Raw genomic sequence first — 55673 nt, 5'->3', positions numbered from 1 at the left:
GACACCTTTGGTGGGCTGGCAATGAGCCCACCCGTGCGCGCCGGTGTGCTTGCGGCGGTCATCACCCTGATCGCCGACCAGGCCTCCAAGCTCTGGCTGCTCCACGTCCTCGACATCGTGCATCACGCCCCGGTGCGGGTAACGCCGTTCTTCGACCTGGTGCTCGCCTGGAATCCCGGGATCAGCTTCGGCTGGTTCCAGAGCGAGACCCCGGCGGCCCAGATCCTGCTGATGGTGATCAAGGCCGCGGCCGTGATCGCGCTGGCGATCTGGATGGCGCGGTCGCGGACCTGGCTCGCGACGGTGTCGCTCGGCCTGATCATCGGCGGTGCCATCGGGAACGGCATCGACCGCTTCGCCTATGGCGCGGTGGTCGATTTTGCCCTGCTTCATGCCGAGATCGGGGGAAAAACCTTCAATTGGTACATCTTCAACCTTGCCGACGTGGCCATCGTTGCTGGCGTGGCAGCCCTATTGTATGATTCCGTGGTGGGGACCCCCGCCGTAAAAGCGCCCTGATCCCGGCCGATACGAGCCGGTCAGCGGCCCACACCTGTATCAAGCGGAACTGTGCCTAAGCCAGTGATCGCTTTGGCGAATTTTGAGATGGGAATGGCGCAATGCGCAACACCAAAGCCCGCGGTTACCTGATCGAGACGTCCCGGCTGTCGCTGATGCGCGGCCTGCGCCTGGCGTTCGTCGCAGCCGGGATCGGCCTTGTCATGACGGCCGGCCCGGTGCGCGCCGGCGACGATGAAGATGACGGCGACGACGGCCTGACCTTCGAAGAGCGGATCGTCGACAATCTGATGACCGGGCTCGGCGCCAAGAGCGCGGCCAGCAAGGGCATCGACTACCGCGAGCGCTCGCCGCTGGTGGTGCCGCCGAAGCTGGATTTGCCCCCGCCGGCATCGACCGCCCAGGTCAACGCGCCGAACTGGCCGAAGGACCCTGATATTGCGGCGCGCAAGGCTGCGATCGCGGCGCGCAAGAAGGAAGTCAAGAAGGAGCCCTGGCAGTCGGCGGTAGCGTTGACGCCGGCCGAGATCGAGGCGGGCCGCAAGCAGCAGACCGCCACCGATGGGCGCAAGGAGCCGCTGGAGCCCGGCGTGAGCACCAATCCATCGCTGATGCCGAGCCAGCTCGGTTACAACGGCGGCCTGCTCGGCATGTTCAAGGGGAACAGCAGCGAGTCCAAACCGTTCAAGGGTGAGCCGACGCGCGAATCCCTGACCGAGCCGCCGCCGGGCTACCAGACGCCGTCCGGGGGCTATGCCTACGGCACCGGCCCGCAGGCGCCGAAGGCGAAAGAAGGCCAGTACGACGTCATGACCGGAAAACCGGTGCAGTGATCGCCTGGCCTGCGCGGGCGAAGGCTGACATGAGCAAAGCTTAATGCGGGGCGGCGGGTGTCTCTCCGCTTCGTGACCATCGGCACGGGAACGACCGCGTACGATGGCTTGCTTTCGCGCCCCGGCCGGTGTCCGGGCTTTCATAAGGACCATGATGCGCTCTCGCCGATCGATCGCCCTGTTCGCTGCCGCATTCGTTTCCACCATCCCGCTGCCGGGTGCCAGCCTCCGCGCCCAGACCACCGTCACCTCGGAACGCCCCGCCAGTTTCACGCTCGACAACGGCCTGCAGGTCGTGGTGATCCCCGACCACCGCACGCCCGTGGTCACGCAGATGATCTGGTACAAGGTCGGCTCGGCCGACGAGACGCCCGGCAAATCGGGCCTCGCGCATTTCCTCGAGCATCTGATGTTCAAGGGCACCGCCAAGCATCCGGCGGGCGAGTTCTCGCAGACCGTGCTGCGCGTCGGCGGCAATGAGAACGCCTTCACCTCGGTCGACTACACCGGCTACTTCCAGCGCGTGCCGCGCGAGCAGCTGCCCACCATGATGGAGTTCGAGGCCGACCGCATGACCGGCCTGATCCTCAAGGACGAGAACGTGCTGCCGGAGCGCGATGTCGTGCTGGAGGAGTTCAACATGCGGGTTGCCAACAACCCGGATGCAAGGCTGACCGAGCAGATCATGGCCGCGCTTTATCTCAACCATCCCTATGGCCGGCCGGTGATCGGCTGGCATCAGGAGATCGAGAAGCTCGACCGCGAGGATGCGCTCGCCTTCTACCGGCGCTTCTACGCGCCGAACAACGCCATCCTGGTCATCGCCGGCGACGTCGACGTCAAGGATATCCGCCCGCTGGTCGAGAAGAACTTCGGCCCGATCCCGGCGCAGCATGCGATCCCCGAGAAGCGGGTCAGGCCGCAGGAGCCGACACCGGCCGCGCCGCGCACCGTGACGCTGTCGGATCCGCGCGTCGAGCAGCCGAGCCTGCGCCGCTATTACCTGGTGCCGTCGGCGACGACGGCGGCAGCGGGCGAGAGCCAGGCGCTCGATGTGCTCGCGCAGTTGATGGGCGGCGGCGCCAATTCCTATCTCTATCGCTCGCTGGTGATCGACAAGGGCCTCGCGATCTCCGCCGGCGCCGGCTACCAGGGCACCTCGCTCGATCCGTCGCAATTCTCGATCTCGGTGACGCCGAAACCCGGCGTCGAGTTCGCGCAGATCGAGGACGCGATCGACAAGGTGATCGCCGACCTCGCGCAGAACCCGGCGCGCGCCGAGGATCTCGAACGGGTCAAGACCCAGCTCATCGCGGAGGCGATCTACGCCCAGGATAACCAGGCGACACTGGCACGCTGGTATGGCGGCGCGCTGACCACCGGGCTCAGCATCGAGGATATCCGCAGCTGGCCGGATCGCATTCGCGCCGTCACTGCCGAGCAGGTGCGCACTGCTGCCGCCAGCTGGCTCGACAAGAAGCGGTCGGTGACCGGCTATCTGATCAAGGACACTGCGCCGAAACGCGAGGAGAAGCGCTCGTGATCTATTCCCTCACCCGTCGTGCGGCGCTGATCGGCGGCGCCTGCGCCGCGCTGTTGACGCTGACGTCGGCGCCCTCGCAGGCCGCGGCCAAGATCCAGCGGCTGGTGTCGCCGGGCGGCATCGAGGCGTGGTTCGTGCAGGACGCGACCGTGCCGTTGATCGCAATGGAATATTCCTTCAGCGGCGGCGCCAGCCAGGATCCGCCCGGCAAGCCCGGCGTCGGCAATCTGGTCGCCGACCTGCTCGACGAGGGTTCCGGCGATCTCGATTCCAAGACCTATCACGAGCGGCTCGAGCGCCGCGCCATCGAGCTCAGTTTCCAGTCGAACCGCGATCAGTTCCGCGGCTCGCTGCGCATGCTCAAGGACAACAAGGACGAAGCCTACGACCTGTTGCGGATGGCGCTGACCTCGCCGCACTTCGAGCCGAAGGACGTCGAACGGATCCGCGCCCAGGTGATCGCCAATCTGCGCCGCGAATCGACCAATCCGTCCTCGCTCGCCGGCCGCAAGTTCCTCGAGCTCGCATTCGGCGATCATCCCTATGCCAGGACGGCCACCGGCACGCTCGACAGCGTGCCGACCATCCAGATCCCGGATCTCAAGGACTATACCCGCCGCATCATCGCCAAGGATACGCTGCGCGTTGCCGTGGTCGGCGACGTCGATCCCGATACGCTCGGCAAGCTACTGGACAAGACCTTTGGTGGCCTGCCGGCGAAAGCCGAATTGACGCCCGTCCCCGACGTCGTGGCGACCAGGCCGCCGCAGCGCGCCTTCGTCCCGCTCGACGTGCCGCAGACCGTCGTCACCTTCGGCGGCCCCGGCATTGCCAGGCATGACCCGGACTTCATGGCGACCTATGTGGTGAACCACATTCTCGGCGGCGGCGGATTGTCGTCGCGGCTCTACAAGGAAGTGCGCGAGAAGCGCGGGCTGGCCTACTCGATCTATGAAGCGCTGGTCTGGATGGATCACTCCGCGCTGTTCATCGGCAATACCGGCACCCGCGCCGACCGCGCCGGCGAGACCGTCGATGCGATCGAAGCGGAAGTGCGCCGCATCGCCGAGGAAGGTCCGACGCAGAAGGAGCTCGACGAGGCGAAGTCCTACCTGAAGGGCTCGCAGATGCTGGCGCTCGACACCTCCTCCAAGCTCGCGCAGGCGATGCTGCAATACCAGCTCGACAAGCTGCCGATCGATTACATCGAGAAGCGCAACGCCATCGTCGACGCGGTGACGCTCGACGATGCCAAGCGGGTCGCCAAAAAGCTCTGGGGCAACGGCCTACTCACCGCAATCGTCGGCCGCGCCCCGCAAGCCGCGGCGCAGCCGGTGTCGGCGCCGCCGAAGGCGAACTGACGTTTCGGCGGGCCACCTTCCCTCTCCAACCCCGAGAGCGAGCTTCGCTCGCCTCGGACCCCCGCAAGGGGGGAGAAGGGGGAGCCGCGCACTCGGACGCCGACGTAACAACCACTGCATCAACACCACCCAAGCAGATCCAAACCCGCTATCCTGCGGCCTGCCGATTCTTCCCTCCACGGGTGATGTCATGCTGCGGGTGTCCCGCGACCTTACGATCGATGAGAACGACATTGAGATCGTCTTTGTCCGCGCCTCCGGCCCGGGCGGACAGAATGTCAACAAGGTCTCGACCGCAGCGCAGCTTCGCTTCGACACCAACAAGATTGCATTGCCGGCAGACGCCGCGCAGCGGCTGGCGCGGCTCGCCGGCAGCCGCATGACCAAGGAAGGCGTGATCGTAATCCACGCCTTCCGCTTTCGCACCCAGGAACGCAATCGCGCTGATGCGATCGAGCGGCTGCTCGAGATGTTGAGGGAGGCGATGATGCGGCCGACACCGCGGCGGCCGACCAAGCCGACGCTCGGCTCCAAGCAGCGCCGGCTCGAGGGCAAGAAGCGCCGCAGCGACATCAAGGCGGGGCGCGGCGCCCGCCGTTTCGACGATTAGATCATAATGCGTTTCCACGGAATCGCATCATGATCTCATCTCCTTGTTTGAGCATGATCTTTTCGGAAAACCGGTTTCCACTTTTCCGGATCATGCTCCAGGGAACGCCGGACGCAGCGCGCGCGGCACTGCATCCGGGATCCGGTCAGCGTAACCAGAAGCGTTTTCGCGCGAAGCGGATGTCGGTTCGCGCGAAGGAACGCGTCAGAACAAGAAGCCTGAGCCTTGGTTCCGATTGATCAGAACCGCGAAGGCCCTCGTGCTTCAGTACTTCTTGGTTGCGGGCGCCATCTCGGAACCACCCGACTTCGGTGCCGTGCGTCCGCTGCCGACCGTTCCCTTGCTGCCCGACTTGGCGGCGGCGCCGCTCTTCTGCGTCGTCGCGCCAGGTTGCGCCGTCATTTCCTCATCGCCGCTGCCGGACATGCCGCCGCCCTGCTGCATGGTACCTCTGCCCTGCGCACCGCCGCGGGTATCCGGTGCAGTCGTTCCCTGTGCCAGGACGGGGCCGGCCATCGCGGCCGAGATGGCAAGGGCGAGCACGCTGGTTTTTGCAAACGTCATCCATTTCTCCTGGGACTTTAATTGACGATGGAGGAGCGGCGCAGGTGGTGCGCCGTTTGCAGCGCCGACCCTGAACCCCATCGCGCAAGACTGCATTTTCCGCAAACGGCGCACGCGAGATGCAAGCTGCGTCGTGTGGTGATCGTGCAGGGATTTCGCGGTCATTTTGCGAAATTGTCGTCCGCATATGCGGCAACCACCGGTTCCGCGCCAGATCACCGCCCAGCTTTGTTCTGCTGTGAAACAGCCCGCTACTACCAACGGCGGATTTCAGCCTCCTACAGTCACCGCACAGAGGCGGTGATGTAGATGACAAAGCTGCGCGCAAGGTGGTCGTTGGGGCTGGGATTTTGCAGCGCAATGCTTGCAGTGCAAATGACGGCTGCGCAGATGCCCCTGCCCGCCGCCAGGCCGCCCGATGGGGCGACGCTGTTCAAGCAGCAATGCGCGACCTGCCACACCACCAACATGTCGGATGCCGTCCGGCAAGGACCGTCGCTCTATAAGGTCGTCGGCCGCCACGCCGGCAAGGCCGACCGCTTCAAATATTCCGCGGGCTTCAGCAAGGCCGACTTCGTCTGGGACGACGCCAGGCTCGACGCCTGGCTGACCAATCCGCAGGAGGTGATCCCCGGCGCCGTGATGGCCTACCGGCAGGCCAAGCCGGAAACCCGCGCCATGATCATCGCCTATCTGAAGGAGCTGAACTGAATGGCGAAACCCGTGCATTCGATGATCCGCGTGTTCGACGAAGGAAAAGCGCTCGACTTCTACCAGCGCGCGTTTGGCCTGGAGATCGCGGACAACCTGAGATTTCCCGATTTCGCGCTGATCTATCTGCGCCATCCCTCCTCGCCGTTCGAGGTCGAGCTCACGGTCAACTTCGATCGCAAGGAGCCCTACACGCTCGGCGACGGCTACGGCCATCTCGCCGTCATCGTCGATGACGTCGATGCCGAGCACGCGCGCTTCGAGAAGGAGAAACTGTCGCCCGGGCCGCTGCGCGACTTCAAGCACGAGGGCAAGACGCTGGCGCGCTTCTTCTTCGTCTCCGATCCCGACGGCTACAAGATCGAGGTGATCCAGCGCGGCGGGCGCTTCGGCTAGAGCATGCTCAGACAACAAGGCAATTGCACAAATAAAAATTGACGGAGGAACCCATGAGAGAAATCGATCGACGCAGCAAATATGACCGGCGTGTCTTTCTCAAAGGCGCGGCCGTGACCGCACCCGCAGTCGCGATTGCGACCTCGACGGGGCTCGGCATCACCGATGCGTGGGCCGAAGGCGCCACGACGCTGACGCCGGCCACGATGAAGACGTTGCTGAAGATGGCGCGCGACATCTATCCGCACGATTTCCTCGGCGACAGCTACTACATAGCAGCGGTCAAGCCGTATGACGAGAAGTCCGCGAAGGATCCGGCGGTCAAGTCGCTGATCAATGACGGCGTCACGAGGCTCGATCAGGCGGCCAACGACCGCCACAAGATGCCTTATGTCGAGGTCGCCTGGGAAAACGATCGCGTCGCGCTGCTGCAACAGATCGAACCGAGCGCCTTCTTCCAGAAGATCCGCGGCGACCTCATCGTCTCCATCTACAACAACAAGGAGGTGTGGCCGCGGTTCGGCTACGAGGGCTCCTCGGCCGAGCATGGCGGCTACATCAAGCGCGGCTTCGCCGATATCGACTGGCTGCCGAAGGTCTAACGGGTCGGGAGGAAACAATGGCAAAATTCGATCTGAATGACAGCGGCGTTGTGGTGATCGTCGGCTCCGGTGCCGGCGGCGGAACGCTCGGCAATGAACTGGCGCAGAAGGGCGTCAAGGTCGTGATCCTCGAGGCCGGCCCGCGCATCGAGAACCAGGACTTCATCAACGATGAATGGGACAGTTTTACCCAGCTCGCCTGGTCCGACGCGCGCTCGACCTCGGGCAGCTGGCGCGTCCACCAGGACTTTCCGGGCCTGCCGGCCTGGATCGTGAAGGCGGTCGGCGGCTCGACCACGCACTGGGCGGGCGCCTCGCTGCGCTTCGACGAGCACGAGTTCAAGATCAAGTCGGCCTATGGCACCATTCCCGGCGCCAACCTGATCGACTGGCCGATCACGCTCGCCGAGATGGAGCCGTGGTACGCCAAGGCCGAGGACAAGATGGGCGTCACCCGCACCAACGGCATCCCAGGGCTGCCCGGCAACAATAACTTCAAGGTGATGGAAGCCGGCGCCAGGAAGCTCGGCTACAAGGAGGTGCACACCGGGCGGATGGCGATCAACAGCGAGCCGCGCGACGGCCGCGGTTCCTGCCAGCAGATCGGCTTCTGCTTCCAGGGCTGCAAGTCGGGCGCCAAATGGTCGACGCTCTACACCGAGATCCCGAAGGGCGAAGCCACCGGCAATCTCGAAGTGCGCCCCGGCAGCATGGTGATCAAGATCGAGCACGACCAGTCCGGCAAGGTCACCGGCGTGGTCTACGCCGATGCGACGGGCGCGATGCAGCGCCAGAAGGCCCGCGTCGTCGCGGTCGCCGGCAACTCGATCGAGAGCCCGCGGCTCTTGCTCAACAGCGCGTCCAGCATGTTCCCGGACGGGCTCGCCAATTCATCCGGCCAGGTCGGCCGCAACTACATGCGGCACATGACCGGCAGCGTGTATGCGGGCTTCGAGAAATCGGTGCACATGTATCGCGGCACCACGATGGCCGGCATCATCCGCGACGAGGCCAAGAACGATCCGAAGCGCGGCTTCGTCGGCGGCTACGAGATGGAGACGCTGTCGCTCGGCCTGCCCTTCATGGCTGCGTTCCTCAATCCCGGCGCCTGGGGACGCAGCTTCACCAGCGCGATCGAGGGCTATCCGCGGATGGCCGGCATGTGGCTGGTCGGCGAGGACATGCCGCAGGAGACCAACCGCATCACGCTGGATCCGAAGATCAAGGACAAGTTCGGCATGCCGGTCGCCAGCGTACATTTCGACGATCATCCGAACGACGTCGCGATGCGCGACCATGCCTACAAGCAGGGCTCCGCGGTCTATGAGGCGGTCGGTGCCACCGTCACCTATCCGACGCCGCCCTATCCCTCGACCCACAACATGGGCACCAACCGGATGAGCGAGAAGCCGCGCGACGGCGTGGTCAACAACTTCGGCCAGACCCACGACATCAAGAACCTGTTCGTTTCCGACGGCAGCCAGTTCACGTCAGGCGCAGCGTGCAACCCGACGCTGACGATCGTGTCGCTGGCGATCCGCCAGGCCGACCACATCGCCGGCGCGATGCAGCGCAAGGAGATCTAGACTAGACGACCATTCGAACCGAGTCGCGGATTCCGCCTCACCTCGCCCCGCGTGCGGACGCGTGCGGGGAGAGGTCGGAGCGCATCGTTAGATGCGTTCCGGGTGAGGGGGAGTCCCCGCAAACGCAGCTGTCACCGGATACGCGGAGACGGCCCCTCACCCCAACCCTCTCCCCGTAAGAACCGGGCGAGGGAGCGCAGCGCCGTCGTGGTCGCCACTGCGCTTTAGCAAGAAAATACAATTCCCCTTTCACTGAAGCGGCCTTGCCCAACTGGACAGGGCCGCTTTCTTCTTTGCGTGATGGACCGGTGCGAAATCTATTCCGCGGCATCCATGATCGCCGTCGTCTCGCGATAATCCGGCACGACCGCCGGCGCATTCGCCTTGGCGCGGTAGATCAGGCAGGAGCAGCGCAGCAGCGACGCGAAATTGTTCACCTCGCCGTGATGATCGAGCACCTCGTTGTGCAGGGTGGTGAGGAACTTGGCCAGCGTCATGCCTTCCTTGGCCGCGATCTCCTCCAGCGTGTCCCAGAACGACATTTCCAGCCGGATCGAGGTGCAATGGCCGTCGATCCGCAACGATCGGGTCTGCGATTCATAGTCGCGTTGCGGCTGATGCGCGAAAAGATGGCACATGGCGTTCCTCCGGCGAGAACTTATAATTTTTCTAAACGATATACCTGTGCGCGCGGCCCCACAATCGGGACGTAGGGCGTAACGCGCCGGTCGCCGAAGCCAAGCGTCTTCAAGGCGATAGGCCGGACTGATCCCCAACCTGCTTGCGGCCGCCAGATCGGTCCCATGCATTTGCCGGCGCGGCGACTTATAGTAACGGCCAGCCTCGAATCGCTCCTCCGACCGTCCAATCCATGCCCGTCCGCCAGCTTCCCGAACAGCTCGTCAACCGCATCGCCGCCGGCGAAGTGGTCGAACGCCCCGCGAGCGTGGTCAAGGAACTGGTCGAGAACGCGATCGACGCCGGCGCCAGCCGGATCGACGTTTTCACCGATGGCGGCGGGCGGCGCCGGATCGGCATCACCGACGATGGCGGCGGCATGACCCGCGCCGACCTCGCGCTTGCGGTCGACCGTCACGCCACGTCCAAGCTCGACGACGAAGACCTGTTGTGCATCCGCACGCTCGGCTTCCGCGGCGAGGCGCTGCCCTCGATCGGGGCGGTCGCAAAGCTCGGCATCACGACGCGTCATGCCAGCGAGCCGCATGCCTGGTCGCTGTCGGTCGAAGGCGGCGAGAAGTCGGAGGTCATGCCGGCCGCGCTCGGCCAGGGCACCCGCGTCGAGGTCAACGAACTCTTCTACGCAACGCCGGCGCGGCTGAAATTCCTCAAGACCGACCGCACCGAGGCGGAGGCGATCCGCGAGGTGGTGCGCCGCCTCGGCATGGCACGCCCGGACATCGCCTTCACGCTGGCCGGCGAAGAGCGCGCGCCGGTCACCTGGGCCGCAGCGCTGCCCGGCGCGGCCGGCCGGCTGACCCGGCTCGGCGACATCCTGGGTGCGGATTTTCGTGCCAGTGCGATCGAGGTGCGCGCCGGGCGCGAGGGCGTCGTGGTCGAAGGCTTTGCCGCCGCGCCGTCGCTGACCCGTGCCAATGCGCTCGGGCAATATCTGTTCGTCAACGGCCGCCCGGTGCGCGACAAGCTGATCCTCGGCGCCGTGCGCGCGGCCTATTCCGACTACCTGCCGCGCGACCGCCATCCCGTCGTGGCGCTGTTCGTGACCTGCGACCCGCAAGAGGTCGACGCCAATGTGCATCCGGCCAAGACCGAGGTGCGCTTCCGCAACGCCGGCCTGGTCCGCGCGCTCATCGTGCACGCCCTGAAGGAAGGCCTCGCGCGCGAAGGCAGGCGCACCGCGGCCAATACCGCCGACGGCGCCGCGCTCTCGGCCTTCCGCCCCGCCTTCACGCCGCCGCGCCCGAGCAATTGGGACTGGCGCGGCTCGCCGTCCTATCCGGCTGGTCCGCTGCGCGCGTTCGACGGTGCGGCGGCGCCCGCCTTCGCCGAGCCCGGACAGGCCGCCTTCGACGTCGGCGCGCCGACCGCCGATGTGCGCTTCGAAGCCGCGCCCGCGCCAGACCTGCTCGACCGGCCGCTCGGCGCCGCGCGCACCCAGATCCACGAGACCTACATCGTCTCGCAGACCCGCGACGGCCTCATCGTGGTCGACCAGCACGCGGCGCATGAGCGCATAGTCTATGAGAAGCTGAAGGCCTCGCTGGCGAAGAACGGCGTGCAGCGGCAGATCCTCTTGATCCCCGAGATCGTCGAGCTCGATGAGGCGACCGTCGAGAAGCTGCTCGACCGCGCCGAGGAGCTGGCGTCGTTCGGGCTCGCGATCGAATCCTTCGGCCCCGGCGCGGTCGCGGTGCGCGAAACGCCCTCGCTGCTCGGCAAGGCCAATGCGGCCGGTCTCTTGCGCGACCTTGCCGAGCACATGGCCGAGTGGGACGAGGCGCTGCCGCTGGAGCGCCGGCTGATGCACGTCGCCGCCACGATGGCCTGCCACGGCTCGGTCCGCGCCGGCCGCCGCCTCAAGCCGGAAGAGATGAACGCACTGCTCCGCGAGATGGAAGACACGCCGAACTCCGGCCAGTGCAACCACGGCCGCCCGACCTATGTCGAATTGAAGCTGAGCGATATCGAGAAGCTGTTCGGGCGAAGATAAGACCGCATACTCCGGTGTCATCGCCCGGCTTGACAGGGCGATCCAGTACGCCGCGGCGATCGTGATCAATCGAGAAGCCGCGGCGCACTGGATCACCCGCATGCGCGGGTGATGACAGCACAACAAGCGGCAACATTACGCCTTGCGAAGAAACACGAACTCCGTGTCGTCATACGCGCGCCGCTCGAGCTCCTCGAAGCCCTCGGGTGCCGCGAACGCCGCGGCCTTTGCCTCTTCCACCACGAGCAGCGCGCCCGGCGTCAGCCAGCCGCCGTCGCGCAGCGAGGCGAGCGCCTTGTCGGCGAGCCCCTTGTCATAGGGCGGATCGAGAAACACCAGCGAGAACGGCTCGACCGGATGTGCGGGTCCAAGATCGGTGGCATCGCGGCGATAGACCTTGGTCGTGCCGCCGAGGCCGAGCGACTCGACATTGTTGCGCAGCAGCGCGCGCGCCTCGGCGCCATTGTCGACGAACAGCGTGAACCTGGCGCCGCGCGAGGCGGCCTCGATGCCGAGCGCGCCGGTGCCGGCAAACAGATCGAGCACGCGCGCGTCCTCAATCGGATTGTCGTAGGCGTGGATCAGAATGTTGAACACGGACTCGCGCAGGCGGTCCGCGGTCGGACGAATCTCGCGGCCCGCAGGCGAAGCGAGATTGCGGCCCTTCAGCCTGCCCCCGACGACGCGCATTGACCGTTACTCGTCCCGCGGCTTGAGATCGCGCTTGCCGTGATAGCCGCGCTTGGGACGACGCGGCGGGCCGTAGCCGTTGGCCTCGTCTTCATTGCGGGCACGCGCTTCCTCGCTGCCGGTGCGCTGCACCAGCACGCGGCGGCCCTTGCGATCGTTGATGGTTTCGCGCTTGCTGGGCTTCGGCTTCCTGGCCGGCGCAGCGTCGCCGTCGGCTGCGTCACGCTGCTCCGGCCGCGTGAAGTCGGCGCCCGCGATCTTGGCGATCTTCTCGCCGAGCTGCTCGCGCAGCACCCGCGTCTTGACCTCCTCGACCTTGCCCTCCTCGAGTTCGCCGAGCTGGAACGGGCCGTAGGAGATCCGGATCAGACGGTTCACCTCGAGCCCGAGATGCGCCATCACGTTGCGCACCTCGCGGTTCTTGCCTTCGCGGATCGCGAACACCACCCACACATTGGCGCTCTGGTCGCGCTCCAGCGTCGCGTCGATCGGTCCGTATTTGACGCCGTCGACCTCGACGCCACCCTTGAGCTGGTCGAGCTGGCCCTGCGTCACCTCGCCATGCGCACGCACGCGGTAGCGGCGCAGCCATCCGGTGTCGGGATGCTCCAGCGTCCGCGCCAGGCCGCCGTCATTGGTCAGCAGCAACAGGCCCTCGGTGTTGAAATCGAGCCGGCCGATCGAGATCAACCGCGGCAGCCCCTCGGGCAGATTGTCGAACACGGTCGGCCGCCCCTCGGGATCGGCATGCGTCGTCATCAGCCCGCGCGGCTTGTGATACATGAACAGCCGCGTCCGCTCGCGCGGCGGCAACGGCTTGCCGTCGACCGCCACGACATCGTTGTCGGTGATATCGAGCGCCGGCGAGTTGATCACGCGTCCGTTGACGGTAACGCGCCCTTGCGTGACGATCTCCTCGGCATCGCGGCGCGAGGCAAGACCGGCGCGCGCCAATACCTTGGCGATGCGTTCACCTGTCTTCTTCGGCTTCGGCTCGGGACGCTCGCGCCGGTCGTCATAGGCGCGCTCGCGATAGGCACCGCGGCCGCCGAAGGCCGGGCGCTTCGCAAAGATCCTGCTGTCGTCCTCATTGTCGCGGCGCGGCCGGTCGGAGAAGTGGCCCTCGCTGCGCGGGTGCTCCTGCCAGTCGGTGCGGCCTTCGGGCCGCTCACGCCGGCGATTGTCGCGGCCACCATCTTCATCATGACGATCCCAGCGCGGCCGGCCGAACTTCGGACGATCACCCTGCTCGCGGTCGTCGCGTGACTTCGAGAACCGCGGACGTTCGCCGCCACCGCGATCGTCGCGCGACCGCGAAAAGCGCGGGCGCTCGTCGCCGCCGCGGTCATCGCGCGGTTTGCGATCCCGCTTTTGCCAGGGCTTCTCGTCGCCGCGGTCGCGGCCTTCGAAGTCGCGGTCGCGCTTGAAGCGCGGCCGATCGCCGAAATCGCGGCGCGGTGCGTCGCCGTCCTCGCGGCGGCGGAACGGGCGGCCCTCGCCCTTGTCGCGGAATGAACCCTTGTCGCGGTCGCCGCGCGAAAACTTCCTGTCGTCGAATTTGCGCTCGGCGCGCTCGCCGCGCGGCGCAAAGCTCCGCTTCTCGCCGTCGCGGTCGCCACGCGGCGCGTAGGGGCGCTTCTCGCGATCGCCATAGGACCGCTTTTCGCCGAACTTGCGGTCGGACGACCGGCCCTCCGAGCGCGCGCCACCGCGCTGCGGACGATCGCCCGCATCAAAGTCGCGGCGCTCGCCGCGCGGCTTGAACGGGCGCTTTCCGCCCCCCTCGCCGCCTCGGTCGTCGCGCTTGAAGCGCGGCCGGTCGCCGTAATCGCGGCGCGGCGCATCGCCGTCCTCACGGCGGCGGAACGAGCGGCCCTCGCCCTTGTCGCCGAACGAGCGCTTGTCGCGATCACCACCTTTGCCGCCGAAGCTGCGCTTGCCGAACGGCTTGTCCGATCCGCGGGAACCACTGGGCCGCCCCTTCCCGGGCGCCCCCCGGTCCCGCCGGCCGCGCGGGGAATCGTTGTTTTTGTCGCTGTCGCGGGGCATGAATGTTCTCGCCTGGAGGTTCAATTGGGGCGCAGGGCAACCGGCGATACGCGCGCCATCTGGGCGCGACTGGCGCAAAACCGGCATCCACTTCTGCTGAAGGCGACGCTACTAGCAGGTTTCTTCCGATGATACGAGGCATGTCTGCCCCTTCTTTCATGGATTTGGCGCTAAAAACCGCCGAAAGTGCCGGAAAAGCTGGCGAGGTTCCGATCGGATGCGTGATCGTGCGGGGCTACGAGGTGATCGCCACCGCCGGCAACCGCACCCTGACCGACCACGATCCGACGGCCCATGCGGAAATCCTTGCGATCCGGCAGGCCGCCGAGGCCATCGGCACCGAGCGGCTGGTCGATTGCGACCTCTACGTGACGCTGGAGCCCTGCACGATGTGCGCCGGCGCAATCTCCTTTGCCCGCATCCGCCGGCTCTATTACGGCGCCGCCGACCCCAAGGGCGGTGCGGTCGAGTCAGGCGTCCGGTTCTTCGCGCAGCCGACCTGCCACCATGTGCCGGAGGTCTATGGCGCGGTCGGCGAGACCGAGTCCGCGCGCCTGCTGCGCGAGTTCTTCAGGGAGCGACGGTAAGTGCACGAAAGACAGACCCGTCATCCCGAGGTGCGAGCGCAGCGAGCCAAGAGGCGAGCACCCCGGGAGGACGGGACTGAAGGCGGGACAACATGTCCGTCGTCGTCCCTGCTTTCGTGTTTGGTCCCTGCTGATTGGTTGGATGGAATCGGTGTAGAACGAGGCGTGGCTTTTATCATGGAGCGCTTCGCGTCATGGAACTGAGCCTGCATGCGAACGCCACGACGACACCGAATGTTTGGTGCCGCTCCTCCGCCATACATTCAGATTCTCTGAGGTGCGCGCATCGCGCGCGTCTCAGGATGACGGTGCCGCGGTTGCATTACCCCGCCAGGAAAAACTCCCGCAGCAGCTTCGCCGTCGCCTCCGGATTCTCCTCGGGCAGGAAGTGCCCCGACGCCACCGGCGCACCGCTGACATTGGTGGCCCAGGTCTTCCAGGTGTCGAGCGGTGTCGTTGCCGCGCTGGCAACGCCGGCATCGCCCCACAGCGCCAGCATCGGGATCGTGATCTTCTTGCCGGCATCGACATCGGCCTTGTCGATCTCGTAATCAGCATAGGCGCCGGCGCGATAGTCCTCGCACATCGCATGGATGCGCGCGGGATCGCGGAATGGCGCGAGGTAGTGCTCGAGCGCGCGCGGATCGATCGCCTCCAGCGTCTTGCTCCTGGTCTGGCTCGCCATCTTCTCCTTGAGGAAGAATTCGCCATTGTTGGAGATCAGCGTCTCCGGCAGCGGATAGGACTGCGCCAGGAACGCCCAGTGGTAGATCTTCAGCGCCGAGAGGCGATTGAGCTTCTGCCAGTAATCATAGGTCGGCGCGATATCGAGCACCGCAAGCTTCGACAGCCGGCCGGGATGATCGAGCGCGAGCCGGTACGACACCCGGCCGCCGCGGTCGTGGCCGGCGAGCGCGAAATGCACGTGCCCGAGTTGCTCCATCACCTCGACCATGGTCTTCGCCCAGGCCCGCTTGGTGTAGGGCGTATGGTCCTTGTCGCTGTCGGGCATGTCGGACCAGCCGTAGCCCGGCAGGTCGGCGATGATCAGCGTGAACCTGTCGTCGAGTTTCGGCGCCACCGTGTGCCACATCACATGCGTCGAGGAGAAGCCGTGCAGCAGCAGCAATGGCGGGCCCTTGCCGCCGACGCGGGCGAAGATGCGGCCCTGCGAGGTGTTGATCCATTCGGACGCATAGCCGGGAAAAAGATCAGCGAGATCAGGCATCGGTAGCTCCTTCCCTGGGGCGGCCGCGCTGCTTCAAACTTTGTTCGGCGTTGCCGCTGACTTTGACGAGGTTTATGCCATCCTCAAGTCCTGCCAACAACAACATGAAACGAGGAAGTGCCATGTCGATCGACTTCGAAATTCCCGCCGAAGCCAAGGCGATCCGCGAGAAGGTTCGCAAATTCGTCCACGACGAATGCATTCCGGCGGAAAAGGAACTCGACACCAAGCCGCTTGCCGAGGTGCTGGGACCGCTGCGGAAGAAGGCCCGCGCGCAGGGCCTGTGGTGCCCGTTCGTGCCGAAGGAATATGGCGGTATGGGCCTCGGCCCGCTCGCCAACGCCCTGGTGCAGATGGAGCTCGGCGAAAGCATGCTCGGCGCGCTCTCGATGAACACGCAGGGACCGGACGACGCCTCGATGATGACGATCCTGGCGCACGGCACCGAGTACCAGAAGGAAAAATTCCTCAAGCCCCTGTTGAACGGCGAAAAGCGCATCTGCTTCTCGATGACGGAAAAGGCCGCCGGCGCCGATGCCACCGGCATGCAGACCACGGCGGTGAAGGACGGCAACGAGAACTACATCCTCAACGGCGAGAAATGGTTCTCCTCGTCGGCGAGCGTCGCCGACCTCGCGCTGGTCATGGCGAAGACCGATCCCAACGCGCCGCGCCACAAGCAATATTCGACCTTCATCGTCGAGCTGCCCAACCCCGGCTACCGCATCAAGCGCAACGTCGCCAACATGGCAATCGAGGGTCCGCATGACGACGTGATCCACGGCGGCCACTCCGAGATCGAGATCAAGGATCTGAAGGTGCCCGCCGACAATCTGCTCGGCGGCGAAGGCAACGGCTTCAACATGGGCCAGCACCGCCTCGCCTACGGCCGGCTGCGCCACGGCATGCACAACGTCGCCAAGGCGCAGCGCGCGCTCGACATGGCGGCCGCCCATGTCACCAAACGCTCGACCTTCGGCCAGTTGCTGGCCGACCGCCAGGCGGTGCAGTTCATGCTCGCCGACTGCGCGAGCGAGCTCTATATCGGCCGGCTGATGCTGCTGCACATCGCCTACAAGGCCGAGAAGGGCCTCGACATCCGCCAGGAGAACTCGATCGCCAAGATCTTCCACGCCCACATGGTGCACAAGGTGATCGACACCGCGATCCAGCTGCACGGCGCGCTCGGCTTCAGCCAGGATACCCCGCTGGCGAAATGGTACACCCAGGTGCGCTCGCAGCGGCTGGTCGACGGCCCCGACGAGGTGCACAAGTGGAAGATCGGCAAGAACGTCATCAAGGCGTTCCGCGAGCACGGCACCACGGCGTCAGCGGCGGGCGGGGATCTGCTTTAGCCCACTTCGTCATTCCGGGGCGGCGCAACGCGCCGAACCCGGAATCTCGAGATGAGGTGAGAAGGTGTCCACAACATCGAGATTCCGGATCGACGCGCGATGCGCGTCGTCCGGAATGACGGCGTGGGGCCGAACCTAGCCGCTCGCCGCAAACAGCTCCCATGTCCCGGGCAGTCCCTTCAACTCGAACGCGCCGCGCTCGGCGAATTTCAACCCGGCGCCCGCGACCAGATCGGTCACCACACGTGACACCAGCACCTCGTTCGAGCCGCACTGCGACATCACGCGCGCCGCGGCGTGGACCGCTATGCCGCCGATATCCGCCCCCCTCACCTCGATCTCGCCGGTGTGCAGGCCCGCTCGCACCGGCAGGCCGATCTGCCGCGCGGCCGAGCCGAACGCCAGCGCACAGCGTACGGCGCGGCCCGGACCGTCGAAGGTCGCCAGAATGCCGTCGCCGGTGCTCTTCACCAGATGGCCGCGATGGCGGCCGACCACCTGCTGCGCGAGTTGATCGTGATCGTCGAGCAGACGTCGCCAACGATGATCACCCATCGCGGCGGCGCTGCGGGTCGAATCGACGATATCGGTGAACAGCACGGTCGCAAGCACACGGTCGAGCTCGGCATCACCACCATCGCGATGGCCGGTGACGAATTCCTCAATATCGCCGAGCATCGCCTCGGTCTCGCCGACCCAATAGTAGTGATCGCAGCCGGGATATTCGACGTATTTCGCGGCGGGGATCGAGCGCGCGACGGCACGGCCGAGTGCCACGGGAACGCGGGCATCGCCGGTCCGATGCAGGACAAGCGTCGGAGTCTGGAGCATCGGCAGGATCGTCGTGACGTCGATCGCGCGATTGAGGATGAGCAGCGTCCGCAACGCTCCCGGACTGCTCGACAGCCGCTCGAATTTCGCGATCTGCGCGATCACTTCTGCATTCGTTGCCTGGCTCGGCGCGACAGTTTTGACCGTGTCGCCAGAACCCCAGCTCTGCACGATCTCGTCGCAGCGCAGCTGCCACACATCGTCCGCCAGGCGATCCTTCGAGCGGGCAAAGCTGCCGAGCAGAACGAGATGCGAAACGCGGTCCGGATAGGTCGCTGCAAACAGCACACTCATCGGGCATCCCTCGGAGAAGCCGAACAACACCGCCTTCGCGGAGCCGATAGCATCCATGATGGCCCGGACGTCGTCCATGCGCTGCTCGAGGGAGGGCGCGCCGGTCATCCGATCCGACAATCCCTGTCCGCGTTTGTCGAAGGTCACGACCCGGGCGAAGCGCGACAGGCGGCGCAGCACGGCGGTGTAGCCGGGCATCTCGTGCATGAACTCGATGTGCGAGAACAGGCCGGGGACAAGGATGATGTCGACAGGACCATCGCCCATCACCTGATAGGCGATGCTCGCGTCGGCGCTTTGCGCGTAGTGCGTCTCGGGCGGTCTGAAATCGGTCATTCGAAGGCCCCGGGGCGCGCCATTGTCGCCGCTGAGGCCGGATCGATCAACCCTTCTCCGCCTCGACCGCCTGCCAGGCGATGTCGCGGCGGCAGAAGCCGTCCGGCCATTTGATGCGATCGATCGCCTGATAGGCGCGGTCGCGCGCCTCGGTGACCGTCTTGCCCATCGCGCAGACGTTCAGCACCCGGCCGCCATTGGCGATGATTGCGCCATCCTTCGCCACCGTGCCGGCGTGGAAGATCTCGACACCCTCGACCTTGGCGGCGGCGTCGAGGCCATCGATCCGCGTGCCCTTGATGTAGTCGCCGGGATAGCCCTTCGCCGCCATCACCACCGTCAGCGCCGGGTCCGGATACCAGCGCAGATCGAAGTTCTTCAATTGCCCGTCGATCGAGGCGAGCAGCGCCGGCACGATGTCCGACATCATCCGCAGCATCAGCACCTGGCATTCGGGATCGCCGAAGCGGACATTGTATTCGAACAGCTTGGGGCCCTGCGCGGTCAGCATCACGCCGGCGTAGAGCACGCCCTTGAACGGCGTGCCGCGGCTCTTCATCCCCGCCACCGTCGGCAGGATGATCCGCGCCATGATCTGGTCGTGCACTTCAGGCGTCACGAACGGCGTCGGCGAATAGGCGCCCATGCCGCCGGTGTTCGGCCCCTTGTCGTGATCGAACACCCGCTTGTGGTCCTGCGCCGAGGCCAGCGGGATTGCGGTCTCGCCGTCGCACAGCGCGAAGAAGCTGATCTCGCGGCCCGACAAGAACTCCTCGATCACGACCTCGGCGCCGGCCGAGCCGAACGCGCCCTCGAACATCATCGCAATCGCGGCCTCGGCCTCGGGCAGCGTCTGCGCCACCACGACGCCCTTGCCGGCCGCAAGCCCGTCGGCCTTGACCACGATCGGCGCGCCCTGGGCACGGACATAGGCCACCGCGTCCTTCGCATTGTCGAAGCGGCGATAGGCACCGGTCGGAATGTCGAACTCGCTGCACAGGTCCTTGGTGAAGCCCTTGGAGCCCTCGAGCTGGGCGGCCTGCCGGCTCGGTCCGAACGCCTTAATGCCTTCAGCGGCGAGGTCGTCGACGATCCCGGCGGCGAGCGGCGTCTCCGGCCCGACCACCACCAGATCGACCGCATTGCCCCGGCAGAACTCGATCACCGCGGCATGGTCGGTGACATCGAGCGCAACGCATTCGGCTTCGCGCGCGATCCCGGCATTGCCCGGCGCGCACCAGAGTTTCGTGACCAGCGGGGATGCGGCGATCTTCCACGCCAGCGCATGTTCGCGGCCACCGGAACCGAGCAGGAGGATGTTCATCTGTGTCGCCGATCAGAGGGGTTGTAACGCCATTTCGTCCGGTTTAGCACGCTCCCGAACCGCGGCAACACGCGGTTCGATCAGATGTGGATATGTGATTCGACGCCTGAAACGCGGCGTCCGGACCTTGCACACGGGGTCGAAAACCCCGATTCTATAGATCAGATGACCGCTGCTCCGAATCTCGTCAACGCGCCTGAATTCACCGTCTCGGAACTCTCTTCCGCCCTGAAGCGGACAGTGGAGGACCGCTTCGGCCATGTCCGTGTCCGCGGCGAGATTTCGGGCTTTCGCGGCCCGCATTCCTCCGGCCACTGCTATTTCGCGCTGAAGGACGAGAGCGCCAAGATCGAGGCCGTGATCTGGAAGTTCGCCCATGCCCGGATGCGCTTCAAGCCGCAGGAGGGCCTCGAGGTCATCGCCACCGGCAAGCTGACCACCTATCCGAACTCCTCGAAGTACCAGATCGTCATCGATTCGCTGGAGCCCGCCGGCGTCGGCGCGCTGATGGCGCTGATGGAGGAGCGCAAGAAGAAGCTCGCGGCCGAGGGCCTGTTCGACGAGGCCCGCAAGCAGCTTTTGCCCTGGCTGCCCGAGGTGATCGGCGTCGTCACCTCGCCGACCGGCGCCGTGATCCGCGACATCCTGCACCGGCTGGAGGACCGCTTCCCCCGCCGCGTGCTGGTCTGGCCGGTCAAGGTGCAGGGCGACGGCTCGGCGGAACAGGTGGCGGCCGCGATCCGCGGCTTCAACGCGCTGCCGGAGGGCGGCAGGATTCCACGGCCTGATCTGTTGATCGTCGCGCGCGGCGGCGGCTCGCTGGAGGACCTGTGGTCGTTCAACGAGGAGATCGTGGTCCGCGCCGCGGCCGAGAGCCATATCCCGCTGATCTCCGCGGTCGGCCATGAGACCGACATCACGCTGATCGACTTCGTCGCCGACAAGCGCGCGCCGACGCCGACCGCCGCCGCCGAAATGGCGGTGCCGGTGCGCAGCGAGCTGTTCATCGAGGTCGCGGCGCTCGCCCGCCGCACCATGGTGTGCTGGCAGCGTGCCCAGGAGGCGCGCCGCAACGAGCTGCGCGCCGCGGCGCGGGCGCTGCCGGCGGCGCACGAACTGCTGGCGATCCCGCGGCAACGGCTCGATCATCTCGCAGCAGGTTTGCCGCGCGGGCTGAAGGCCAATACGCACGCGCATTTCCGCCGCTTTGCCGCCAGCAGTTCGCGCCTCACCATCGGCGTGCTGCGCGGCCAGATCGCGCATGCGCGGCAGCGGCTCACCGCATCCGGCGAGCGCATCACGCTATCGGCGCGCGCGCTGCTGCATCGCCGCCGCGAGCGCTTCAGCGGACTCGAGATCCGGCTCAAGGCCTCGAAGCTCGCCAACGCCAAGGCCCAGCGCAACGCCATCGCCCGCGACCTCGAGCGCACCCACCGCCTGGCCGAGCGCGCCCGCCGCGCATTGGTGACGACGATGCAGCGGCTCGAGGCGCGCGTCGCCCATAGCGGCCAGCTGTTGTCGGCGCTGTCCTATCGCGGCGTGCTGGCGCGCGGCTTCGCGCTGGTGCGCGACGCGCACGGCCACGCCCTGCACTCCGCCGCGGCGGTCGGCCCGAACGCCGGCCTGTCGATCGAATTCGCCGATGGCCGCGTCGCCGCCACCGCGAACGCCGATCAGCCCCCGGCAACGGTGGCGCCCGAGAGCCAGCCGAAGCCTCAGCCGCGCGAGGCGAAACCGGCAGCGCCGAAGCGCGTCACCAAGCCGGTCGATCAGGGCAGCTTGTTCTAGCCCGGCAACAGCTGTCTTAGCGCGACAGCCACTCGGCGACTTGCTTTTGCGCATCCTTGCGCGCGCCGGTATCGGTGCCGACGTGACCGCGCTCGGCGATCTCGGCATCGGAGGCCGCGACCGCGTGCAGCGGCAGGTTGGGCCGGTCGAAGTCGTGATAGGCCTCGGGATAGACCACGATCCGCGCCAGCGCGCTGCGGCCGCGGGCGCCGTCGACCATCTGGTGGCAGGCCGATGACGATGTCACGTCGTCGCGCGCGCCGATCAGGACCAGCGTCGGCACCCGCGCGCTCCAGCCGAGGCCGAACGAGGCGCGGCAATCCGGATAGAATGCGACCGCCGAGCGAAAGTCCGGCTCGACGTTGCGTGACCACATCTGCGGCCGCACCGCCCACAGCAAAGCGGCGGCGCCGTTGCCCCAGCCGATCAGGCTGATGCGGCCCTTCGCCACCCATTTCTGCTGCACCAGCCACTGCCGCGCCGCGTTGATGTCGGCGACCCGCGCACGGCGGGTCTGGACCTGATGCTCTTTGATGCGGCACTGCGGACCGAGCGCGCGCGAGCCGTAGCTGTCCGGCAACAGCACCGCATGGCCGGTCGTCAGCAATTGCTCGGCCCAGTCGCGATAGCGCGGCAGCACCGGCTCGGAACGGCCGGCGAGACCGCCGCAGCCATGCAGCGCGATGACGACCGGGAACGGGCCGTCGCCATCGGGCCGGTAGAGCTGCGCGTGCAGCGTGACGTTGCCTTCGGGGATCTCGACCTGATGCGGGTCCGGGAGCGGCGCCGCGGCCGCGGCCGGCACGGCAAGCATGGCGAGGCACATGAAAACTGACGTGAGGCGCATCCGATCCGGTCGGCTCGTTATGGCGCTGCAAACACAGCGGACCACACCTACAAGGCTACCATGCGCCTCCGCCGCCAAATCATCACAAGTCGGTGGTTTAACGGGCGGACATGACACCCTATCTGTGATAGACGGTTTCATCGACATCCAGATGGCCTCATTGGAGGCAAGGCGGAGAGCTCAATCGTGCTGAACAAGTTCGGTCCCTCGGGCCATGGCGAAGCGCAGGTGCAATATCTCGACGGCGATTTCCGCGTGATCTCGCCCGGCACCTTTGTGCGTTGTGCCATCACCGACGTCCGGATTCCGCTCGACGAGCTGAAGTACTGGAGCGTCGATCTGCAAGAAGCCTACGCCACCCCGACCGCCGTGCTGCAGCGCCACCATCCTGGCGTCCTCAAGCCGCAGGCCTAGGCTCAAGGCCGGGTTCATTTGGAGCGTCTCCTGTCCCGCGCCGTGAACAGCTGATCGGCCACCAGGCGCCGCAGCGCGTCGCCATCATCGAATTGCAGCATCACCGCGAACGGCACGATCGCCTGTGCCCAGGCCGGCATCCCGTCCGGACCACGCAACCGAGCGAGATCCTTTTCCGTCGTCACCAGCGTCAGTCCCTCGCGACGCGCGTCGGCAACGAGCGCTTCGATCTCCTCCTTCGTGAAGGCGTGATGATCGGCGAAAGCCTTGCTGCGCACGACGTCGACGCCGCTTAAGAGCAATGTGTTGAAGAAGCGCGCGGGATCGCCGATGCCGGCAAAGGCGAGCGCACGTGTTCCGTTCAGCGCCGCCAGCGAAGCCTGGTCCGGCTTCAGATGCGCCGACAGCACCGGCTTGCCGCGGGACGCGAGATCGGCCGCAATCCTTTGCGCCGCGCTCCCCTCGCCGACCACGATCAGCGCGTCGGTCCGTTCCAGCTGCGGCACCAGCGGCGCGCGCAGCGGTCCCGCAGGAATCACACGGCCGTTGCCGACGCCGCGCGTGCCGTCGATCACGATCAGGCAGACATCCTTGAGCACGCTCGGATTCTGGAAGCCGTCATCCATCAGGATCACGCTGGCATCCTGCGCGCGCGCCAGCGCCAGGCCCGCGGCACGGTCGCGCGACACCACGACCGGCAAGCTCGTCGCCATCATCAGCGGCTCGTCGCCGACATCGGCCGCCGTGTGGCTGTGGCGATCGACCTTGACCGGGCCGCCGAGCCTGCCGCCATAGCCGCGGCTGAGCACCACCGGCCGCTCGTCGAGCTCACGCAGCAATCTTGCCAGCGCCAGCACCGTCGGCGTCTTGCCGGCGCCGCCGACATGGTAATTGCCGACGCAGACCACGGGAATGCCGGCATCGACGCCGGATTGCCGCATCCGCCGTGCGGCGACCGCGCCGTAAGGCGCGGCGAGCGGTTGGAGCAGTTGCGATAGGCAAGACGACGGCCGGTGCCAGAAGGCCGGCTCACGCATTGGCGGCTCCCATCTCAAGCCGCAACTGCAACAGATAGGGCTCGAGAGCGGTCACCGTGCGCTCCAGCGCGCCACCGAGCTGTTCGACGACGCGCTCGGAGGCCGCCAGCGAATTGTCGCGGGCTGTGGAATCCGCAAGGAACTGGCCGAGCTGCTTGACCAGCGCTTCCCGATCATCGGCGCGGCGCGCGCCGCCGGCGCGATCGAGCGCCTCATAGACATCGGTGAAGTTGAACACGTGCGGGCCGTGCACGATCGCCGCGCCAAGCTTGATCGCCTCGATCGGATTCTGGCCGCCATGCGCAACCAGCGAGCCGCCCATGAACACGATCGGCGCGAGGCGATAGAACAGGCCGAGCTCGCCCATCGTATCGGCGACGTAGATATCTGTTGTCGCGACCGGCAGATCCTCATGCGAGCGCAGGCCGGGGCGCAGGCCGGCCTCCGTCACCAGCCGCGCCACCGCCTCGCCGCGCGCGGCATGCCGCGGCACGATGACTGTGAGCAGGCCGGGGAAGAATCCCGCGAGCGACTTGTGCGCCTCGATCAGGATCTCTTCCTCGCCGGGATGGGTCGACGCCGCAACCACGATGGCACGGCCGCGGGTCACCGACATCAACCGCTCCAGCTTGGCCGGATCGGCCGGCGGCGCCGCGACGTCGAGCTTGAGGTTGCCGGTGACGACGACGTTGTGGCTGCCGAGCGCGGCAAAGCGTTCGGCGTCGGTGTTCGACTGCGCGAGGCAGATGTCGAACCGGCCGAGCAACGCGCCGATGGTGTTGGAGACCCGGCGCCAGCGCGGGAAAGAGCGCTGCGACATTCGCCCATTGATCAGCACCATCGGCAGCCGCCGCGCGGCGCTCGACAGGATCAGATTCGGCCACAAATCGGATTCGATGAACAGCGCCAGCGACGGATGCCAGTGATCGAGGAAGCGCGTCACATAACGCGGCGAGTCGTACGGCACGTATTGATGGATGACGTCGGGCGGGAAGCGCTTGGCGACGATCGCGGCCGAGGTCACCGTGCCCGAGGTGAGCAGGATGCGCAAATTGAGCGCGCGCAGCCGCTCGATCAGGCCGGCCGCTGCCAGCACCTCGCCGACGCTGGCGCCGTGAATCCATACCAGCGGGCCCTGCGGCCTGGTATCGGCGCTCACGCCGCGCCGCTCGCCGACACGTTCGGGATCTTCCTTGCCGAGCTTGAGCCGCCGCTTGATCAGGGCAGGCGCGAGCGGCACCATCGCGGACGACAGCTTGCGGTACACACGCAACGTCATCGGTAGCGAGCTAGCCAAGCGCTGCCTCCGGCCGCCCGACCGCTGCATAGGCACGTCGGGTCGCTTCGTTGAGAAGTTCCTCCACGTGCTGCCGAAGCTTTTCCATCGTCGCGGCGTCGGCGTCGGGCGGCACATAGACCGGCTCAATACCTACCACTGCGCCGCGCCCGAATGGCAAATTGATGGTGGTCGAATCCCAGTTTTTCAACCGGATGAATCGGCTGGTGACCATCGCAAAGGGGATGATCGGCCGGCCGGTCTCCCGCGCCAGCATGATGGCCCCGAGGCCCGCCACCCGCGCCCGCTTCGGCACGTCGGCGGTGGTGGCCATGTTGCAGCCGTCTTCCAGCGCCCGAACCATCTCCAGGAAGGCGCCGACGCCGCCCTTGCGATGGAACGCGCCGGAATGATCGCCGGAACCTCTGATGGTGCCGATGCCGAGCCGCTCCACCGCGAGGGCGTTGAACTCGCCGTCGCGGTGGCGGGAGATCAGGACCTTGGCGCGGTAGCTCTCCTTGGTCTTGATGAACGGCGTCATGAAGTGCTGGCCGTGCCAGAACACGAAGATCGCCGGCATCAGGGGCTCGACGATCCCGTACACGTCATGCGGCTGGTAGCTGAAGCGGTTGGTGTACCACACCAGCCGCAGATACTCGGCCGCAAGCACACCCAGCGCGCGCTGCACGAAGCCGCTGCGCAGCAGATCGCGAAAAAGTCGTTTCAATGGGAATGCTTTGTGTCCTGCTCAGGATCGAGCAACCGGTGGAGGTGAACGACGAAGTAGCGCATCTGGGCGTTGTCCACGGTCTGCTGCGCCTTCGCCTTCCAGGCCGCATAGGCGGTCGCATAGTTCGGGTAGACGCCGACGATCTCGACTTCGTCCAGATTCTTGAAGGTGTTGTGCTCGAGATCGGTCAACTCGCCGCCGATCACGAGGTGAAGCAGCTGGGGCTGGGCATTGTCTGACATGATGGTGCTTTTCCTAACGAGATGCCCGGCAAACAAATGAAGTCGTGGTCGTCACAGGTCTGGTCGTCACAAGGCTAGTCGTCACAAGGCTGTCGCAACAGGTCTGGTCGTCACAATCGGAAAGCGGCGTGGATCGGCGAGGCCTCACGGCAAAGGACGGCTGCGAAAATGCTCGACAATGCGTGCATGACGTTCGCGTCCTGCTGCCACCAGCACCCCATGCGTCACCTCCCGGCGATTGTACTCAATCGCGTCCCCCGAGAGCGCGGTCATCTTACCACCCGCTTCCTGCACGATCAAATTCGCGGCGGCAAGATCCCAGTCGCGGCTTTGCCCGCCCGCAAAGGCCGCGTCAAGTCGACCTTGTGCTACACGGCACAACCGCAGCGCCAGCGATCCGATGCGCGGATAGAGCGTGATCTCGTCCGGCGTCGGGCTGAGCCGCTGCACCAGCGGCTTCGGTCCCGCCATCCGCGGAAAGTTGAAATCGGTGCCTGCGGTTGCATGCACCGCGCCGTCGTTCAGGGTGGCGCCCTGTCCACGGGCGGCGAAGAAGAATTCCTCGCTGACCGGCGCATACACCGCCGCGAGCACCGGAGATGCATTTTCAACCAGCGCCACACTGACGCACCAGTCCTCGCGGCCGGCGAGATAGGCGCGGGTGCCGTCGATCGGATCGACGATCCAGGTGAAGCGCCTGCCGAGGCGGGTGTCGTTGTCGGCGCTCTCTTCCGACAGCCAGCCATAGCCGGGCGTTGCCGAACGCAGCTGCTGCTCCAACAGGTCGTTGACCGCGATGTCGGCCTCGGAGACCGGCGAGGACGCGCCCTTGATCCAGTTCTTCAATTCGGTGCGGAACAGTGACGATGCGAGCCGGCCCGCTTCCTGCACCGATCTGGTCAGCAAGGCGGCATCGCGCGCCTTGGTCCAGTCGTCCGTATCAGCGTCCGCCAAGCGTCAGGCCCTCGATGCGCAGCGTCGGCGAATTGACGCCGTAGCGGAATTCCAGATCGTTGGCGGCGACCAGCGACTTGAACATCGGCAGCAGATGGCCGGCGATGGTCACTTCGCTGACCGGATAGGTGATCTCGCCGTTCTCGATCCAGAAGCCGGACGCGCCGCGGCTGTAATCGCCGGTCACGCCGTTGACGCCGGAGCCGATCAGGTCGGTGACATAGAAGCCCTGCTTGATGTCGGAGATCAGCTCCTTCGGCGTCACCGCACCCGGCTCGAGATGCAGATTATACGTTCCGGGAGACGGCGAGGACGACACGCCGCGATGCGCATGACCGGTCGTAACAAGCCCGAGCTCTCGCGCGGTCGCCGAATCCAGCACCCAGGTGGTGAGCACGCCCGCATCGATCAGCGCGGTCTTCTTCACCCTGACGCCCTCGGCGTCGAAGGTCTGCGAGCGCAGGCCGCGCACCCGCAACGGATCGTCGATGATGCGGATATCTTTCGAGAACAGTTGCTCGCCGAGCTTGTCCTTCAGGAAGCTGGTCTTGCGCGCGATCGAGGCGCCGTTGATGGCGCCGACGAGATGGCCGACGATCGAGCCGGCGACCCGCGGATCGAACACCACCGGCACCTTGCAGGTCTCGACCTTGCGCGGATTGCCCCGCGCCACCGCGCGCTCGCCGGCCTTGCGGCCAACGGAAGCAGGTGAATCGAGATCGGAGGCATGCGGCGCGCTGGTGAAATCGTAGTCGCGCTCCATGCCGGTGCCCTCACCGGAAATCGCCGTCGTCGAGATGCCGTGGCTGGAGCGCAGATAAGAACCGTGGAAGCCGGTCGACGTCACCAGCACCATGCCGCCGATCCCGGTCGAGACCGACGCGCCGCCGGACTTGGTGACACCCTTGACCGCGAGCGCCGCAGCCTCTGCTTCGATCGCGCGCTGCTCGAGTTCGGCCGTGCTCGGAACCTTGCGATCGAGCAGATCGAGGTCGGGGAAATCGTGGGCGTGGAGCGCCGGATCGGCGAGACCGACATATTTGTCGTCCGGCGCCACGCGCGCCATCGCGACGGCACGCTCGGCAAGCTTGGCGACCCCGTCGCCGCTGACGTCATTGGTCGACACCACCGCCTGGCGGTGGCCGACGAACACCCGCAGGCCGACGTCATCGCCTTCGGAGCGCTCGGTTTCCTCGACGCGGCCGTCGCGCACCTCGACGCCCTGCGAGACGCCGCGCACCGCGATGGCATCGGCCGCATCGGCGCCCGCGCGCTTTGCGGCATCGACCAGGCGCTGTGCAAGGTCGCTCAGGCCCGATTGGTCGAACAGATCGGAGCTATCGCCGTGTCGCGATGCAGATGGTGAAGAGTTCACGAACGAATTCCTGCGGATTGAGGGGGGCCCGGAACGAGGTCGACAGACCCACCAGATGTGCCGGTTTCACAGGGATTTCAAGCACTTTGCGCCGGCAGGCAACAAAGATTTGAGTGATCGGGGCAAGGCTTCGTCAATCATGCGGGCCAACCTCTTGTCAATCATGGCACGAGGTGAGGAGGGGTTAACCAGGCTTTTTAAGGGGGAACGGACATCGCTCGGCTAGGCTCTCACCCAACGACCGGGAACAAAATCCCGGCGGGGAGACAGAGCTTTGAGGCGTCAAACACCAACAAGCGGAATCAATTCCGCCGGGTCGAGCTGCGCGTTGCGGCTCGACCCTCTTTCCCTTCCGCTCAGCTTCCACGCGCAGGACGCGCGCGCGGATGGCGGCATGCGGCAGGTCGAGCTTCATCGCGAACACGTCGTGCTGCGCCGTGCCGTTCTCGGCATGCGGATGGCGGTCAATGTTCGCGTCAGCGACTTTCTCGGCGTCGCGGTGCGCGGCATCGACGACGCGCAGATGCTGGTGCTTGTTCACCGCGATCCCGCGCTCAGCATTCCGCTCGGCTCCAGTTCGGATGCCGAGGAGATCAGCTCCGCCTGGCAGATGTGGAGCGACATCTTCCGTCTCCCGCAACTGACCGAGCCTGCGCCGCGGACGCCCTCCCCGCGCCGCCGTCGCCGCAACGCGATCCGCGCGCGGAGACCGAAATTCCTGGTCCGCCGCCGCGCCGGCGTCAGCCTCAACGGCACCAGCGTACATCGCGGCGAACGCGAGATCATCGCGCGGGATTGATCTGACCGTCTCGCTCCATTTGCCTCACAATCGGTGTCGTCCCGGCGAAGGCCGGGACCCATACGCCGCAGCAGATGTTGTTGACGGGACTCGTCGTTCCAGCGTCGCAAACAAGAAGCATTGGTGGTTATGGGTCCCGGCCTTCGCCGGGACGACGGCGAGTTTGTGGCGCGGCCGCCGAATCATGGGTTTGTACGCTTCGCTCCACCATCCTGCGAAGTCGTCACGCCGCGCGCAGCACCGCGTCGACGACGAGGCTCGCGAACAGGATCAAGCCGGCGTCGCGGTTGGACTTGAAGATGCGCAGGCAGAGCGCGCCATCGCTGATGTCGAGCCGCCGGACCTGCCAGGCGAGATGCAACCCAAACGCCGCCAGCCCGATCCAGGCCGGCCAGCGCGCCCCCGCGAGTGCGAACGCCACGCCGATCAAGAGCACGGCGAGACCATAGAAGATCACGAGCGCACGATGGGTGCGTGCACCGAACAGGCGCGCGGTGGATTTGACGCCGATGAGCGCATCATCCTCGGCGTCCTGATGGGCGTAGATGGTGTCGTAGGCGATCACCCAGGCGATCGATCCGGCGTAAAGCGCAATCGCGGCCAGATCGATGCGCTCGAGCGTCACCGCAAATCCCATCAGCGCGCCATAGGAGAAGGCAAGGCCGAGCACGACCTGCGGCCACCAGGTGATCCGCTTCATGAACGGGTAGATCGCGACGATCAGAAGCGAGGCGATGCCGGTCATCACCGCGAAGCGGTTGAACTGCAGCAGCACGAGAAGCCCGATCAGCGCCTGCAGGACCATGAAGACCACCGCCTGCGTCACCGTGACCTGGCCGGCCGGGATCGGCCGCGACCGCGTGCGTTCGACCTTGGCGTCGAGATCGCGATCGGTGATGTCGTTCCAGGTGCAGCCGGCACCGCGCATCACAAAGGCGCCGATGAAAAACAGCAGGACCACGAGCGGCAGCGAACGCACATCATGCGCGACGCCGGCGGCAAGCGCCGCCGACCACCAGCACGGCATCAACAATAGCCAGGAGCCGATCGGCCGGTCGTAGCGCGCAAGCCGCAGATAGGGCCGCGTCCAGACCGGCGCATGGGTATCCACCCAGTTGCCTGTGGAGTCGGCAACGCGGGTGGAGACATCGCTCATGGGTGATCCCTCAACGGGTGAGGACGTTGCCGTTCAGCGTATCGAAGGTGCTGCCGCCCTTCTTGGTCGGCGTCGCTTCCGGCAGCGAGGCGGACGAACCGAGTACGTCGCTCAAGCTCGGCCCCGCTGGCCCACGCGGCTGCGCCGCCGCCTGCTCCGCGACATTGCAGACCTTCTTCAGCAGCGCTTCGGTATTCTTGTGTCCGGCCTTGAGCTGGTCGGCGATCTGCGGCGGAATTCCGCACTTCTGTGCGTTGGTGTCGACATATTTGATCATCTTGATCTCGGCCTGGCTGTAATTGCCGATCAGCTTGCAGGCCTCCTGGGGGCTGGCGTGGCGATCGCTCGCCGCCTTGATCGCCTTGCCGCGCTTCTCCGCATCCTCGCGCAGCGGCGTGAAATTCTTCATGCAGGCGTCGGCGGCACCACCACCACCCGCACCCGGCGGGGGCGGCGACGACAGCCCGCCGCCGGCGATGGGGGCCGCGCCACTGCTCGGAAATGCCGACGGCGTGGCACCGACCCTGGCCGCCAGCGCGCCGTTGACCGGCGGGAATGCGGAATCCGAGGCGGTTCCGGCCTGGCTTGGACGCATGCCATTGACCGGCGGAAACGCGGGGTCGGACGCGGTGCCGGCCTTACCGGCCTGATTGGGCAACGGGGCCGGAAAGGCGCTCTGCGCAGCGGCTTGCCCCACGGACAGGGCGGTCGCGGCAACGGTCAGCACGATCAGACGGCGGATCATCGAGGGTGTTTCTCCGGCAAAAGGTCCAGGCAACCCCAGCGCAACAAAAACGAAGCAACGAATTTTGGGGGCGTTTTACGATTCCTGTGAGGCCTTAACAACCCGTGGATTTGGGCGACAGCGCGGCGTAGGGCCACACCGGCCATATTAAATTGTTCCCCGATTCTAAGCCTTTAGGCTACGAACGGCGGTAAAATGGACCATCAAATTTGCCTGAACAGGATTTTCGGTAAGGCCCCGGTTTGGATTCATGGGCCGACGCCGCGGGCGACCGAACAGCAAAAGGGACCGCGTGCAAGCGGCCCCTTGGACTAAAGAAATGACTTGGTGACAGAAGCAATATATCGACGCTCAATATTACCTGGCTGGCGAGTTCCTGAGGAGTCCGCGGGATTACGGTGTCGCGCAGTTTGGTAAACTGGCCACACCGCCCTGAAGCCGCCTCGGATATGCCTGAACTCGATTTCCGCAGCCCCCGCCTGTTTGTCGACGCCCCGCTCGGCGCCGGCGCAACCGTTCCGCTCGAACGCGATCAGAGCAACTATCTCGGCAACGTGCTGCGGCTCGGCGCCGGCGACAGCGTGCTGGTGTTCAACGGGCGTGACGGCGAATGGCGCGCCGAGATTTCCGGCCGCAAGCGGGCCGACATGCTGACGGTCGCGGCACAGACCCGCGCGCAGGACCGCCTGCCCGACGTCACCTATGTGTTCGCGCCGCTGAAGCATGCGCGGCTCGACTACATGGTGCAGAAGGCGGTCGAGATGGGCGCCGCGCGGCTGGTGCCGGTGCTGACACGCTTCACCCAGGTGTCGCGGGTCAACGGCGAGCGGATGCGCGCCAATGTGGTCGAGGCGGCCGAGCAATGCGGGATCATCTCGCTCGCCGAAGTCGCCGACCCCCTGCCCCTCGAACGTTTCCTGGCGGGCCGCGACCCGGCGCGGCTGCTGGTGTTCTGCGACGAGGCGGCCGAGGTCGAAAGCCCGGTGCAGGCGCTGGCGGCGGCATCGGCTGCGAACGCCGGGATCGATGTCCTGATCGGCCCGGAAGGCGGCTTTGCCGAGGAGGAGCGCGCGCTGCTGCTGCGCCAGCCCGCCATCCTCCGCCTCGCCCTCGGCCCGCGCATCCTGCGCGCCGACACCGCCGCGGTCGCCGCGCTGGCGCTGGTACAGGCGGCACTGGGGGACTGGCGAGGAAATGGGCCACGCACTCCCTCCCCGTCATCCTGAGGTGCGAGCCTCTTCGGCGAGCCTCGAAGGATGCACAGCCCGGCTGGTGGCCGTCGATCCTTCGAGGCTCGCTGCGCTCGCGCCTCCAGCGACAAAGGCGAAGCCTTTGCGCCGGGATGACGGAACCTGCAGCTCGTTTGCCCGATGAAAGCCGAGGACAAACATCTGCCCCTAGCCAAGTCGTCGCAAAATCGTTAACGAACCCAATCATTAAGCCACTTGGCCGATCCCTGTCGAAAGCATGGGCCGACCGTGCTAAGGGCTCCGCAAACACCACTCATGGAACCCGCTCTGGAACGCGATTTCGGAGCGAATTGGACGTCGAGATGACCGAAGCTGCCGCACCACGATCCGCCGCCGGATCCGCCGTTTGGGCGGATGCGCTGCTGGCCTCGTTCGCGCAGGCCGGCTATCAGAGGTCCGAGCCCGCGATCCTGCAGCCGGCCGAGCCGTTCCTCGATCTCTCCGGCGAGGACATCCGCAAGAGCCTTTACCTGACGACCGACCCGAGCGGCGAGGAGCTCTGCCTGCGCCCGGACCTCACGATCCCGGTGGCACGCGATTACCTCGCCTCCGCCCGCGCGGGCCAGCCGGCCGGCTTCAGCTATCTCGGCCCCGTGTTCCGCTATCGCGGCGGTGCGCCGAGCCAGTTCCTGCAGGCCGGCATCGAATCGTTCGGGCGGCAGGATCGCGCCGCGGCCGACGCCGAGATGCTGGCGCTGGCGCTGGAGGCGACCACGGCGTTCGGGTTGAAGGACGTCGAGATCCGCACCGGCGACGTCGCGCTGTTCAACGCGCTGATCGATGCGCTCGACCTCTATCCGGTGTGGCGGCGCCGGCTGATCAAGGACTTCAACCGCAAGGTCTCGCTGACCGACGACATCGAGCAGCTGACGCTCAAGACCGCGCCGGGCCGCAACGAATATGAGGGCGTGCTCGCCGCGCTGGCCGGCTCCGACCGCAAGGCGGCGCTGGCGCTGGTCACCGATCTGATGTCGATCGCCGGCACCACCAATGTAGGCGGCCGCACGGTGGCCGAGATCGCCGACCGTTTCCTCGAGCAATCGACGCTGAAGGGCGGCGCACTGCCGCGCGATGCGGTCGCGACCATCAAGCGCTTCCTGGCGATTGCGGGCGATCCCGACGACGCGGTCGCGCAATTGCGCGCGCTGGCTGGCGAGGCCAAGCTGAACCTTGCCGCTGCGATCGACCAGCTCGAGAGCCGGATCGGCTTCATGGCCGCGCGCGGCATCGACATCCGAAAGACCCGGTTCTCCACCGCCTTCGGCCGCGGCCTCGACTATTACACCGGCTTCGAGTTCGAGCTGCACGCCAAGGGCAACGGCGCCGAACCGCTGGTCGCCGGCGGGCGCTATGACGGGCTGATGACGCAGCTCGGCTCGGCGGCTCCGATCCCCGCGGTCGGCTTCTCGGTCTGGATCGAGGCGATGACCCGGCATGGCCAGGCCACCTCCTTCGGAGCCGCCCAATGAGCACGCCCTTCGTCGTCGCCGTGCCCTCCAAGGGGCGGCTGCAGGAAAACGCCGAAAGCTTCTTCGCCCGCGCCGGGCTGACCTTGTCGAAGGCCGGCGGCGCCCGCGACTATCGCGGCACCATCGCCGGCGTCGACAATGTCGAGATCGCCTATCTCTCGGCGAGCGAGATCGCGGCCAATCTGGCTCGCGGCTCAGTGCATCTCGGTGTCACCGGCGAGGACCTGGTGCGCGAGAGCATTCCCGATGCCGACAAGCGCGTGCTGATGATCGAAGGCCTCGGCTTCGGCTTTGCCAATGTCGTGGTCGCGGTGCCGCAGGCCTGGATCGACGTCCGCACCATGGCCGATCTCGACGACGTCGCATCGGGCTTCCGCGAGCAGCACAATCACCGCATGCGGGTGGCGACCAAATACATCAATCTGACGCGCGGCTTCTTTGCCAAACACGGCGTCGGCGACTACCGCATCGTCGAGAGCGCCGGCGCCACCGAGGGCGCGCCCGCCGCCGGAACCGCCGAGCTGATCGTCGATATCACGACCACCGGGGCGACGCTTGCCGCCAACGGGCTCAAGGTGCTCGACGACGGCGTCATGCTGCGCAGCCAGGCCAATCTGGTGGCGTCCAAGGATGCCGACTGGTCGAAGGGCGCCCGCGAGACCGCGCGCGTGATCCTCGACCATATCGCTGCGCGCGCCCGCGCCAGCAAGTATCGCGAGGTCCGCACCCGCTTCGCCGGCTGCAACGATGCGCTGCTCTCCGAGGCGCGTAACCGTTTCGGCGTGGTCACCCCGTTCGGCGGCCCGACCTCGTCGGGCATGCTTACGCTGCACTGCCCACCGGGCAAGCTCTACGCGCTCGGCAGCTTCCTGCGCGAGCACGGCGCCGAAACCGTGTCGGTGGTGTCGCTGGACTATGTGTTCGACCGCGAGAACCCGCTGTTCGCCAGGCTCGAGGCGTTCCTGCGACAATGAGGCGGCCACGCCGTTCATGTTGGCGACAGCTACCCTGCGGTACCATATTGTGTTCGAGGGATCTCTCGTTTTGACGCGGTGTCTTCGTGCGAGGCGGAAGGCCATTTCGCTCGAAAACGCTCTAGTTCTGGAACCTGACCGATGATGCTGGGCTCTGACGTTTCCAGCCTGACCACGACCGCCAAGACCGCCGCCGGGCAGGGTCTGTCGATCGTCGTGCCCGTCTACAACGAGGCGGCCGGGCTTGCTGCGTTGCATGAGCGGCTGATCAACCTCGCCAAGACGCTGCGCGCCCGCTATGGCCTCGCCTGCGAGGTGATCTATGTCGATGACGGCAGCGCGGACAACACGCTGATGATCGCGCGCGGCCTGCCCGCCGACGGGCTCGACCTGCAGGTGGTGTCGCTGTCGCGCAATTTCGGCAAGGAGGCGGCGCTGATGGCCGGCCTCGACCACGCCCGCCGCGGCGCGGTGCTGTTCATGGATGGCGACGGCCAGCATCCGCCGACGCTGGTGGAGCAACTGGTCGCGCACTGGATCGATGACGGCTATGACGTGGTCTACACGGCGAAGGCGCATCGCGACAATGAATCGGCCGCGCGGCGGCTGGCCGTGCGCGGCTTCTACGCGCTGATCAACTGGGGCGCCCGGCAGCAGATCCCGGAGGATGCCGGCGACTTCCGTCTGCTGTCGCCGCGCGCGGCCGCGGCGCTGCGGCAATTGCCGGAGCGCAACCGCTTCTTCAAGGGCCTCGCCAGCTGGATCGGCTTCCGGCAGATCCGCGTCGACTACGAGCCGGCGCCGCGCGCGCATGGCGTCACCACCTTCAATGCCGGCCGGCTGATCGGTCTGTCGATCGAGGGCCTGACCTCGTTCTCGGTGGCGCCGCTGCGCTTCGCAAGCCTGCTCGGCGCGCTGCTCGCCGGCGTGGCGTTCCTGTTCGGCCTCTCGATCCTGTGGGAAGTGCTGACCACCGGCAAGCAGGTCCCCGGCTATCCGTCGCTGATGATCGGCATGATGACGATCGGCGGCGTGCAGCTGATCATGATCGGCATCGTCGGCGAATATATCGGCAAGATCCTCTCCGAGCTGAAGGCGCGGCCGATCTACTTCGTCGCCGAGCACACCGAGAAGCACGCCGACGGCGGCGCGGCGCAAAATGCCTCCGAGCGGACCGCCGCGGAATGAACACCGATACGCCGCGCCGGATCTGGCTGTGTGCTGACGATTATGGCTTGAGCGACGGCGTCAACCGCGCGATCCGCGACCTGATCGAGCGCGGCCGCCTCAATGCGACGTCGGTGATGACGGTGACGCCGGCGATCGGCCGCGATGCGGCCAGCGCACTCACGGCGTCGGTGGCGAACAGCCCGCGCTGCGCGATCGGGCTGCATGTGACGCTGACCGCGCCGTTCCGGCCGCTGACGATGCATTTCCGCCCGCTCGACAGCGACATGTTCCTGCCCTTCCCGCGGCTGCTGCGCGCCGGGCTGATGCATCGGCTCGACGCCGAACTGGTCCATGCCGAGGTGCTGGCGCAGCTCGACGCCTTCCATGATCTGTTCGGCCGCGCACCCGACTTCGTCGACGGTCATCAGCACGCGCAGCTGTTCCCGCAGGTGCGCGACGGCTTCCTGCGCGCCGTGAAGGAGCGCGCGCCGGGCGCCTGGGTGCGGCAGTGCGGCCGCGAAGGCCCGCTGGCGCGCCAGCTGGCGGCGCCGAAAGCGCTGGTGCTGAACGTGCTCAGCACGCAGTTCCGGATCAAGGCGCAGCGAGCAGGCCTGCGGTTCAATCCGGCCTTCGCCGGCGCCTATGATTTTACGCGCGGCAATGATTTCGCGGCGCTGATGCAGGGCTTCCTCGACGGCATGCCCGAGGACGGACTCGTGATGTGCCATCCCGGTTTCGTCGACGAAACGCTGAAGAGCCTCGACCCGCTGACGACGCAGCGCGAGACCGAACATGCCTATCTGGCAGGCGTCGATTTCCCCGCGCTGCTGGCCCTGAATAAAGTTACACTGGCCTGACAAGGCTCATAGGAATCCGCCGGTCGTATTGTCGCATACATAAATTTAATTCTGGCCCCCACTCCTTGCGCCACAAACCCCGTCCTACATCTCGGACGCGCCGATTCGATCGACGCGATGGAGAACGCCATGACACCGCAAGAACGCCAACTGATCGACGATCTCTTCGACCGGCTCGCCAAGCTGGAGAATGCCCCGCGCGACGGCGAGGCCATGTCCGCGATCATGCAGGGCCTGCGCAGCGCGCCGAATGCGGTCTACGCGCTGGTGCAGACCGCGCTGGTGCAGGACGAGGCGCTGAAGCGCGCCCATGACCGGATTCAGGAACTCGAGGCCGCGGTCGGCCAGCAGCAGGGAGCCCAGCAGCAGGGCGGCGGTTTCCTCGATTCGATGCGCGATGCGATCTTCGGCGGACAGGGCCAGCAGCATGGTTCGGTGCCGCCGGTGCGGGCGCCCGACATGGGCGGCCGCGATCCTGGCAGCCGCCCGGTCTGGAACTCGGGCCAGGCGATGCAGCAGGCCGGCGGCGGCTATGGCCAGCCTTACGGCCAGCCCGCGCAACCCTACGGCCAAGGCTATGGCGGCCCGCAGCCGCCGGCGCTCGGCGGCGCGCCGGGCGGCGGTGGCGGCTCGTTCCTCGGCACGGCGGCGGCGGCCGCGGCCGGCGTGGTCGGCGGCGGACTGTTGCTCTCCAGCATCCGCGGCGTGATGGGTGGCGGCAGCCACCAGTCGATGGCCGATGCCGGCGGCCTCGGCGGCGGTTCGCGTCCCTGGGGCGGCGACCAGTCGTCGAGCGACCTCGCGCGCGACGCCGGGGTCAACGACATCGGCTCCAACCGCGACAGCGGCTCGCGCGCCGGCGCGTTCGACCAAGCGCAGGCCGACCGGGACAGTGACGATGATCAAGACGCCGACGACTTCGACAATGATGACGACGGCTTCGACGGCGGCGGAGATGGTGACGACAGCAATTACGCGTAAGCGTCTCACCTGAAACACAAACGGCCGCTCCATCGAGCGGCCGTTTTATTTTGATCGATCGGGACTACAACTTCACATCACAACGACCCTGGCGCCGACATTGACGCGGCCGTAGAGGTCGATGACGTCCTCGTTGCGCATCCGGATGCAGCCGGACGAGACGTTGGTGCCGATCGTCCAGGGCTCGTTGGAGCCGTGGATGCGATAGAGCGAGGAGCCAAGATACATCGCGCGGGCGCCGAGCGGATTTTCCGGGCCGCCTTCCATGTGCCGCGGCAGATCGGGACGGCGCGCCAGCATTTCCGGCGGCGGCGTCCAGGCCGGCCACTCCTTCTTGGCCGAGATCGTCTTGACGCCGGCCCAGGTGAAGCCGGGCCGGCCGACGCCGATGCCGTAGCGCAGCGCGCGGCCGTCGCCCTGCACCAGATAGAGAAACTTGTTCGGCGTATCGACGACGATGGTGCCGGCGCTTTCCTTGCCGCTATAGTCGACCAGTTGCTTCTCGTATCTCGGATCGAACGGACGCTGCGCCGGATCGCCCGCGGCCTCTTCCTGCTGCCGGAGCATCTGCTGCTGCGGATCCATCGGCGGCAGCTGACGGTTGCCGTAATAGCCAGGCTGCTGCTGATACGGCTGTGGCGAATAACCCTGCGACGACGGCGCATCGCCGAACAGGAATTCGATGAAGCCGCCGCCCATGTTGGAGCGCTGCGGCTGCACATAGGCGGTGCGCATCGGCGGCTGCGGAGCGCCCTGATTGGCATAGATGACGGCGGGCCCGGCGGGCGCTGCCGCGTCGATCGCCATGGCGTGATGGGGAACGGCAATAAGAGAAGACGCGCCGGCGAGCAGCGCAAGCGTGGTTTTCCTGAACATCGACGTACTCTGTACTGGTTTCGTCGTGACGTGATGCGCGCGGCGCCGACTTTGCGCCGTTGCACGTGGTCAATAAGCAATGAAAACCGCATCGGTTTGGTAAACGGATCGGCCGTTTCGATTCACCACATCGGCAATGGAGCGCGGTTTTCCCTGACAGCGTTTATTTTGCGTGAACGGCGTGGCGACATGGTTAATCGCCGGTATCGCCGCGCTTGCGCGCTATCCGCGCAAACAGTTCCGGCGTGAACCTGACGTTAAATCCGCTCTGTCTAGAACGGACTTCAGTGAAGGGGCGGGAATGAAAATCATGTCAGTGAAGCGCAAGCGTTTTCGTGTCGAGCAGGCGATGGGCGAGGTTGTGATGCCGGAGCCGGATGTTACGGGCGGCGCCGATCTCGGTCCGATGCATCGCGAGATCATGGCCGAGCTTCGCTCGATCCGCGCCCAGATGGCCGCAGCCCCGGCACAGCGCACCGGCGACAGCGTCGATGCGGCGGTCGCCCGCGAAGTCGCCGAGACCCACGCGCTGCTCGAGACCTACCGTGCGCAGGTCGAACAGTGTGAGAAGCTCAAGGTCGAGCTCGACCTGATCCACGACGCGATCAGCCGCACCAAGCGCGAGATCGCCGTGCTGCATGGCAAGAGCTTCAACGGCGAGGAGATGGCCAAGGTCAATGGCGAGCTCGGCGCCGTGGTCGGCGGCACCGAACAGGCCACCCAGCAGATCCTCGAGGCGGTGGAGGCGATCGACCAGGCCGCGTCCGCGCTCGCCAACAACGTCACGCCCGACCAGCAGAAGCGGCTCAGCGAAGATATTCAGGAGCGCGTGGTCTCGATCTTCGAGGCCTGCAACTTCCAGGACCTCACCGGCCAGCGCATCAGCAAGGTGATGCAGACGATGAAGTTCATCGAACAGCACATCAACGAGATGATGAACATCTGGGGCGGCGTCGACGCGATCAAGTCGCACGTCCCGGCGATCGTCGACACCCGCGAGGGCGATGCCCGCCTGCTCAACGGTCCGAAGCTCGACGGCGACGCCGGCCACGCCTCACAGGACGACATCGACGCGATGTTCAACTGAGGTTTCTCAGATCAGCACGAAAAACGCCGGCCCTCGGGCCGGCGTTCTTGTTTGAGCGAGCCCACCCAGTAGAGGTCACCAGACACAGCGCCGTGCTCGTGCTGCCGTTGCGCCGGCTTCACGCACAGACGTACGGCCGCGCGCGGGCGTTGATCTACGTCAATCCGATCCATGCCTTGCTGCTCATTATGTTGGGCCGCGCCTGAAGCGGCGCACCATCTTTTGGCCCGCCCGCGATGAGGAGGATCACCATGCGTCGGACGAACATTTTTCCAACCAAGTCAGTGACGGTTGCGGGAATAGCGGCGAGCCTGATGTTGGGGTTTGCAGGCGCCGCTCTCAGTCCAGCACCGGCCAACGCCGTGATTTACTGCACGTATGTCGGTTATCCGGCAGGCTGCGTGGCGCGGGCAGGCGTTGTGCTCAGGCCTCGTCCGGTGGCGCGCGCTGCGGTCCGCCACAATGCGGGCGGCAATTTGAATGGCGGCGTCAATCGGGTTGGCGTGCGGCGATAAGGCCGTGTTTGCGGGTCTCCTTCCCTTCTCCCCTTGTGGGAGAAGGTGGCGCGGATGCAATCCGCGCCAGATGAGGGGTTGTCGCCGCCTACTCAAATCTCGAAAGGGTCACTCGCGGAGGGAGACCCCTCACCCGGATTGCATCTGACGATGCAATCCGACCTCTCCCACAAGGGGAGAGGTGCACCGACTATGCGGCGCTTTGTCGGAAGATCGCTCGAAGTCCCGCCGTTACGCCCTCGGGGCGCAGCGGACGTAGACCATGTTGCCGTAGCGGACCCCGGCGTCCTTGTCGACGAAGCGGGTGATCATGACGCGGCCATCGAACGAGACGATCTCGCGGTCCTGCTCGCCGGGCGTCGGTCCAGGCGGGCCGATATAGTTCTTGCCACTCGGGGAACCCTTCAGCCGCAGTTCCTGCGGGGTGGCCTGGTCGGCCAGATGCATGATGACGCCGCCGTTCTGGCCGGCGCCGATCACGTAAGGCTGCTTGCACTGGCCGCGCGCGGCGGCCTCGGTGCGGGCGCGATCGGCGGGATTCTGGAACGAGGCGAGACCCCAGCGGCCGACGATCTCATCGGCGCGGATGCTTGCGGGCATTTCGGGGGCGACCCCCGGCTCGGCTGGCGCCGGCTCAGGGTTCGACGACAACGACGGCAGGCTCATGCTGCCGCACGCCCCCAAGAGTGTCGTCAGCGCCGAAACAGCCGCGAACCGTGCGACCAATCGCGCGTTGAATGACCTGATCATATGCATCCCCCGACTATGTCCCGGCCGCACCCGTCCTGCAGCCAAGCGTAAAACTTAAGACGGAGCAATGACGTCTGACAAAATTACGTCATCGCTACGATTTGGTTTCTGGTCCACCATCCTATATTGGCCTCACCAAGGCCTTAACCCGTTTGCTTGACAGAAACTGCGCCAGGCCATATTTCCCGGCCCACAATTAGCACTCTCGCACCACGATTGCTAAGAGCGTCGGGCGTCCTGCCCAGCGCCGACCGGGCCGGCATCCAACGCCGGTCCCGATGAACCGGACCTGAAACCGAGCCTCCAAGAGGGAACGTCATGGCTAAATCCACCTTCCGCCCCCTGCACGACCGCGTCGTGGTCAAGCGTATCGATGCCGAGGAGAAATCCAAGGGCGGCATCATCATTCCGGACTCGGCGAAGGAGAAGCCGTCCCAGGGCGAGATCGTCGCCGTCGGCCCGGGTGGCCGCGACGAGGCCGGCAAGCTGATCCCGATCGACCTCAAGGTCGGCGACCGCGTGCTGTTCGGCAAATGGTCGGGCACCGAGGTCAAGCTCGACAACCAGGAACTCCTGATCATGAAGGAGTCCGACATCATGGGCGTGCTGGCGTAAGCGCCACGACCAATTCGAGAGCGCCCACTCTCTCCGCCGTCATTCCCGGACCTGATCCGGGCATCCATCAATCTTCGCAAGATTCTCGCAAGGACGATGGATTGCCGGGTCATCTGGCACGAAGACGCACTTCGTGCTTTTGCCCGGCAATGACGAGCGCAGATGCCGGGCGACCGCATCCAATCATTCCAGGAGTTCAAATCAATGGCTGCCAAGGACGTAAAATTCGCCGGAGAGGCCCGCGACCGCATGCTGCGCGGTGTCGACGTGCTCGCCAACGCCGTGAAGGTGACGCTCGGCCCCAAGGGCCGCAACGTCGTCATCGAGAAGAGCTTCGGCGCTCCCCGCATCACCAAGGACGGCGTCACCGTCGCCAAGGAGATCGAGCTCGACGACAAGTTCGAGAACATGGGCGCGCAGATGCTGCGCGAGGTCGCTTCCAAGACCAACGATACCGCCGGTGACGGCACCACCACCGCGACCGTGCTGGCGCAGGCCATCGTCCGCGAGGGCGCCAAGTCGGTCGCCGCCGGCATGAACCCGATGGACCTCAAGCGCGGTATCGACACCGCGGTCGCGGCCGTGATCAAGGACATCGAGAAGCGCGCCAAGCCGGTCGCCTCCTCGTCCGAAGTCGCCCAGGTCGGCACCATCTCGGCCAATGGCGATGCCGCGATCGGCAAGATGATCGCGCAGGCGATGCAGAAGGTCGGCAACGAGGGCGTGATCACCGTCGAGGAGAACAAGTCGCTCGAGACCGAGGTCGATATCGTCGAGGGCATGAAGTTCGACCGCGGCTACCTCAGCCCCTACTTCATCACCAACGCCGAGAAGATGACCGCCGAGCTCGAGGATGCCTACATCCTGCTGCACGAGAAGAAGCTGTCCGGCCTGCAGTCCATGCTGCCGGTGCTGGAAGCCGTGGTGCAGTCGGGCCGTCCGCTCTTGATCCTCGCCGAGGACGTCGAGGGCGAGGCGCTGGCGACCCTGGTCGTCAACCGCCTGCGCGGCGGGCTCAAGGTCGCCGCCGTCAAGGCGCCGGGCTTCGGCGATCGCCGCAAGGCGATGCTGGAGGACATCGCGATCCTGACCGGCGGTCAGCTGATCTCCGACGACCTCGGCATGAAGCTCGAGAGCGTCACGATCAACATGCTCGGCCGCGCCGGCAAGATCGTGATCGACAAGGAGAACACCACGATCGTCAAGGGCGCCGGCAAGAAGAAGGACATCGACGCCCGCGTTGGCCAGATCAAGGCGCAGATCGAGGAGACCACCTCGGACTACGACCGTGAGAAGCTGCAGGAGCGCCTCGCCAAGCTCGCCGGCGGCGTTGCGGTGATCAAGGTCGGCGGTGCGACCGAGGTCGAGGTCAAGGAGAAGAAGGACCGTGTCGAGGACGCGCTGAACGCGACCCGCGCCGCGGTGCAGGAAGGCATCGTGCCGGGCGGCGGCGTCGCGCTGCTGCGCGCCAAGAAGGCGGTCGGCCGGCTCACCAACCCGAATGCTGACGTCCAGGCCGGCATCAACATCGTGCTCAAGGCGCTCGAAGCTCCGGTCCGCCAGATCTCGGAGAACGCCGGTGTCGAGGGCTCGATCGTGGTCGGCAAGATCCTCGAGAACAAGTCGGAGACCTTCGGCTTCGACGCGCAGACCGAGGACTATGTCGACATGGTCGACAAGGGCATCATCGACCCCGCCAAGGTGGTGCGCACCGCCTTGCAGGACGCCTCCTCCGTGGCCGGCCTGCTCGTGACCACCGAAGCCATGGTCGCCGAACTGCCGAAGGACGCGGCGCCGGCAATGCCGGGCGGCGGTGGCGGCATGGGTGGAATGGGCGGCATGGGCGGCTTCTAAGCCTCCCCCATCCCTATCGAGATCGAAGGCCGCCTCCGGGCGGCCTTCTTTTTTGCAGTTTGATTACGATCGGGATGCAAGGATCATCTGATGTCCCGCGACGCCAAATCACTGACGTCAACGCTCGTGCTGTTCTACGCGATCGGCGCACTGCTTGCGCTCGGCGCCTATGCCCTGGACAGCCTCGATGATCTTGCGGTCGTCTTGACGTTCTGGCTCAGGCAAACGCTGACGTTTGTCGTCCTCGGCGCGGGTTATGGCGTCTATTACGTCATTTCGGGTTCTGCCGGTCATCGTCCAAAAGCGCCGTTGCGATTTCTGGACATCTCGTTTCTGGCCGCTGCTTCCACGCTTGGGGTTGGCATCCTCGTGCACAGCTGAGCGATCCTTGATGCGACGGCCTGACAGTCCGTTACGCCACGCAGATGTCCGGCACCGCCACCTTCTGGAACAGGTGCGGCGAGGCTACCGCCGAGGCCGGATAGGCCGAGAGCTTGGCCCTGAACTCGGGGTTCATGAAAGCGGCGCGAAGGCGGCGGTCGATTCCCAGACCGCGTAGTTCAGATAGGCCGGGCTCTCGCCGAGCGCGCGGTGCAGCTGGGTCGAGATGAAGCCCGGCTGCCGCTTCATGATGGCGGCGTCGTCCTGCCAGGCCTTGAGAAACGTGTCCTCGTCGGCCGCATCGAGCGTGAAGAGGTTGATGAGCACGACGTTGCTGGCATCGACCGCGAGCTGGCGGTCGATCGGGAAAGCGGGGTCCAGGGGGCGCATCTGCGGCATGGTTGGCTCCGTTCGATATGGCGTTACCATGTCATTCCGTACTGATGGATACATGCAGAAATTGACATTATGATGTCAATACGTTTATATGGTGACAAATGCCGAATGCAAAACGAACGCCGGCGGGCGAAGCCCTGAGCACCCTGATTCCCGACCTGTTCAGGCTCAACAGCCTGCTGTTCACATCAGGCGACCGGCTGGTGGCCGGGCTCGGGCTGACCAGCGCGCGCTGGCAGATCCTCGGCGCCATCGTCGCCACAGAGCGCCCGCAACCGGTCGCATGGCTGGCGCGCGACCTCGGCGCTGCCCGACAGAACGTGCAGCGGATCGTCAACGACCTCGAACGGGACGGGCTCGTCGCCTTCGAAACCAACCCGCATCACCGCCGCGCCCAGCACGTCGTGCTGACCGCCAAGGGGCGGCAAAGCTTCGACGCGGCCATGCGCCTGCAGCTGCCTTGGGTGAACGGCCTCGCCGACGGGCTGTCGATGAAGGACCTCGAAACCGTGAGCCGGGTCGTGACGGTGCTGCGCGGCCGACTGGAGGGCGGCGAGGAACCTGACGAACGCACATGACCGCGATAGCGGCGCGAGGCCGCCGTTAGGCGGCCTTCTTTTTTGGCCAATGACATGGAGGTTTGCTAGTTACGACGGAACCGATTCTGCCCTTCGAGGACTTATCGTATGCGCGCGCTCCCGCTCCTGCTGCTCGGTCTTGCCGTCACCTCGGCGCCTGCCCTCGCCCAGATGAAGCTGCAATCGAAGGCGGCTCCCGCCAATGGCCCCGAGACGCGCTATTTCACCTCGATCGACGGCCTGATGGACGGCAATGCCGACGTCGTGCTGAAGGAAACCCGCCAGGGCAAGACCGTGACCGCGGCCGTGCTCGACGTCTGCTATCCCGCCGACAAGAGCTCCGACCGCAAGGACCGCTTCGTCGCCAACCTGACCGTCAGCGGCCAGACGCTTTCCGGCACCGCCCAGAGCGTCGCCGACAAGCAGCCGGTCACCGTCAAACTGAACCGCAAGCAAACCGGCGACGGTTTTGAGTTCCGCGGCCAGATCACGATCGGCCAGACCGTGACCGAGGTCGCCTCGACGGACAATTCCGATCTCAGCGAGAAGGAATTCCAGGACAACCAGGCCACCGAGGACGGCATCACGCCGCAGCCGAAGGATTTCACTGACGTTTCGCCGGAATCGATCGGTGTGCGGGTGAAGCTCGATGCGGCGGCGGATTTCCTCAAGAGCCTGAAAGGCGAGGCCGTCGAGATCGGCACCTCCAGCCTTGCGGTGACCTGCGATGCGATGCGCTCCGGCGAGCAGACCATCAACCTCACCGTCGATCCCGAGCACGCCGGCGCGCTGCTCGCCAAGGCGAAATCCGCGCCCGGCGTGACCGCGGCCGGCTGGACCAGCGGGGTGGTCGAGATGGACCGCACCATCCGCTTTGCTGCCGCCGATTGGCGCGAGGGCGACAAACTCAACCATGACAAGCTGGCAACCGCGATCGCGGGCGTGCTGGCGAAGACGCTTGCCGCAAAGCCCGCCTCGGCGACGTGGAACGCGAACACCGGCAAGCTCAAGCTGGTGCTGAAGCGGCCCAGCGCGATTTACCCGGCACTCGGCCTCACCCAGAATTACGAGATCACTGCCCTGGTCTCGCCCGACAAGCCCGGCAGCTCTGACCGGCTGATGCTGTGGGTCTCGAGCCCCACCGTTTCGACATCGGACGACAGCGCCGGCGCCAAGCTCAATCTGTCCGACGATTCCAGCAGCGACGAGGAAGGCAGCGAGACCAGGGACGACAACGGCGCGATCGACGCGCTGCTCAAGGAGTTCAAGGGCCAGCGCTGGGACGCCGACAAGTCGGTGTGGCGGTAAGGCCGCCGCTGTCCTGAGTTAAGCCGCCTTCGTCTTCAGCGGCACGACGTTGTCGCGCACGGCCTTCGGGGTGGCGTCCGGACCGGACTGAAGCATCCCGTCGCTTCTGACGAACAATTCGGAACGAGGCTCGATCGCAGCGCGATCGAGCAGCGCCCGCAGCTCGTTACGAAGTCCGTCGCCGCGCAGCGCGGCGATCGCATCGAAGTTGCGCATGATGTTCTCCTGCGTGATCGCAATCAGATTCTCGCATTCGTCTTTCGCGAGCCACCCGCTTCCCGATTCCGCGACGACGCTCGAGAAGCCGTGCTAAGCGCCATATCGACACAGCGGAATCTCGTCTGAAACTCGATCGCTCGCCCGATCTGAAATCGGGTGGTGCGAGACACGCCTCCAAATGTTCACTGCGCGCATCGAGAGAGCGCCGGTCGCGATACTGGCAACGCGCAAATGGAGACGAAGAGATGTCAGAGGAAAACAAGAACGTCGTAGGCCGGTGGTTCAAGGAGTTCTGGGGCAACCCCTGGAATCCGCGCATCATCAACGAGCTCGCCACAGCAGACATTGTCGTGCACTACCCGATGCACGAACCGAAGAAGGGCCGCGCCGCGGTCACGCAGTTCATAACCGAATTTCGCGAAGCCTTTCCGGATCTCAATTTCTGGGGCGTCGGCGATCTCGTCGCGGAAGGTGATCTCGTCGTCGGCCGCTGGGAAGGCGGCGGTACGCACACGGGACCTGCGTTCAGCGACTTCCGCCTCGGCTCGTTGCCCGCGGCCTCCGGCCGCAAGATGACGTTCGCCGGCACCACCGTGCTGCGCGTGCAGGACGGACGGATCGCCGAAGAGTTCGGACAGGAAGATGCGATCACCGCCATGCTGCAGCTCGGCCTCATTCGTTTGCCCGAAAGCGACGGAGCCGCGTCGCGGCCGGGCGGCGAGCTGCCCGCCGGCTGGAACAACATGCCGGGATATCCGGAAGGGCCGCGCTGAGCACGGCCAGAGTGCATGGCTCCATCGACGATCGCATCATGACTACCCGAACGCGCTTGATGCGCGTTCGGGTAACGCAATCGATCGGCACGGTGAACTTGAAGGTCTCTAAGCCGCAGGCTTGCTGGAGGCACTCCAATATTGCTGCGCCGGCATCGTATCTCCCGATGCAGCGCCGGCGCGGTCTCGCGGCCGCAATTTGCGTCAAGACGGGAAGATCAGGCACGTCGTCGTGCCGTGGGCGAGCAGCCGGCCCTGCTCGTCGGTGACCTTGCCTTCGGCGGTGCCGATGCGACGGCCGCAATTGAGCACATTGCCTTCCGCCCTGATCGGACCGGTGTCGGGCGTGATCGGACGCACCAGCGAGATCTTGAACTCGAGCGTGGTCTGGCTGGTGCCGGCATCGAGCGTCGACTGCACCGCAAGCCCCATGCAGCTGTCGAGCAGCGTCGCGGTGAGGCCGCCATGCACGGTGCCCGCCGGATTGAGATGCGCGTCGGTCGGTACCAGCGTGACGACGACGCGGCCGCGCTCGGCTTCGGCGACGTCATAACCGAGTGTCCGCGCGATGGTGTTGAGCGGCAATGCGCCGCTGGCGAGACCCTGCACGAATGCGAGGCCGCTCATCTTAAGCTTCTGTTCCGCACTGACGGTGCCGTAGCTCTTGGCCATTGCCGATCTCCATCGGGGTTGATTGCATCGCGACGGTTGGCCGCTTGCCCCGCAGCGACGCGGCGGAGCGGCCGTAGAGTTTTGCGATTGCGGCATTCATGCGCCGCGCGCTGGAGAAGCCGGCGTGCTGCGCCACCAACGCAAGCGGCAGCTCGCTGCCGTCGATCAGGCGCTTGGCGCGCTGCACGCGCAGCGACAGCGCGACCTGGAGCGGCGAGGCATCGAGATGCTCGGCGAACAGACGCGACAGATGCCGCGCGCCGACGCCGAGCCGCCCCGCCAACGCTTCGACATTGCCGCGGTCGAGCGCGCCTTCCTCGATCAGCGCCAGGGCGCGCTCGACGGTGGTCCTGGTACCTTTCCAGGCCGGGCAGAACGGCGCCGCCTCGGGACGGCAGCGCAGGCAGGGCCGGAAGCCAGCACGCTCGGCCGACGCCGCGCTGCCATAGAACCGCACGTTGCGCGCGAGCGGCGTGCGCGCCCGGCAGACAGGGCGGCAATACACGCCGGTGGTCTTGACCGCGACGAACACGACGCCGTCCCAGGCCGGGTCGCGGCGCTGAAAGGCTGCATATTGTGCGGCGAAATCGAGCATGCGACCGCTATAGCCCCGCCCGCGCGCCGCGACGACCCGCTTTGCGGGGACGACGTCCGGAAACGACCGCTGGTGCGGAAGATACCCGGGCATCTACGGGGGCCTGCGACCAAAAGACTTCGTGCCGCCGCAGTTCGGTCACCGAAAATTAAGGCTCGATTTAGTTTCGAGGATCATGCTTTGCGCCATCGAACACAGGTCACGCCATGCAAGACCGCGAGCCGATCAACGCTGCGAGCATCTGGCCGACAGATGTGACGGAGGGTCATTCGCCGGCACAGACGGCGGACCTCTGGGATGTCACCGGCGAGAACCACGACGCCGCCCTGCTGCTGCGGGAGCCGTTTGCCGACCGCATCGGCACCGCGCTCTTGGCAGCGACCGCACTCGCTGCAAGCTTCGTGCTGGGATGGACCGGCGGAGCCAACTGGCACGACCTTGCAGCTCCCGCCCCGGTCCCGGTGGTCCAGAAGGAAGCGCCGGCCCCGCACATTGCGGAGGTGGCGCCGAGCCGAAAGAACGAGGGCCCGCGCCGGGCCGCGTCCAACGCCGACCCCGTCGTCACCGGCAGCATTCCGAGGACCGCGCCGGCCAGCCCGCGTCCGCTCGCCTTGGGCGCCGCGCCGACGACCTTGAATGCACAGGCCGCCGCATTGGGGCCGAAGCAGCCGCCGGCGGCGGCGCCGGAGACGCGGCCGAGCACCATTCCCGGATGGTCGGTGGTCGAAGTCCGCGACGGCACCGCCGTGCTCGAGGGGCCCGAGGGCGTCAAGATGGCCGCGCGCGGCGACGTCGTGCCCGGCCTCGGACGGGTCGATTCCATCGTGCGCTGGGGCAACCGCTGGATCGTCGCCACCGCAAGCGGACTGATCGCAACGCCCTGAGCGTTTTGTCTTGACGCGTTTCCTTGAACGCGAACCGCCGTCCGCTTCGCTTGACGCTTTAGTTGCTGTTGATCACGAAACGCAACGACTTGCTGCCGGTGAAGGTCACCTCGTCACCGTGCCGCCGCCAGCCCGTCATGTCGCCGAGCGCCGCCAGCAGATCCTTGTCCGCCTGCGCCCGCTCCGGCGTGCAGGTGCGGTTCTCCATCGCGCCGGGAACGAAGACGATGGTGTTGCCGGCCACCGAAAACTGGCCCTTGCCGCCGTCGCACCACAGCTCGAGGATCACCTCGCCATTGTCGCCGACCTCGATCGAGGGAATCCGCTTGGAGCCCGGCATGCGCGCGGCGTCGAGCGTCATCACGAAGCCGAACGGGAACTCCTCCTCGGCCCGCGCCGGACCCGCGCCGAGAGCCGCGGCAACCAGCGCCAACGCGGCGATGCCGCCGTTCAAACCTCGCCTCATCGAAACCATGCCAATCCTCGAAATGCGACGCGCAACTGCGGGCCCCTTCTATGGGAGCAGAACGCGATTGGCCAGATTGGCAACGCCGCAAAATGTGCTGGAAAAGCAAATCCCCGCGAGCTGTCCGCTCGCGGGGATTCCTGGTTCGCCAAATGCGTCGTGGCGCTATTTCAGCACCAGCATCGTGAACGGATAGACATAGGCCTGCAGGGTCACGAACAGACCGACCAGACACGCCAGCACGATCGAGTGCAGGAACACGTAGCGCAGGATCGAGCCCTCGTGGCCGTACCAGTTGGTCGCGGTCGAGGCGACCACGATCGATTGCGCGTCGATCATCTTGCCCATCACGCCGCCCGAGGAGTTCGCCGCCGCCATCAGGATCGGCGACAGGCCGAGCTGCTCGGAGGTGATCTTCTGCAGATTGCCGAACAGCACGTTCGACGCGGTATCCGATCCGGTCAGCGCCACGCCCAGCCAGCCGAGCAAGGTGCCGAAGAAGGGATAGAGCACGCCGGTCGCCGCGAAGGCGAGGCCGAGCGTGGCGTCGACGCCGGACAGCCGGGTCAGCGTGCCGATCGCCAGCATCGCCGAGATCGTGATCAGCGAGATCGCGCAGATGCGGATGGTGCGGCCATACTCGGCGATCAGCTTGAGCGGCGAGAAGCCCATCAACAGACCCGAGATGATCGCGGCGATCAGCATGCCGGTGCCGGTGAACGACAGGTAGGTGAAGCCGAACACGGCGCCTTCCGGCGTCGGCTTGGCGGCCACCGGCGGCACCTTGAAGATCAGCTTGTCGAGCTCGGGGACCGGATAGTTCCAGACGAAGTTGGCGTTCGCCCAGGCCTTGAAGGCACCGTTGCCCCAGATCAGCATCAGGATGCAGACGATGATCCACGGCAGCAGCGCGCTCCACATTTCGCCCTGGGTCAGCGGCGTCTTGTCGAGCGGAGGTGCGGCGGCCATCGTCGCCGCCGATTCATCGCGGCCGCGCAGCGCCGGCGACAGCCAGAGCTGCCGCGGCTGCCAGACCTTCAGGAACAGGATCAGGGCGCCCATCGAAATCAGCGAGGCGCCGATGTCGACGATCCAGGGATTGATGTAGTTCGAGATCACGAATTGCGGGACCGCAAACGACACGCCGGTGACCAGGATCGCTGGCCATACCTCCTTCATGCCGCGCCAGCCAGCAAACGCCCACACCACCCAGAACGGCACGATCAGCGAGAACAGCGGCAGCTGCCGGCCGACCATCGCGCCGAGGATGTAGGGGTCGAGCCCGGTGACCGAGGCGAGGCCCTGGATCGGCGTGCCGAGCGCACCGTAGGCAACGGGTGCCGTGTTGGCGATCAGCGACAGGCCGGACGCAGCGAGCGGCGAGAAGCCGAGCCCGATCAGCACCGCGCCGGTGATCGCGACCGGCGTGCCGAACCCGGAGGCGCCCTCGAAGAAGGCGCCGAACGAGAACGCGATCAACAGCAGCTGCAACCGCCGGTCCTCGGTGACGCCGCCGACCGCGCGCTTGAGCAGCTCGAACTTCCCGCACCTCACCGTGACCTGGTAGAGGAAGATGACGTTGAGCACGATCCAGCCGATCGGGAAGAACCCGGTGATCACGCCGAGCAGGGTGGCGCGGATCGACATGTTGGCCGGCATGGTGAAGACGAAGATCGTGATCAGGTTGGTCACGATCACGGCGATGATGGCCGCAATGTGCGCCTTCACCTTGCCGCTGGCGATCAGGACCAGCAGCGTGACCACGGGAATGGCGGCCGCGACCGTCGACAGCGCCGCATTGCCCAGCGGGTTGTAAATTTGATTCCAGGTGTTCATCTCGGGATCCTCCCCACATTTTTATGCAGCGCGCCGGCCTGCATGCGGGCAGGCGCGACTGGTGCGATTGCGGGAGTCCGTCGGAAAAGCTGCAGCCCCGGCTCGCGAATGAACGATCGGTAAGGATCGCTCACATCCTCGCGAAAAATCGAAGGTCCCCCGCCCCTCGCCGTTGTCCTCATGCTAGGATTGACTCGATTGCCGGGACAAGCCAACGCTTGCATGCCAGAACTACGACTTTAGTCGAGGACTACCCCGATTGTCCCGATTCTTCAGGCCTTTGCGGCCCCTTCCCCGGAGACGATAATCTGTGAACAACATTCGCTCGACGCTCGCGACGGTGTGGCGCATCGCCTCGCCTTATTTCAACTCCGAGGACAAATGGGCCGGCCGGGGGCTGCTTGCGGCGGTCATCGCGATCGAACTGGCGATCGTGGGCATCAACGTTCTGATCACGCAGTGGAACAACCGCTTCTACAACGCGCTGCAGGAACGCAATTGGGATTCCTTCGTCAGCGAGATCATCTATTTCTGCGTCGTCGTCGCGTTCTTCATCCTGCTGGCGGTCTACCAGCTCTACCTCAATCAATGGCTGCAGATCCGCTGGCGGCAATGGATGACCACACACTATCTCGGGGACTGGCTGCATCAGGCCAAACACTACAGGATGCAGCTGCAGGGCGACGCGGCCGACAACCCCGACCAGCGCATGACCGACGACGTCAAGCTGTTCGTCGACCGCACGCTCACGCTCGGCCTCGGCCTGTTGAGCTCGGTCGTCACGCTGGCGTCTTTTCTCACCCTGCTGTGGGGCCTTTCCAATGAGGCGCCGCTGCATTTGTTCGGCACGGAATATTCAATTCCCGGCTACCTTGTCTGGTGCGCGCTGATCTACTCGGTGCTCGGCACCGTGCTGACCCATCTGATCGGCTGGCCGCTGGTCGGCATCGATTTCAAGCAGCAGCAATATGAAGCCGATTTCCGCTTCAACCTGGTGCGCGTGCGGGAAAACTCCGAGCAGATCGCGCTGCTGCAGGGCGAACCGGCCGAGCGCGAGCGCCTGCGCGTTCGCTTCGGACGCGTGGTGGAGAACTGGATCGCCCTGATGAACCGGACCAAGAAGATCACCGCGTTCACGGCGAGCTATAATCAGGCCTCGGTGATCTTCCCCTATGTGCTGGTGGCGCCGGCCTACTTTGCGCAAAAGATCCAGCTCGGCGGCATGATGCAGACCGCATCGGCGTTTTCGAACGTCCAGGGCGCGTTCTCGTACTTCGTCAGCATCTATCGTCAACTGGCCGAATGGCAGGCCGTGGTGAACCGCCTCGATGGATTCGAGGCAGGGATCGCGGCGGCATCAAACCTCGCCAAGCGCGACGACCGAATTCATGTCACGGCGACGCCGGGCGACGGCGCCGTCAGCCTAGAAAACCTAGTGCTGCGGCTGCCGGACGGCACGCCGCTGCTGAACGCGGACCGGTTCGGCTTCCGCAAGGGCGAGCGCACGCTGATGACCGGCCCCTCCGGCGCCGGCAAGTCGACGCTATTCCGCGCGATCGCCGGCATCTGGCCGTTCGGCGACGGCGCGATCGAGATCCCGGCCAATGCCAGCCTGATGATGCTGCCGCAACGTCCCTATCTGCCGATCGGCTCGCTGCATGACGCCGTCGTCTATCCGGGCGAGGCCAGGCAATTCGATGCGGGACGGGTCCGCGAGGTTCTCACCGCCGTCGGACTGCCGCAGCTTGCGTCGCGGCTCGAGGAACAGGCGCACTGGAACCGGATGCTGTCGCTCGGCGAGCAGCAGCGGCTCGGCATCGCGCGGGCGCTGCTGCATGCGCCGCAGTTCCTGTTCCTCGACGAGGCGACGGCCTCGCTCGACGAGCCGGCGGAAGCCGCGCTGTACAGGCTGGTTGCCGAGAAGCTGCCCGGCACCACGGTGGTTTCGATCGGCCACCGCTCGACGCTCGACACCTTCCATCAGCGCAATGTCACGCTGGTCCGCGACGGCGACCGCTTCATCCTGCGCGACGCGGTCAAGGTCGCCGCGTCGTAAACGGCATTAGGGGTCAGCCGCGGCCACGGCTTGCCGCTGACCCCGGCGGGGGCAGCCCACAGGTCTCGCGAGCGCCTTTAGCTATTGTCCGCCTTGTGCCGATCAGACCTGGCCGGCCAAAAACAAAAGGGCGGCAGATTGCTCTGCCGCCCCTCGATCCCCGGAGGAGAGATTACTTCAGGTTGGACATCGCGGTCAGGTCGACCGAGAGCTTGGCGATGCCGGCCGCGCCGCACCAGTTGGAGCTCGTGCCACCCGGATTGATCGGGGTGACGGCAGTGGTTCCGCCCGCGGTGAAGTCGCTGGTGAAGGCGCTGCAATCACCCTTCGACATGTCGGTGTCGGAGTAGCGCAGATCGAGCGTGAACACCTTGTAGGTGAAGCCGATGCCGATGTTCCAGGTGTTGTAGTCGGCATACTTGATGCCGTTCGGAAACGCCGGGACGCCGTAGAAGCTGTCGGAGGTGCCGAGCCACTGCCGGCCGAACTCACCCGACACGTACATGCCGACGCCGCTGCTGCCGAACACGGTGCTCGGCGCAGTGTACTTGCCGATGATCGAGGAGTAGTTGCCCCAGGCGCCGGTGTTGAGGAAGTTCGGCGAGTAGTATTCGTTGATGGTGAACGCCCAGTTGTCGTTGATGGTCCAGGTCGCCTTGCCATAGACTTCGAAGAACGAGACGTCCTTCTTCATGACGGCGAGGTTGGTGAGGGTGTTGGCCTGGCAGTCGGCGCTCAGCGGATTGCCGGCGAAGTCGGCCACCGCACCGCCGCCGTAGTAGCAGGTCCCGCCCGGATACAGGTAACCCCAGACACCGATGTCGAAGGCGAAGGCGCCGAAGGTCGGGCGGATACCGCCGTAGACGTCGACTTCAGCCGCGGCGCGGTTGGCGAAGGAGATGCTTTCGGTCGACGTACCAACGTAGAGCTGCAGGTCCTTGCTGACGTTGTAGCGCGGCTCGAAATAGGCGGTGACCGACGGATTGTGGTTGGACTGGGTGACGCCGCGGAAGATGTAGTCGCTCATGATGCCGGCGCCAAAGGCGATGTCCCAAGGATCGAAGGGAGCCGGCGGCGGCGCCTTGACGGCCTTCACCGCCATGTCAGCTGCCATTGCCGAGCTCGAAATCATTGCTAGCGCCGTTGCTAACAAAGCCAGTTTCTTCATGACGATCCCCATCTACCTGTTCAGACAGCCCAGCTCCGGTGGCCCCCCAGGGCGCGCGATAACGGACTGCAACTAAATCGCGTGTGGCCAATCTGAGGCTCATGCACGGTACCGTGAAGCCAAAAAGACATGCATGTGCCGCCTTTTTAGGCGTTCTAGCCATCTTGCCGCATGTTGACTTGCGGGTGTTGCATTTGCACCACAATACCGCTGCTCTCGCACCGGTTGAACGTGTCCATCCGGACCGGGAAACGGCAACAGCCGGCTCGGCGGAAGAGCATCGGCGCGAATCGCCGTGCCCGTAAAAGCACGGATTGTCGTCGCACCTACGGAAGAAGCCGCAGCGTGGCGCGCTGCGGCTTCGATCAGTTGAACCTCGGCAATGTGGCAGCGGCCTAGAGCATTTTCGGTTCTGATTGAATCAGAACCGAAGCTCTAGATTCTTGTTTTGACGCGTTTTCTTCACGCGAAC

55 protein-coding genes and 1 pseudogene are annotated in these 55673 nt (G+C 65.8%); 31 read left to right on the top strand and 25 right to left on the bottom strand.

Annotated features, from left to right (window positions below; genetic code table 11):
• Positions 1–21: 21 nt before the first annotated feature.
• The 5 genes from lspA (at position 22) to arfB (ending at position 4866) form a co-directional block, all read left to right on the top strand.
• On the top strand, positions 22–519 hold the full coding sequence (gene lspA, locus Q2M23_RS10760) for a signal peptidase II (RefSeq protein ID WP_168856564.1): 498 nt from the start codon (positions 22–24) through the stop codon (positions 517–519).
• Between the two features lie 101 nt (positions 520–620).
• A complete protein-coding gene (locus Q2M23_RS10755) occupies positions 621–1352 on the top strand; it encodes a hypothetical protein (RefSeq protein WP_076825555.1) in 732 nt (243 codons plus the stop codon).
• A 151-nt stretch (positions 1353–1503) separates the two neighbouring features.
• Positions 1504–2895 carry a M16 family metallopeptidase gene (locus tag Q2M23_RS10750; protein ID WP_194295318.1) on the top strand — a complete coding sequence of 464 codons (1392 nt, stop codon included), beginning with the start codon at positions 1504–1506 and terminating at the stop codon, positions 2893–2895.
• Positions 2892–4256: a M16 family metallopeptidase gene (locus Q2M23_RS10745; protein WP_410469709.1), complete on the top strand. Its 1365-nt coding sequence runs from the start codon at positions 2892–2894 to the stop codon at positions 4254–4256. The genes Q2M23_RS10750 and Q2M23_RS10745 overlap by 4 nt, the downstream gene beginning before the upstream one ends.
• Positions 4257–4446: 190 nt before the next feature.
• The gene (arfB, locus tag Q2M23_RS10740; protein ID WP_057016633.1) at positions 4447–4866 is read left to right on the top strand and encodes an alternative ribosome rescue aminoacyl-tRNA hydrolase ArfB; all 420 of its coding nucleotides are present in this window, start codon (positions 4447–4449) and stop codon (positions 4864–4866) included.
• Positions 4867–5130: 264 nt separating this feature from the next.
• On the opposite strand, the gene Q2M23_RS10735 is transcribed toward arfB, so the two are convergent.
• Positions 5131–5430, bottom strand: coding sequence for a hypothetical protein (locus Q2M23_RS10735; protein WP_057016634.1), 300 nt, complete (start codon positions 5428–5430; stop codon positions 5131–5133).
• Between the two features lie 390 nt (positions 5431–5820).
• Between Q2M23_RS10735 and Q2M23_RS10730 the strand changes: the two genes are divergently transcribed.
• The 4 genes from Q2M23_RS10730 to Q2M23_RS10715 are packed head-to-tail and all read left to right on the top strand — an operon-like array spanning position 5821 to position 8725.
• Positions 5821–6141 (top strand): c-type cytochrome, encoded by a 321-nt coding sequence (locus Q2M23_RS10730; protein ID WP_316395578.1) that lies wholly within the window; start codon positions 5821–5823, stop codon positions 6139–6141.
• Positions 6142–6537, top strand: a complete 396-nt coding sequence (locus Q2M23_RS10725) for a VOC family protein (RefSeq protein ID WP_253624900.1) — start codon at positions 6142–6144, stop codon at positions 6535–6537. It abuts the gene before it with no gap.
• A 53-nt stretch (positions 6538–6590) separates the two neighbouring features.
• Positions 6591–7139 (top strand): gluconate 2-dehydrogenase subunit 3 family protein, encoded by a 549-nt coding sequence (locus tag Q2M23_RS10720; RefSeq protein WP_316395519.1) that lies wholly within the window; start codon positions 6591–6593, stop codon positions 7137–7139.
• A gap of 17 nt (positions 7140–7156) precedes the next feature.
• Entirely contained in the window at positions 7157–8725 is a 1569-nt protein-coding gene (locus Q2M23_RS10715; RefSeq protein WP_316395518.1) for a GMC family oxidoreductase, read from the top strand.
• A 317-nt stretch (positions 8726–9042) separates the two neighbouring features.
• Here the strand turns inward: Q2M23_RS10715 and Q2M23_RS10710 are convergent, their stop codons facing one another.
• Positions 9043–9363 carry a ribbon-helix-helix domain-containing protein gene (locus Q2M23_RS10710; RefSeq protein WP_057016638.1) on the bottom strand — a complete coding sequence of 107 codons (321 nt, stop codon included), beginning with the start codon at positions 9361–9363 and terminating at the stop codon, positions 9043–9045.
• Positions 9364–9596: 233 nt separating this feature from the next.
• Between Q2M23_RS10710 and mutL the strand changes: the two genes are divergently transcribed.
• Positions 9597–11414, top strand: coding sequence for a DNA mismatch repair endonuclease MutL (mutL, locus tag Q2M23_RS10705; RefSeq protein ID WP_316395516.1), 1818 nt, complete (start codon positions 9597–9599; stop codon positions 11412–11414).
• 135 nt (positions 11415–11549) lie between these two features.
• Here the strand turns inward: mutL and rsmD are convergent, their stop codons facing one another.
• A complete protein-coding gene (gene rsmD, locus Q2M23_RS10700; protein ID WP_316395515.1) occupies positions 11550–12104 on the bottom strand; it encodes a 16S rRNA (guanine(966)-N(2))-methyltransferase RsmD in 555 nt (184 codons plus the stop codon).
• 6 nt (positions 12105–12110) lie between these two features.
• Entirely contained in the window at positions 12111–14153 is a 2043-nt protein-coding gene (locus tag Q2M23_RS10695) for a pseudouridine synthase (protein ID WP_316395514.1), read from the bottom strand.
• 140 nt (positions 14154–14293) lie between these two features.
• Here Q2M23_RS10695 and Q2M23_RS10690 point away from each other — a divergent pair, with 140 nt between their 5' ends.
• Positions 14294–14740, top strand: a complete 447-nt coding sequence (locus Q2M23_RS10690; RefSeq protein ID WP_225163883.1) for a nucleoside deaminase — start codon at positions 14294–14296, stop codon at positions 14738–14740.
• Between the two features lie 322 nt (positions 14741–15062).
• On the opposite strand, the gene Q2M23_RS10685 is transcribed toward Q2M23_RS10690, so the two are convergent.
• Positions 15063–15968, bottom strand: coding sequence for an alpha/beta hydrolase (locus Q2M23_RS10685; protein ID WP_316395513.1), 906 nt, complete (start codon positions 15966–15968; stop codon positions 15063–15065).
• Positions 15969–16090: 122 nt separating this feature from the next.
• On the opposite strand from Q2M23_RS10685, the gene Q2M23_RS10680 reads away from it, so the two are divergent.
• A complete protein-coding gene (locus Q2M23_RS10680; RefSeq protein WP_038388024.1) occupies positions 16091–17323 on the top strand; it encodes an acyl-CoA dehydrogenase family protein in 1233 nt (410 codons plus the stop codon).
• Between the two features lie 135 nt (positions 17324–17458).
• Here the strand turns inward: Q2M23_RS10680 and Q2M23_RS10675 are convergent, their stop codons facing one another.
• Positions 17459–18784 carry an adenylate/guanylate cyclase domain-containing protein gene (locus tag Q2M23_RS10675; RefSeq protein WP_316395512.1) on the bottom strand — a complete coding sequence of 442 codons (1326 nt, stop codon included), beginning with the start codon at positions 18782–18784 and terminating at the stop codon, positions 17459–17461.
• A 46-nt stretch (positions 18785–18830) separates the two neighbouring features.
• Positions 18831–20108 carry a phosphoribosylamine--glycine ligase gene (gene purD / locus Q2M23_RS10670; protein ID WP_057016645.1) on the bottom strand — a complete coding sequence of 426 codons (1278 nt, stop codon included), beginning with the start codon at positions 20106–20108 and terminating at the stop codon, positions 18831–18833.
• 165 nt (positions 20109–20273) lie between these two features.
• On the opposite strand from purD, the gene xseA reads away from it, so the two are divergent.
• Complete coding sequence (xseA, locus tag Q2M23_RS10665) at positions 20274–21896, top strand: exodeoxyribonuclease VII large subunit (protein WP_316395511.1); 1623 nt, start codon at positions 20274–20276, stop codon at positions 21894–21896.
• 16 nt (positions 21897–21912) lie between these two features.
• On the opposite strand, the gene Q2M23_RS10660 is transcribed toward xseA, so the two are convergent.
• Positions 21913–22710 (bottom strand): dienelactone hydrolase family protein, encoded by a 798-nt coding sequence (locus Q2M23_RS10660; protein WP_410469708.1) that lies wholly within the window; start codon positions 22708–22710, stop codon positions 21913–21915.
• A 219-nt stretch (positions 22711–22929) separates the two neighbouring features.
• Here Q2M23_RS10660 and Q2M23_RS10655 point away from each other — a divergent pair, with 219 nt between their 5' ends.
• Positions 22930–23157 (top strand): DUF2093 domain-containing protein, encoded by a 228-nt coding sequence (locus tag Q2M23_RS10655; protein ID WP_016848019.1) that lies wholly within the window; start codon positions 22930–22932, stop codon positions 23155–23157.
• Between the two features lie 14 nt (positions 23158–23171).
• Here Q2M23_RS10655 and lpxK read toward each other — a convergent pair whose 3' ends face one another.
• The 6 genes from lpxK to Q2M23_RS10625 all read right to left on the bottom strand — a co-directional run bounded on the left by lpxK (position 23172) and on the right by Q2M23_RS10625 (position 28771).
• A complete protein-coding gene (lpxK, locus tag Q2M23_RS10650) occupies positions 23172–24194 on the bottom strand; it encodes a tetraacyldisaccharide 4'-kinase (RefSeq protein ID WP_316395509.1) in 1023 nt (340 codons plus the stop codon).
• Positions 24187–25521, bottom strand: coding sequence for a 3-deoxy-D-manno-octulosonic acid transferase (locus Q2M23_RS10645; RefSeq protein WP_229192932.1), 1335 nt, complete (start codon positions 25519–25521; stop codon positions 24187–24189). Before Q2M23_RS10645 ends, lpxK begins: the two co-directional genes overlap by 8 nt.
• On the bottom strand, positions 25484–26197 hold the full coding sequence (locus Q2M23_RS10640; protein WP_050384219.1) for a lysophospholipid acyltransferase family protein: 714 nt from the start codon (positions 26195–26197) through the stop codon (positions 25484–25486). The genes Q2M23_RS10645 and Q2M23_RS10640 overlap by 38 nt, the downstream gene beginning before the upstream one ends.
• Positions 26194–26442, bottom strand: coding sequence for a DUF4170 domain-containing protein (locus Q2M23_RS10635; RefSeq protein ID WP_016848023.1), 249 nt, complete (start codon positions 26440–26442; stop codon positions 26194–26196). Before Q2M23_RS10635 ends, Q2M23_RS10640 begins: the two co-directional genes overlap by 4 nt.
• A gap of 144 nt (positions 26443–26586) precedes the next feature.
• Positions 26587–27396: a 3'(2'),5'-bisphosphate nucleotidase CysQ gene (locus Q2M23_RS10630; RefSeq protein WP_225163891.1), complete on the bottom strand. Its 810-nt coding sequence runs from the start codon at positions 27394–27396 to the stop codon at positions 26587–26589.
• Entirely contained in the window at positions 27383–28771 is a 1389-nt protein-coding gene (locus Q2M23_RS10625) for a TldD/PmbA family protein (RefSeq protein ID WP_316395508.1), read from the bottom strand. Before Q2M23_RS10625 ends, Q2M23_RS10630 begins: the two co-directional genes overlap by 14 nt.
• Positions 28772–29045: 274 nt before the next feature.
• Between Q2M23_RS10625 and Q2M23_RS10620 the strand changes: the two genes are divergently transcribed.
• A complete protein-coding gene (locus Q2M23_RS10620; protein ID WP_310879647.1) occupies positions 29046–29570 on the top strand; it encodes a DUF6101 family protein in 525 nt (174 codons plus the stop codon).
• A gap of 223 nt (positions 29571–29793) precedes the next feature.
• Here the strand turns inward: Q2M23_RS10620 and ubiA are convergent, their stop codons facing one another.
• Together ubiA and Q2M23_RS10610 are read right to left on the bottom strand one after the other, a co-directional pair.
• Positions 29794–30726 (bottom strand): 4-hydroxybenzoate octaprenyltransferase, encoded by a 933-nt coding sequence (gene ubiA, locus Q2M23_RS10615; protein ID WP_316395506.1) that lies wholly within the window; start codon positions 30724–30726, stop codon positions 29794–29796.
• Positions 30727–30736: 10 nt separating this feature from the next.
• Positions 30737–31471: a hypothetical protein gene (locus Q2M23_RS10610; RefSeq protein WP_316395505.1), complete on the bottom strand. Its 735-nt coding sequence runs from the start codon at positions 31469–31471 to the stop codon at positions 30737–30739.
• Between the two features lie 449 nt (positions 31472–31920).
• Here Q2M23_RS10610 and Q2M23_RS10605 point away from each other — a divergent pair, with 449 nt between their 5' ends.
• The 6 genes from Q2M23_RS10605 to Q2M23_RS10580 all read left to right on the top strand — a co-directional run bounded on the left by Q2M23_RS10605 (position 31921) and on the right by Q2M23_RS10580 (position 38172).
• Positions 31921–32697: a 16S rRNA (uracil(1498)-N(3))-methyltransferase gene (locus tag Q2M23_RS10605; RefSeq protein ID WP_316395504.1), complete on the top strand. Its 777-nt coding sequence runs from the start codon at positions 31921–31923 to the stop codon at positions 32695–32697.
• A 326-nt stretch (positions 32698–33023) separates the two neighbouring features.
• Positions 33024–34190, top strand: coding sequence for an ATP phosphoribosyltransferase regulatory subunit (locus tag Q2M23_RS10600; RefSeq protein ID WP_316395503.1), 1167 nt, complete (start codon positions 33024–33026; stop codon positions 34188–34190).
• Complete coding sequence (hisG, locus tag Q2M23_RS10595) at positions 34187–35164, top strand: ATP phosphoribosyltransferase (RefSeq protein WP_316395502.1); 978 nt, start codon at positions 34187–34189, stop codon at positions 35162–35164. The genes Q2M23_RS10600 and hisG overlap by 4 nt, the downstream gene beginning before the upstream one ends.
• Positions 35165–35305: 141 nt before the next feature.
• Complete coding sequence (locus Q2M23_RS10590) at positions 35306–36352, top strand: glycosyltransferase family 2 protein (protein WP_316395501.1); 1047 nt, start codon at positions 35306–35308, stop codon at positions 36350–36352.
• Positions 36349–37191, top strand: a complete 843-nt coding sequence (locus tag Q2M23_RS10585) for a ChbG/HpnK family deacetylase (protein ID WP_168856543.1) — start codon at positions 36349–36351, stop codon at positions 37189–37191. Before Q2M23_RS10590 ends, Q2M23_RS10585 begins: the two co-directional genes overlap by 4 nt.
• Positions 37192–37320: 129 nt before the next feature.
• A complete protein-coding gene (locus Q2M23_RS10580) occupies positions 37321–38172 on the top strand; it encodes a DUF2076 domain-containing protein (protein ID WP_316395500.1) in 852 nt (283 codons plus the stop codon).
• 72 nt (positions 38173–38244) lie between these two features.
• On the opposite strand, the gene Q2M23_RS10575 is transcribed toward Q2M23_RS10580, so the two are convergent.
• Entirely contained in the window at positions 38245–39048 is an 804-nt protein-coding gene (locus Q2M23_RS10575) for a L,D-transpeptidase (protein WP_076827521.1), read from the bottom strand.
• A gap of 310 nt (positions 39049–39358) precedes the next feature.
• On the opposite strand from Q2M23_RS10575, the gene Q2M23_RS10570 reads away from it, so the two are divergent.
• On the top strand, positions 39359–40135 hold the full coding sequence (locus tag Q2M23_RS10570) for a protein phosphatase CheZ (RefSeq protein WP_076827745.1): 777 nt from the start codon (positions 39359–39361) through the stop codon (positions 40133–40135).
• A gap of 236 nt (positions 40136–40371) precedes the next feature.
• Complete coding sequence (locus tag Q2M23_RS10565; protein WP_141339615.1) at positions 40372–40650, top strand: hypothetical protein; 279 nt, start codon at positions 40372–40374, stop codon at positions 40648–40650.
• 231 nt (positions 40651–40881) lie between these two features.
• On the opposite strand, the gene Q2M23_RS10560 is transcribed toward Q2M23_RS10565, so the two are convergent.
• Positions 40882–41400: a hypothetical protein gene (locus Q2M23_RS10560; RefSeq protein WP_026192247.1), complete on the bottom strand. Its 519-nt coding sequence runs from the start codon at positions 41398–41400 to the stop codon at positions 40882–40884.
• A 318-nt stretch (positions 41401–41718) separates the two neighbouring features.
• On the opposite strand from Q2M23_RS10560, the gene Q2M23_RS10555 reads away from it, so the two are divergent.
• The 3 genes from Q2M23_RS10555 (at position 41719) to Q2M23_RS10545 (ending at position 44250) form a co-directional block, all read left to right on the top strand.
• Positions 41719–42015: a co-chaperone GroES gene (locus Q2M23_RS10555; protein ID WP_018269780.1), complete on the top strand. Its 297-nt coding sequence runs from the start codon at positions 41719–41721 to the stop codon at positions 42013–42015.
• A gap of 204 nt (positions 42016–42219) precedes the next feature.
• Positions 42220–43869, top strand: a complete 1650-nt coding sequence (gene groL / locus Q2M23_RS10550) for a chaperonin GroEL (protein ID WP_316395499.1) — start codon at positions 42220–42222, stop codon at positions 43867–43869.
• A 90-nt stretch (positions 43870–43959) separates the two neighbouring features.
• Positions 43960–44250, top strand: a complete 291-nt coding sequence (locus Q2M23_RS10545; protein WP_253624923.1) for a hypothetical protein — start codon at positions 43960–43962, stop codon at positions 44248–44250.
• Positions 44251–44281: 31 nt separating this feature from the next.
• Here Q2M23_RS10545 and Q2M23_RS10540 read toward each other — a convergent pair.
• Positions 44282–44649 (bottom strand): annotated as a pseudogene (locus Q2M23_RS10540) (antibiotic biosynthesis monooxygenase family protein).
• A gap of 98 nt (positions 44650–44747) precedes the next feature.
• Between Q2M23_RS10540 and Q2M23_RS10535 the strand changes: the two are divergent.
• The gene (locus Q2M23_RS10535; RefSeq protein ID WP_316395498.1) at positions 44748–45224 is read left to right on the top strand and encodes a MarR family winged helix-turn-helix transcriptional regulator; all 477 of its coding nucleotides are present in this window, start codon (positions 44748–44750) and stop codon (positions 45222–45224) included.
• A gap of 108 nt (positions 45225–45332) precedes the next feature.
• Complete coding sequence (locus tag Q2M23_RS10530; RefSeq protein WP_229192773.1) at positions 45333–46532, top strand: hypothetical protein; 1200 nt, start codon at positions 45333–45335, stop codon at positions 46530–46532.
• Positions 46533–46550: 18 nt separating this feature from the next.
• Here Q2M23_RS10530 and Q2M23_RS10525 read toward each other — a convergent pair whose 3' ends face one another.
• Positions 46551–46748: a hypothetical protein gene (locus Q2M23_RS10525; RefSeq protein ID WP_057018092.1), complete on the bottom strand. Its 198-nt coding sequence runs from the start codon at positions 46746–46748 to the stop codon at positions 46551–46553.
• Positions 46749–46996: 248 nt separating this feature from the next.
• On the opposite strand from Q2M23_RS10525, the gene Q2M23_RS10520 reads away from it, so the two are divergent.
• A complete protein-coding gene (locus tag Q2M23_RS10520; protein WP_316395497.1) occupies positions 46997–47524 on the top strand; it encodes an ester cyclase in 528 nt (175 codons plus the stop codon).
• A gap of 204 nt (positions 47525–47728) precedes the next feature.
• Here the strand turns inward: Q2M23_RS10520 and Q2M23_RS10515 are convergent, their stop codons facing one another.
• Both Q2M23_RS10515 and Q2M23_RS10510 read right to left on the bottom strand, forming a co-directional pair.
• Positions 47729–48196 (bottom strand): PaaI family thioesterase, encoded by a 468-nt coding sequence (locus Q2M23_RS10515; RefSeq protein ID WP_316395496.1) that lies wholly within the window; start codon positions 48194–48196, stop codon positions 47729–47731.
• Entirely contained in the window at positions 48153–48791 is a 639-nt protein-coding gene (locus Q2M23_RS10510) for a bifunctional transcriptional activator/DNA repair enzyme AdaA (RefSeq protein WP_316395576.1), read from the bottom strand. Before Q2M23_RS10510 ends, Q2M23_RS10515 begins: the two co-directional genes overlap by 44 nt.
• Positions 48792–48997: 206 nt before the next feature.
• Between Q2M23_RS10510 and Q2M23_RS10505 the strand changes: the two genes are divergently transcribed.
• Positions 48998–49675 (top strand): hypothetical protein, encoded by a 678-nt coding sequence (locus Q2M23_RS10505; protein ID WP_316395495.1) that lies wholly within the window; start codon positions 48998–49000, stop codon positions 49673–49675.
• Positions 49676–49733: 58 nt separating this feature from the next.
• Here Q2M23_RS10505 and Q2M23_RS10500 read toward each other — a convergent pair whose 3' ends face one another.
• Both Q2M23_RS10500 and Q2M23_RS10495 read right to left on the bottom strand, forming a co-directional pair.
• Positions 49734–50150: an META domain-containing protein gene (locus Q2M23_RS10500; protein ID WP_076827544.1), complete on the bottom strand. Its 417-nt coding sequence runs from the start codon at positions 50148–50150 to the stop codon at positions 49734–49736.
• A 156-nt stretch (positions 50151–50306) separates the two neighbouring features.
• Complete coding sequence (locus Q2M23_RS10495; protein ID WP_038380167.1) at positions 50307–51977, bottom strand: L-lactate permease; 1671 nt, start codon at positions 51975–51977, stop codon at positions 50307–50309.
• 310 nt (positions 51978–52287) lie between these two features.
• On the opposite strand from Q2M23_RS10495, the gene Q2M23_RS10490 reads away from it, so the two are divergent.
• Entirely contained in the window at positions 52288–54033 is a 1746-nt protein-coding gene (locus Q2M23_RS10490; protein ID WP_316395494.1) for an ABC transporter ATP-binding protein/permease, read from the top strand.
• Between the two features lie 172 nt (positions 54034–54205).
• Here the strand turns inward: Q2M23_RS10490 and Q2M23_RS10485 are convergent, their stop codons facing one another.
• Positions 54206–55201, bottom strand: a complete 996-nt coding sequence (locus Q2M23_RS10485) for a TorF family putative porin (RefSeq protein WP_057018099.1) — start codon at positions 55199–55201, stop codon at positions 54206–54208.
• Positions 55202–55673: the final 472 nt, after the last annotated feature.

This window comes from Bradyrhizobium sp. 33ap4 (genome assembly GCF_032654765.1).
Taxonomy (GTDB): domain Bacteria; phylum Pseudomonadota; class Alphaproteobacteria; order Rhizobiales; family Xanthobacteraceae; genus Bradyrhizobium; species Bradyrhizobium australafricanum.
This window is presented reverse-complemented; position numbering and strand designations above follow the sequence as displayed.

Excerpts from the sequence above, each read along its gene's own strand:
- lspA (WP_168856564.1), top strand. The coding sequence starts at position 22 with ATGAGCCCACCCGTGCGCGCCGGTGTGCTTGCGGCGGTCATCACCCTG.
- Q2M23_RS10755 (WP_076825555.1), top strand. The coding sequence starts at position 621 with ATGCGCAACACCAAAGCCCGCGGTTACCTGATCGAGACGTCCCGGCTG.
- Q2M23_RS10750 (WP_194295318.1), top strand. The coding sequence starts at position 1,504 with ATGATGCGCTCTCGCCGATCGATCGCCCTGTTCGCTGCCGCATTCGTT.
- arfB (WP_057016633.1), top strand. The coding sequence starts at position 4,447 with ATGCTGCGGGTGTCCCGCGACCTTACGATCGATGAGAACGACATTGAG.
- Q2M23_RS10735 (WP_057016634.1), bottom strand. The coding sequence starts at position 5,430 with ATGACGTTTGCAAAAACCAGCGTGCTCGCCCTTGCCATCTCGGCCGCG.
- Q2M23_RS10730 (WP_316395578.1), top strand. The coding sequence starts at position 5,821 with ATGCCCCTGCCCGCCGCCAGGCCGCCCGATGGGGCGACGCTGTTCAAG.
- Q2M23_RS10725 (WP_253624900.1), top strand. The coding sequence starts at position 6,142 with ATGGCGAAACCCGTGCATTCGATGATCCGCGTGTTCGACGAAGGAAAA.
- Q2M23_RS10720 (WP_316395519.1), top strand. The coding sequence starts at position 6,591 with ATGAGAGAAATCGATCGACGCAGCAAATATGACCGGCGTGTCTTTCTC.
- Q2M23_RS10715 (WP_316395518.1), top strand. The coding sequence starts at position 7,157 with ATGGCAAAATTCGATCTGAATGACAGCGGCGTTGTGGTGATCGTCGGC.
- Q2M23_RS10710 (WP_057016638.1), bottom strand. The coding sequence starts at position 9,363 with ATGTGCCATCTTTTCGCGCATCAGCCGCAACGCGACTATGAATCGCAG.
- mutL (WP_316395516.1), top strand. The coding sequence starts at position 9,597 with ATGCCCGTCCGCCAGCTTCCCGAACAGCTCGTCAACCGCATCGCCGCC.
- rsmD (WP_316395515.1), bottom strand. The coding sequence starts at position 12,104 with ATGCGCGTCGTCGGGGGCAGGCTGAAGGGCCGCAATCTCGCTTCGCCT.
- Q2M23_RS10695 (WP_316395514.1), bottom strand. The coding sequence starts at position 14,153 with ATGCCCCGCGACAGCGACAAAAACAACGATTCCCCGCGCGGCCGGCGG.
- Q2M23_RS10690 (WP_225163883.1), top strand. The coding sequence starts at position 14,294 with ATGTCTGCCCCTTCTTTCATGGATTTGGCGCTAAAAACCGCCGAAAGT.
- Q2M23_RS10685 (WP_316395513.1), bottom strand. The coding sequence starts at position 15,968 with ATGCCTGATCTCGCTGATCTTTTTCCCGGCTATGCGTCCGAATGGATC.
- Q2M23_RS10680 (WP_038388024.1), top strand. The coding sequence starts at position 16,091 with ATGTCGATCGACTTCGAAATTCCCGCCGAAGCCAAGGCGATCCGCGAG.
- Q2M23_RS10675 (WP_316395512.1), bottom strand. The coding sequence starts at position 18,784 with ATGACCGATTTCAGACCGCCCGAGACGCACTACGCGCAAAGCGCCGAC.
- purD (WP_057016645.1), bottom strand. The coding sequence starts at position 20,108 with ATGAACATCCTCCTGCTCGGTTCCGGTGGCCGCGAACATGCGCTGGCG.
- xseA (WP_316395511.1), top strand. The coding sequence starts at position 20,274 with ATGACCGCTGCTCCGAATCTCGTCAACGCGCCTGAATTCACCGTCTCG.
- Q2M23_RS10660 (WP_410469708.1), bottom strand. The coding sequence starts at position 22,710 with ATGCTTGCCGTGCCGGCCGCGGCCGCGGCGCCGCTCCCGGACCCGCAT.
- lpxK (WP_316395509.1), bottom strand. The coding sequence starts at position 24,194 with ATGCGTGAGCCGGCCTTCTGGCACCGGCCGTCGTCTTGCCTATCGCAA.
- Q2M23_RS10645 (WP_229192932.1), bottom strand. The coding sequence starts at position 25,521 with ATGCAGCGGTCGGGCGGCCGGAGGCAGCGCTTGGCTAGCTCGCTACCG.
- Q2M23_RS10635 (WP_016848023.1), bottom strand. The coding sequence starts at position 26,442 with ATGTCAGACAATGCCCAGCCCCAGCTGCTTCACCTCGTGATCGGCGGC.
- ubiA (WP_316395506.1), bottom strand. The coding sequence starts at position 30,726 with ATGAGCGATGTCTCCACCCGCGTTGCCGACTCCACAGGCAACTGGGTG.
- Q2M23_RS10610 (WP_316395505.1), bottom strand. The coding sequence starts at position 31,471 with ATGATCCGCCGTCTGATCGTGCTGACCGTTGCCGCGACCGCCCTGTCC.
- Q2M23_RS10605 (WP_316395504.1), top strand. The coding sequence starts at position 31,921 with ATGCCTGAACTCGATTTCCGCAGCCCCCGCCTGTTTGTCGACGCCCCG.
- Q2M23_RS10600 (WP_316395503.1), top strand. The coding sequence starts at position 33,024 with ATGACCGAAGCTGCCGCACCACGATCCGCCGCCGGATCCGCCGTTTGG.
- hisG (WP_316395502.1), top strand. The coding sequence starts at position 34,187 with ATGAGCACGCCCTTCGTCGTCGCCGTGCCCTCCAAGGGGCGGCTGCAG.
- Q2M23_RS10590 (WP_316395501.1), top strand. The coding sequence starts at position 35,306 with ATGATGCTGGGCTCTGACGTTTCCAGCCTGACCACGACCGCCAAGACC.
- Q2M23_RS10585 (WP_168856543.1), top strand. The coding sequence starts at position 36,349 with ATGAACACCGATACGCCGCGCCGGATCTGGCTGTGTGCTGACGATTAT.
- Q2M23_RS10580 (WP_316395500.1), top strand. The coding sequence starts at position 37,321 with ATGACACCGCAAGAACGCCAACTGATCGACGATCTCTTCGACCGGCTC.
- Q2M23_RS10575 (WP_076827521.1), bottom strand. The coding sequence starts at position 39,048 with ATGTTCAGGAAAACCACGCTTGCGCTGCTCGCCGGCGCGTCTTCTCTT.
- Q2M23_RS10570 (WP_076827745.1), top strand. The coding sequence starts at position 39,359 with ATGTCAGTGAAGCGCAAGCGTTTTCGTGTCGAGCAGGCGATGGGCGAG.
- Q2M23_RS10565 (WP_141339615.1), top strand. The coding sequence starts at position 40,372 with ATGAGGAGGATCACCATGCGTCGGACGAACATTTTTCCAACCAAGTCA.
- Q2M23_RS10560 (WP_026192247.1), bottom strand. The coding sequence starts at position 41,400 with ATGATCAGGTCATTCAACGCGCGATTGGTCGCACGGTTCGCGGCTGTT.
- Q2M23_RS10555 (WP_018269780.1), top strand. The coding sequence starts at position 41,719 with ATGGCTAAATCCACCTTCCGCCCCCTGCACGACCGCGTCGTGGTCAAG.
- groL (WP_316395499.1), top strand. The coding sequence starts at position 42,220 with ATGGCTGCCAAGGACGTAAAATTCGCCGGAGAGGCCCGCGACCGCATG.
- Q2M23_RS10545 (WP_253624923.1), top strand. The coding sequence starts at position 43,960 with ATGTCCCGCGACGCCAAATCACTGACGTCAACGCTCGTGCTGTTCTAC.
- Q2M23_RS10535 (WP_316395498.1), top strand. The coding sequence starts at position 44,748 with ATGCCGAATGCAAAACGAACGCCGGCGGGCGAAGCCCTGAGCACCCTG.
- Q2M23_RS10530 (WP_229192773.1), top strand. The coding sequence starts at position 45,333 with ATGCGCGCGCTCCCGCTCCTGCTGCTCGGTCTTGCCGTCACCTCGGCG.
- Q2M23_RS10525 (WP_057018092.1), bottom strand. The coding sequence starts at position 46,748 with ATGCGCAACTTCGATGCGATCGCCGCGCTGCGCGGCGACGGACTTCGT.
- Q2M23_RS10520 (WP_316395497.1), top strand. The coding sequence starts at position 46,997 with ATGTCAGAGGAAAACAAGAACGTCGTAGGCCGGTGGTTCAAGGAGTTC.
- Q2M23_RS10515 (WP_316395496.1), bottom strand. The coding sequence starts at position 48,196 with ATGGCCAAGAGCTACGGCACCGTCAGTGCGGAACAGAAGCTTAAGATG.
- Q2M23_RS10510 (WP_316395576.1), bottom strand. The coding sequence starts at position 48,791 with ATGCTCGATTTCGCCGCACAATATGCAGCCTTTCAGCGCCGCGACCCG.
- Q2M23_RS10505 (WP_316395495.1), top strand. The coding sequence starts at position 48,998 with ATGCAAGACCGCGAGCCGATCAACGCTGCGAGCATCTGGCCGACAGAT.
- Q2M23_RS10500 (WP_076827544.1), bottom strand. The coding sequence starts at position 50,150 with ATGGTTTCGATGAGGCGAGGTTTGAACGGCGGCATCGCCGCGTTGGCG.
- Q2M23_RS10495 (WP_038380167.1), bottom strand. The coding sequence starts at position 51,977 with ATGAACACCTGGAATCAAATTTACAACCCGCTGGGCAATGCGGCGCTG.
- Q2M23_RS10485 (WP_057018099.1), bottom strand. The coding sequence starts at position 55,201 with ATGAAGAAACTGGCTTTGTTAGCAACGGCGCTAGCAATGATTTCGAGC.